At 40.7% G+C, this 57,671-nt stretch carries 47 protein-coding genes and 1 pseudogene (2 of these 48 cut by a window edge); 5 read left to right on the top strand and 43 right to left on the bottom strand.

Annotated elements, in window-relative coordinates:
* The 3 genes from CHK_RS11915 to CHK_RS16385 form a co-directional block, all read right to left on the bottom strand.
* Positions 1–619: the 5' portion of a type I phosphomannose isomerase catalytic subunit gene (locus CHK_RS11915; protein WP_046444257.1), read on the bottom strand. Its footprint begins 305 nt before the window's first position; 619 of the gene's 924 nt are visible here — the first part of the coding sequence; its start codon is at positions 617–619; its stop codon lies off the left edge, out of view.
* Positions 620–627: 8 nt separating this feature from the next.
* A complete protein-coding gene (locus CHK_RS11910) occupies positions 628–1,653 on the bottom strand; it encodes a mannose-1-phosphate guanylyltransferase (RefSeq protein WP_046444256.1) in 1,026 nt (341 codons plus the stop codon).
* Positions 1,654–1,781: 128 nt separating this feature from the next.
* Complete coding sequence (locus CHK_RS16385; protein WP_046444255.1) at positions 1,782–6,779, bottom strand: GBS Bsp-like repeat-containing protein; 4,998 nt, start codon at positions 6,777–6,779, stop codon at positions 1,782–1,784.
* A gap of 252 nt (positions 6,780–7,031) precedes the next feature.
* Here CHK_RS16385 and CHK_RS11900 point away from each other — a divergent pair, with 252 nt between their 5' ends.
* Positions 7,032–7,655 (top strand): GerMN domain-containing protein, encoded by a 624-nt coding sequence (locus CHK_RS11900; protein ID WP_046444254.1) that lies wholly within the window; start codon positions 7,032–7,034, stop codon positions 7,653–7,655.
* Positions 7,656–7,679: 24 nt separating this feature from the next.
* Here the strand turns inward: CHK_RS11900 and CHK_RS11895 are convergent, their stop codons facing one another.
* The 5 genes from CHK_RS11895 to CHK_RS11875 all read right to left on the bottom strand — a co-directional run bounded on the left by CHK_RS11895 (position 7,680) and on the right by CHK_RS11875 (position 13,752).
* A complete protein-coding gene (locus tag CHK_RS11895; RefSeq protein WP_046444253.1) occupies positions 7,680–8,015 on the bottom strand; it encodes a hypothetical protein in 336 nt (111 codons plus the stop codon).
* 197 nt (positions 8,016–8,212) lie between these two features.
* Positions 8,213–9,544: a UDP-glucose dehydrogenase family protein gene (locus CHK_RS11890; RefSeq protein ID WP_046444252.1), complete on the bottom strand. Its 1,332-nt coding sequence runs from the start codon at positions 9,542–9,544 to the stop codon at positions 8,213–8,215.
* The gene (locus tag CHK_RS11885) at positions 9,541–11,172 is read right to left on the bottom strand and encodes a Coenzyme F420 hydrogenase/dehydrogenase, beta subunit C-terminal domain (RefSeq protein WP_046444251.1); all 1,632 of its coding nucleotides are present in this window, start codon (positions 11,170–11,172) and stop codon (positions 9,541–9,543) included. The genes CHK_RS11890 and CHK_RS11885 overlap by 4 nt, the downstream gene beginning before the upstream one ends.
* Entirely contained in the window at positions 11,156–12,769 is a 1,614-nt protein-coding gene (locus tag CHK_RS11880; RefSeq protein WP_046444250.1) for a hypothetical protein, read from the bottom strand. Before CHK_RS11880 ends, CHK_RS11885 begins: the two co-directional genes overlap by 17 nt.
* Positions 12,766–13,752: a glycosyltransferase family 2 protein gene (locus tag CHK_RS11875; RefSeq protein WP_046444249.1), complete on the bottom strand. Its 987-nt coding sequence runs from the start codon at positions 13,750–13,752 to the stop codon at positions 12,766–12,768. Before CHK_RS11875 ends, CHK_RS11880 begins: the two co-directional genes overlap by 4 nt.
* A 257-nt stretch (positions 13,753–14,009) precedes the next feature.
* Between CHK_RS11875 and CHK_RS11870 the strand changes: the two genes are divergently transcribed.
* Positions 14,010–16,583: a hypothetical protein gene (locus CHK_RS11870; protein ID WP_046444248.1), complete on the top strand. Its 2,574-nt coding sequence runs from the start codon at positions 14,010–14,012 to the stop codon at positions 16,581–16,583.
* Positions 16,584–16,725: 142 nt separating this feature from the next.
* On the opposite strand, the gene CHK_RS11865 is transcribed toward CHK_RS11870, so the two are convergent.
* The 19 genes from CHK_RS11865 to CHK_RS11775 form a co-directional block, all read right to left on the bottom strand.
* Positions 16,726–19,524, bottom strand: a complete 2,799-nt coding sequence (locus tag CHK_RS11865; RefSeq protein ID WP_046444247.1) for a YfhO family protein — start codon at positions 19,522–19,524, stop codon at positions 16,726–16,728.
* An 821-nt stretch (positions 19,525–20,345) separates the two neighbouring features.
* Positions 20,346–21,047, bottom strand: a complete 702-nt coding sequence (locus CHK_RS11860) for a glycosyltransferase family 2 protein (RefSeq protein ID WP_160295653.1) — start codon at positions 21,045–21,047, stop codon at positions 20,346–20,348.
* Entirely contained in the window at positions 21,047–21,538 is a 492-nt protein-coding gene (locus tag CHK_RS11855; RefSeq protein ID WP_046444245.1) for an acyltransferase, read from the bottom strand. The genes CHK_RS11860 and CHK_RS11855 overlap by 1 nt, the downstream gene beginning before the upstream one ends.
* A gap of 5 nt (positions 21,539–21,543) precedes the next feature.
* Positions 21,544–22,635 (bottom strand): DegT/DnrJ/EryC1/StrS family aminotransferase, encoded by a 1,092-nt coding sequence (locus CHK_RS11850; RefSeq protein WP_046444244.1) that lies wholly within the window; start codon positions 22,633–22,635, stop codon positions 21,544–21,546.
* Positions 22,632–23,576 carry an NAD-dependent epimerase/dehydratase family protein gene (locus CHK_RS11845; RefSeq protein ID WP_046444243.1) on the bottom strand — a complete coding sequence of 315 codons (945 nt, stop codon included), beginning with the start codon at positions 23,574–23,576 and terminating at the stop codon, positions 22,632–22,634. Before CHK_RS11845 ends, CHK_RS11850 begins: the two co-directional genes overlap by 4 nt.
* 1 nt (position 23,577) lies before the next feature.
* Positions 23,578–24,288 carry a nucleotidyltransferase family protein gene (locus CHK_RS11840; RefSeq protein ID WP_046444242.1) on the bottom strand — a complete coding sequence of 237 codons (711 nt, stop codon included), beginning with the start codon at positions 24,286–24,288 and terminating at the stop codon, positions 23,578–23,580.
* Entirely contained in the window at positions 24,281–25,282 is a 1,002-nt protein-coding gene (locus CHK_RS11835; protein ID WP_046444241.1) for an NAD-dependent 4,6-dehydratase LegB, read from the bottom strand. The genes CHK_RS11840 and CHK_RS11835 overlap by 8 nt, the downstream gene beginning before the upstream one ends.
* Positions 25,275–25,466 carry a hypothetical protein gene (locus CHK_RS11830; protein ID WP_046444240.1) on the bottom strand — a complete coding sequence of 64 codons (192 nt, stop codon included), beginning with the start codon at positions 25,464–25,466 and terminating at the stop codon, positions 25,275–25,277. Before CHK_RS11830 ends, CHK_RS11835 begins: the two co-directional genes overlap by 8 nt.
* A complete protein-coding gene (locus CHK_RS11825) occupies positions 25,447–26,727 on the bottom strand; it encodes an ABC transporter ATP-binding protein (RefSeq protein ID WP_046444239.1) in 1,281 nt (426 codons plus the stop codon). Before CHK_RS11825 ends, CHK_RS11830 begins: the two co-directional genes overlap by 20 nt.
* A 12-nt stretch (positions 26,728–26,739) precedes the next feature.
* Positions 26,740–27,510, bottom strand: a complete 771-nt coding sequence (locus tag CHK_RS11820; protein ID WP_046444238.1) for an ABC transporter permease — start codon at positions 27,508–27,510, stop codon at positions 26,740–26,742.
* Between the two features lie 3 nt (positions 27,511–27,513).
* A complete protein-coding gene (locus CHK_RS11815; RefSeq protein WP_046444237.1) occupies positions 27,514–30,180 on the bottom strand; it encodes a glycosyltransferase family 4 protein in 2,667 nt (888 codons plus the stop codon).
* Positions 30,177–31,211: a glycosyltransferase family 4 protein gene (locus CHK_RS11810; protein ID WP_046444236.1), complete on the bottom strand. Its 1,035-nt coding sequence runs from the start codon at positions 31,209–31,211 to the stop codon at positions 30,177–30,179. Before CHK_RS11810 ends, CHK_RS11815 begins: the two co-directional genes overlap by 4 nt.
* Positions 31,212–32,213, bottom strand: a complete 1,002-nt coding sequence (locus CHK_RS11805; RefSeq protein ID WP_046444235.1) for a glycosyltransferase family protein — start codon at positions 32,211–32,213, stop codon at positions 31,212–31,214.
* Positions 32,210–33,643 carry an FkbM family methyltransferase gene (locus CHK_RS15805; protein ID WP_052740553.1) on the bottom strand — a complete coding sequence of 478 codons (1,434 nt, stop codon included), beginning with the start codon at positions 33,641–33,643 and terminating at the stop codon, positions 32,210–32,212. The genes CHK_RS11805 and CHK_RS15805 overlap by 4 nt, the downstream gene beginning before the upstream one ends.
* Positions 33,644–33,684: 41 nt before the next feature.
* Positions 33,685–34,608 carry a GDP-mannose 4,6-dehydratase gene (locus CHK_RS11795; protein WP_046444234.1) on the bottom strand — a complete coding sequence of 308 codons (924 nt, stop codon included), beginning with the start codon at positions 34,606–34,608 and terminating at the stop codon, positions 33,685–33,687.
* 82 nt (positions 34,609–34,690) lie between these two features.
* Complete coding sequence (gene gmd, locus CHK_RS11790) at positions 34,691–35,710, bottom strand: GDP-mannose 4,6-dehydratase (protein WP_046444233.1); 1,020 nt, start codon at positions 35,708–35,710, stop codon at positions 34,691–34,693.
* 607 nt (positions 35,711–36,317) lie between these two features.
* Positions 36,318–37,325: a type I glyceraldehyde-3-phosphate dehydrogenase gene (gene gap, locus CHK_RS11785; RefSeq protein WP_046444232.1), complete on the bottom strand. Its 1,008-nt coding sequence runs from the start codon at positions 37,323–37,325 to the stop codon at positions 36,318–36,320.
* Between the two features lie 108 nt (positions 37,326–37,433).
* A complete protein-coding gene (locus CHK_RS11780) occupies positions 37,434–37,775 on the bottom strand; it encodes an EamA family transporter (RefSeq protein ID WP_046444318.1) in 342 nt (113 codons plus the stop codon).
* A complete protein-coding gene (locus CHK_RS11775) occupies positions 37,759–38,127 on the bottom strand; it encodes an EamA family transporter (protein WP_046444231.1) in 369 nt (122 codons plus the stop codon). Before CHK_RS11775 ends, CHK_RS11780 begins: the two co-directional genes overlap by 17 nt.
* Positions 38,128–38,321: 194 nt before the next feature.
* On the opposite strand from CHK_RS11775, the gene fba reads away from it, so the two are divergent.
* A complete protein-coding gene (gene fba / locus CHK_RS11770) occupies positions 38,322–39,251 on the top strand; it encodes a class II fructose-1,6-bisphosphate aldolase (protein WP_046444230.1) in 930 nt (309 codons plus the stop codon).
* A 135-nt stretch (positions 39,252–39,386) separates the two neighbouring features.
* On the opposite strand, the gene CHK_RS11765 is transcribed toward fba, so the two are convergent.
* Positions 39,387–40,502: an aminopeptidase gene (locus CHK_RS11765; RefSeq protein WP_046444229.1), complete on the bottom strand. Its 1,116-nt coding sequence runs from the start codon at positions 40,500–40,502 to the stop codon at positions 39,387–39,389.
* Positions 40,503–40,586: 84 nt separating this feature from the next.
* Complete coding sequence (locus CHK_RS11760; protein WP_046444228.1) at positions 40,587–41,981, bottom strand: MATE family efflux transporter; 1,395 nt, start codon at positions 41,979–41,981, stop codon at positions 40,587–40,589.
* 100 nt (positions 41,982–42,081) lie between these two features.
* Here CHK_RS11760 and CHK_RS11755 point away from each other — a divergent pair, with 100 nt between their 5' ends.
* Both CHK_RS11755 and CHK_RS11745 read left to right on the top strand, forming a co-directional pair.
* Entirely contained in the window at positions 42,082–42,696 is a 615-nt protein-coding gene (locus CHK_RS11755) for a cytidylate kinase-like family protein (RefSeq protein WP_046444227.1), read from the top strand.
* Positions 42,697–43,062: 366 nt separating this feature from the next.
* Entirely contained in the window at positions 43,063–44,220 is a 1,158-nt protein-coding gene (locus tag CHK_RS11745) for a diguanylate cyclase domain-containing protein (protein WP_046444225.1), read from the top strand.
* A 28-nt stretch (positions 44,221–44,248) separates the two neighbouring features.
* Here CHK_RS11745 and CHK_RS16945 read toward each other — a convergent pair.
* The 14 genes and pseudogenes from CHK_RS16945 to CHK_RS11680 form a co-directional block, all read right to left on the bottom strand.
* Positions 44,249–44,402, bottom strand: a pseudogene (locus tag CHK_RS16945) (transposase); the annotation flags it as partial.
* 119 nt (positions 44,403–44,521) lie between these two features.
* The gene (locus tag CHK_RS11740; RefSeq protein ID WP_046444224.1) at positions 44,522–46,027 is read right to left on the bottom strand and encodes an ABC transporter ATP-binding protein; all 1,506 of its coding nucleotides are present in this window, start codon (positions 46,025–46,027) and stop codon (positions 44,522–44,524) included.
* 12 nt (positions 46,028–46,039) lie between these two features.
* Positions 46,040–46,738, bottom strand: a complete 699-nt coding sequence (locus CHK_RS11735) for an energy-coupling factor transporter transmembrane component T family protein (RefSeq protein WP_046444223.1) — start codon at positions 46,736–46,738, stop codon at positions 46,040–46,042.
* Between the two features lies 1 nt (position 46,739).
* On the bottom strand, positions 46,740–47,348 hold the full coding sequence (locus CHK_RS11730; RefSeq protein WP_046444222.1) for an MptD family putative ECF transporter S component: 609 nt from the start codon (positions 47,346–47,348) through the stop codon (positions 46,740–46,742).
* Between the two features lie 23 nt (positions 47,349–47,371).
* Positions 47,372–49,147 (bottom strand): ABC transporter ATP-binding protein, encoded by a 1,776-nt coding sequence (locus CHK_RS11725; RefSeq protein ID WP_235843819.1) that lies wholly within the window; start codon positions 49,145–49,147, stop codon positions 47,372–47,374.
* Positions 49,105–50,856 (bottom strand): ABC transporter ATP-binding protein, encoded by a 1,752-nt coding sequence (locus tag CHK_RS11720; RefSeq protein ID WP_046444220.1) that lies wholly within the window; start codon positions 50,854–50,856, stop codon positions 49,105–49,107. The genes CHK_RS11725 and CHK_RS11720 overlap by 43 nt, the downstream gene beginning before the upstream one ends.
* 84 nt (positions 50,857–50,940) lie before the next feature.
* Positions 50,941–51,558 (bottom strand): TetR/AcrR family transcriptional regulator, encoded by a 618-nt coding sequence (locus CHK_RS11715; protein WP_046444219.1) that lies wholly within the window; start codon positions 51,556–51,558, stop codon positions 50,941–50,943.
* Positions 51,559–51,781: 223 nt separating this feature from the next.
* Positions 51,782–52,840, bottom strand: a complete 1,059-nt coding sequence (locus CHK_RS11710; RefSeq protein WP_046444317.1) for an ABC transporter substrate-binding protein — start codon at positions 52,838–52,840, stop codon at positions 51,782–51,784.
* Positions 52,841–52,858: 18 nt separating this feature from the next.
* On the bottom strand, positions 52,859–53,656 hold the full coding sequence (locus tag CHK_RS11705) for an ABC transporter permease (RefSeq protein WP_046444218.1): 798 nt from the start codon (positions 53,654–53,656) through the stop codon (positions 52,859–52,861).
* 34 nt (positions 53,657–53,690) lie between these two features.
* Entirely contained in the window at positions 53,691–54,548 is an 858-nt protein-coding gene (locus CHK_RS11700) for an ABC transporter permease (protein WP_046444217.1), read from the bottom strand.
* On the bottom strand, positions 54,545–55,633 hold the full coding sequence (locus CHK_RS11695; RefSeq protein WP_046444216.1) for an ABC transporter ATP-binding protein: 1,089 nt from the start codon (positions 55,631–55,633) through the stop codon (positions 54,545–54,547). Before CHK_RS11695 ends, CHK_RS11700 begins: the two co-directional genes overlap by 4 nt.
* A gap of 26 nt (positions 55,634–55,659) precedes the next feature.
* Positions 55,660–56,193 (bottom strand): cupin domain-containing protein, encoded by a 534-nt coding sequence (locus tag CHK_RS11690; RefSeq protein ID WP_046444215.1) that lies wholly within the window; start codon positions 56,191–56,193, stop codon positions 55,660–55,662.
* Positions 56,194–56,523: 330 nt separating this feature from the next.
* The gene (locus CHK_RS11685) at positions 56,524–57,312 is read right to left on the bottom strand and encodes an N-acetylmuramoyl-L-alanine amidase (protein ID WP_052740550.1); all 789 of its coding nucleotides are present in this window, start codon (positions 57,310–57,312) and stop codon (positions 56,524–56,526) included.
* A gap of 117 nt (positions 57,313–57,429) precedes the next feature.
* Positions 57,430–57,671, bottom strand: partial view of a hypothetical protein gene (locus CHK_RS11680; protein ID WP_046444214.1) — the final stretch only. It continues 598 nt past the right edge of the window; 242 of the gene's 840 nt are visible here — the last part of the coding sequence; its start codon lies off the right edge, out of view — the gene reads right to left on this strand; it ends in the stop codon at positions 57,430–57,432.

Genomic DNA, 57,671 nt, shown 5'->3' with positions numbered 1-57,671 from the left:
GCGGATTTCCACTTGCATCCGTCCGTCCAAAATCATAAATCCTGTATGTAATATTGCTATTAGTACCAATCTCCGCCACTGTCATATTTTTGCCGATTGCATGAACTGTACCAGGTTTAATTAAAAAAGTATCTCCTTTTTTTACAGCGACCTTATTTAATACTTCGGTAATTGTTCCATTCTGCGCACGTTCCTTAAATTCTTCCTTTGAAATCTTTTTCCGGAAACCGTAGAAAAGAGTTGCTCCTGGTTCACAATCCATGATATACCACAGTTCCGTTTTTCCTTTTTGTCCGTTTTCATACGTTGCCGCATAGATTTCATCCGGATGGACTTGAATAGACAGGCTATCTGCTGCATCAATAATTTTTACCAGTAATGGGAGCCCGTTTATCCCCTCACCAAGAACATGCAGTCCTTCTTTTTCAAAATACTCACCCAAGGATATCCCTGCATATGGACCATTCTCAATCCGGCTGGTCCCTTCGCTATGACTTGCCAACTCCCAGCTTTCTGCAACTTTTGGGAAAGCACAGTTCTTATGATAGATATTCTTTAGGTTTGTGCCCCCCCATAAATAATCCTTAAATACGGGTGACAATACTAATGGATATAACATACCTTCTCCTAATTCACATTCAATTGCTTGGCAATCTTTCCGATCTGTTCAGACATATCCTTTCGAGCAACCAAAATTGCATCCTCAGTCTCCACAACCACAAGATCTTCAATCCCTACACATACAACCGGCTTTTTACAATTCACATAACAATCCTTTGATTGCTCCATGATAGCATCTCCATCAGTCACATTACCGTATGCGTCCTTTTCATTTTCTTCGTGCAGGCTTTCATATCCACCTACATCACTCCAACCAAAATCCGAAGGAATACAGTATGCCTGTTTTGTTTTTTCCATAACTGCATAATCAATAGATATACTTTTTGATTTCTCAAACGCTTGTGCAACCTGCTCCTCATCATCCGGATCAATCGTAGTAAATAAATCATATAAATCCGGTTCGTATTTACGAAACTCATCGATCATTGTTTGAATATCAAACACAAACATCCCGCTATTCCATAAAAAATTCCCCGCTTGCAAATATTTTTCAGCCAATGTTTGATTTGGTTTTTCGTGGAAAGAAACCAATTTTTCCGTTGTCTGGTTTAATACATAATCGCTCGTCTCAATTTCAACATATCCATAACCGGTTTCGGCCCGCGTTGGTCGGATTCCAAAGGTGACAATATTACCTCTTTCAGCTCTTTTAACCGCTGCCGAAAGTGCCCTGTGGAATTCTCCTCCATCCCTGATGGTATGATCAGATGGCATAACAACCGCTACACCATCACCTGAATGCTTTTTAATTGTAACCGCCGCCCATAAAATACAAGGCGCGGTATTTTTCGCCTGGGGTTCTGCCATAATGTTGACAGTATTACCAAATTCCTCTCTTACAAACGGGGTATATTTCTCTCCCGTAAGGATATACTGATGTTTTGCAGGGACCACATCCGCAATCCGCTCACTCGTTTCTCTGAGCATACTTTTATTTGAAAATAAATTCAAAAATTGTTTGGGTTTTGCCGAACTACTAAGCGGCCATAGCCGTGTCCCACTTCCACCTGCTAATATAATACTGCTTACCATAATTTTCTCCACTCTTAAAAATCTATTCTATCTTATCATTTATTCTGACAATAATCAAATCAGAGCAAAGAGGAATTCATCATTAGAATCCCTCTTTTTTACGTATTAAAGTAGTTTTGTCTTGTCTATTATGGACCTGTTTCCCCGGCACTTATAGACGGATCCTCTGTATTCTGCGCCTTGTCCAAATTTGATTCACCCAGCATCTCATTATTTTGCCTATCATTACTTTCAACTTCTTGCTCCTCAGAAGTTTCAGTATCTGGAGCAACGATAGATTCTGGCGGCACATCATTGGGGTTCTTGGATTCTTCTGCACCAACCGTTGGCGTCGGCTTGGGCAATGGCAAATCATCTTCTGCTCCGGAAATGACAATGTTTTTCATCTTATTCCATATTTCAACCCAACCGGAATAATATTCGGAATTATATTCCTTTGCTTTGCAAAATGCTCCAACGGTTTTTGCTGTTCCTCTAATTTGTTCGTCCCATGTCGGATCACAAAGCTCCTGTTTCAGTTCTTCTTCAGACGCATAACACTTTAATTGCTGAATGTGCGCCCTTATACCTTCCTCGATCGTGGCAAAACGAATCTTCCGGGAATCGTCTTTTGAATACAATCCTCCTGGATTATTAGCCTCTTCTTGTTCATCACTGCTCATATTACCAGTTTCCTTCAATGCCTGAGCAAATGCAATCCCAAAGTCAACTCCTTCGATTTCCGCTTCAGTCCAATAAATCGATACAAATTCTTCTGCTGAAATCCCATATAGATTCTCTACATCAAGTTCACGCAAATACTGAACAGCCTGTTCCTTCGTCACAGAAGGATTCACTCCGGACATAATCTCAGGTGTATTGTCTTCCTCAACAGGCGGATTAGATACTTCCGGCTCATCCAGCCCTGGCGTTTCTATTGCATTCTCCTCTTGGGGCAGTGTCTCTTCTTCCGGAGACAATACCATCGTCATCGGTTCACTCGAAAGCATTGTGCTCGCATTTAGAAAGCTATCCATGATAGTGACAATCTTACTTCCGTAATTAAGGTCTGTAGCCCACTTCCCGCCAAGGGCTTCTACCGTTGTCGCCGAACCTCTGCTTACAAGGCTAAACCGCGGATCAACACAAGCATTATTTAAAGCCGCAGTACTCGCATATGCCTTGAGATGCTGAATCTGCGCACGAATTCCTATCTGAACAGTAGCGAATGTTGCTCCACCAGCTCCTCCGCCAGTCGCGCCGATACCTGCAAAATTATATTGCTCCCATTTAACATCCCCGCCATATTTCAAATAGCCGGTTTCCAGACACATCTGTGCAAATGCAACATCTGCCCGAACTCCTTCCATAGCCGCCTCGCTAATATAGAGTCCGACAAAATCTTCAATTTCCATGCCATAACGTTGCCTGAATGTTGCTTCTGTAAGCGTCGTCTTTTGCTTAAATAAATTCACCATTTGTGCTTTGGCGGCATCTGAAATACCCATGATGTCATGCGTATTTGTATTCACTACAACACGAGAACCCATTCCCATAATATTACTTGTACCATTATTATCGGTTCCAATTACCTGGAATATATATTTCCCATAACGATTATTGTAGTTACTGATTGCAAAATAAATGCTCCAGTTCCCTTTACCATCATTATTGGCATCATATATTATTGCGTCCGAGCCTCCACTTGCTGCACTCCATACTTTGAATTGTACTTTAGAGATGCCAGCAGGCGCAGTAACATTAGACGCACTTACTGCAAAGGCTCTTGAAGTTGTGGGATCCGCAGCCCCAAATGAAAGACCAGACATATTTGGTAAAGAAGGATCTTTCTCTACTGTAACCGTCTTTTCATCCAGTTTATCTTTTTTTCCAAGCATATCTGTCGAATACAACTCAACATGGTAAGTTCCATAAGTATAATTATGTTCGGAAATATTGAAATACTGAGAATAACTTCCGTTCCCGTTTGATGCCATCGTATATGTTTTTGCGTTTTCTTCTCCCTCTTGCTCGTTCCATATTTTAGTTTCTACAGTACTAATTCCATACGGCGAAGTTATCTCCGTTCCTGCAATCGCAAAAGCCTGACTAACTGTCGGATCAGTTGCACCAATGCTCAACTTACCACTTGCAGCCTGCCTTTCAAACGTAAGTGTTTTCTTATCGACAACATAATCCACTCCAGTTTTATCCACCACATGTGCTTCAACCGTGTAATCACCCAATGTGTACCCAAAGCCAGAAATATGGAAATAGGCGCTCCAGTTTCCTGTTCCGTCATTATTGCAATTATACCACTTTGCAGCTCCTTGCCCTTTCGAGTTCGGCCATATTGCAAGCTTGACAGACTGTACTCCAAACCCTTCCGTCACCTTATTTACCTGAATTGCCGTATCGACGCGCTGGGTGGGATTCGTTGTCCCAAAAATAATGCCATCCGTTTTCGATGCACCTGCAACACCTGTTACTACAAGTGTCTCCTGTTTGCTCGTCTTATTTCCTTTTTGGTCCGTCGCCGTAAAGTTAAACGTATATGTTCCTGCACGATAAGAGAATGCTCCCATACTAAAATACATATCATACACGCCATTGCCTTTGGCATTCATCTGGTAAGTCTTTTTCCCATTCACTCCTGTCGTATCATCCCATACCTCCGCCGTTACAGATGCAACGCCAGAAGAATCCACAATATCGCTTACCTGTACTGCAAATCCGCGCTGTACTTCCGGTTTCGTCGTGCCAAACGTTACGTTTCCTATTTCAGGGCCTTCGCCATCTCCGCTCAAAGTCCGCGATCCTTGAGCGGCAACCCCGCTGTTCCCCTTATTATCTGTTGCTACAATTCTAAAAATATATTTTCCTGGTTTTCCTCCATTACATACATCAAAGTTAAAATATACTGACCAGCTATTCCCGTTTTGATTCATTGGAAGTGAAATTTTACTAGCTTCTCCATCAGCTTCCCTGAATACTTCAAGTACTACAGATTTCACTCCGTTGATATCTGTAACATCATTCGCTATCACAGCAAATGCCTGTTGTTCAGTAGGATCGCTTGTTCCAATTCCTAATGATCCTACAGTCGGAGGCACAACGTCGCTTTGAATTGTGATAGTCTTTCGTAACCTCGCCGATTTATTACCTGCCCAATCCGTTGCATAAGCTTCAATGATGTATTTGCCAACACCTGATGTACTAAAATAGGCATCCCATGTTCCATTGCCCTTATCGCTCGCTTTCAGAACTTTCTTCGATGAATCTCCGTCAGATTCCCTCCATATCTCAAAGGTAACATCCGCTACGCCAAAATTATCGTTAACTCCCGATACCTGAATCGCAAATCCTGACGCAGCCGTAGGATCTGTTGCACCGTAAGACAATGCCCCAATGGTTGGTGAAACAGTGTCAGCAATCAACTGGACAGAATTCTGCGCCATTTCGGAAACATTGCCGTAACCATCTGTGCCGATTGCCTTAAAATAATAGGTGTCTTTCATTCCGCCAAACAACGCTTGTGCAGAAAAATATGCCTCCCATGTTCCATTGCCTTTATTATTCCCTGTTATAGTAACAGCCGCACTTTCGCCCTTTGATTGTGGCCATACTTTAAAGTTTACAGAACTTACTCCATGTACGTCTGCCACATTTCTAGCCTGTACCACAAATCCGTCCATTGCTGTTGGATTTGGCGTCCCAAAATATACGCCATCTGACGTTGGCCCAACCGTATCCTTTAAAAACGTTATACTCTTCGTAGGCAGAACTTTTGTCCTTGCCCCTGCCGGATCTTTCACATATACATCAAAATTATACGTTCCATATTGATTCCCATGTTGAGACAGGTCGAAGTATGCAGACCATTGTCCATTTCCGCTATCCCAGGCATTATATATCTGCATTGTGCTGCTCTTATGTGCAGTGTTATATGCCACAATCTGCACCTCTTTTACTCCCCTTACGGCAGTCACTCCTTCAACGAGAATCGCCATATTTTCAGCATAACAAGGATCAGTGGCTCCAAATGTTAATTTTTGAGCACTGATTGTTCCATCGTCCGATGCCCGATTCACGATAAGGCGGCCCATTTTCCCCTTATTTCCGTAAGCGTCGGTCCCATAAGCATCAATATAGTAAGCATTTAGTCCATTTCCAAAAGGATTCAGGTCAATATAGGCCTCCCAGTTGCCTGAAGCAGCAATATTCCCCTTATAAATTCTTGCAGAAGATTCTGATAAATTATTTGGCCAAACCTTAAATTCCACCTCTTTTACACCGGACGGATCAGTTACTCCTACAGCAGCTACTGCAAAAGCCATAGCCATCGTGGGATCAGCTGTTCCTGCGGACATACTTGTCATAGTCGGAGGCGTCGAATCCAAAGATAATTTATTTGGATATTTTTGAATAAACTGATCTACACCATCTGCTATTTTTCCAGAAACTTTGGATTGAACACTACTGCTCACAATATTGGCATAATCTGTCGGGTTCGTCAAAAAAGCAGTTTCTACTACAACTGCCGGCGCATTTACATATTTAATTGGAGCATCTCTTCCTGTTGTTTCCGCAAAATTCTTAACTGACCGTTTTCTATATATTCCCAACGATCCGATTCCATTAAAAATCATATTCGCTAAATCTATGGATCGACTTACGAAAAGACTGTTTTGATTCGTAGTATAATAAACTTCATTACCACTTGCCGATGAACTTTCATAGGAATTATGATGGATACTAATATATAAATCTGGTTGTACTTTATTGGCTTCGGCAGCTAATTCCGTAGAAAAATCATATTTATCTTTATCGTAATTAAGTAATACCGGAATGTCCGTCGCACCTGAAACCCATTTATCTACACGATGTGTCAGATAAACTGTGTACCCCCTGCTTTTCAATTCTTTTGCAGTTTTATATGCAAGCTGTGCATTAACATCGCTCTCCTGCGTACCGTTAATCCCAATCGCGCCTGGATCGGACATTCCATGTCCGGGGTCTATCACAATAATTTTATCTGCCGAAGCAGCTTCTGCCTTTGAGATTGGAAAAATACAATAACTGGTAAAAAATATCGATATAGTTATAAAAATTGAAATGAAAACGAATATTGGTGATTTTCTGGTCATAGCTACCTCATAATAGATAATTTATTCATGCCTTACGAAAATTGCCATATGACATATAATTAAACCTTCACTGCCTACGTTAATGGCTTCAATCTTATCATATTTTCACATCAGTTTCAAGTTTCACGCAAATTTTTGTTATCATTTTTAAATATTTTCTTAACATTTCGTTAACATTTAGCTTTCTCTATAATTAACGGCTTTAATATGATAAAATAAGATTATAATTTACAAGGCTTTGAGGTGCTTTTCATGAAAAAACAATGGAAAATTATTTTAGTATTGGTCGCAATAGCTATCATAGTAGTAATTATTATTGTAACTAACAATGCCTTTTACAAAAACAATACCTCCTCCGTTGCTTCCAATGCGCCATCAGCAACGATTGCTCCAACTGAAAATACAGCCGCGCCGGAAAGTCCTTCTCCCTCTTCACAACCAACTGTCACAGAGTCTTTGGAGGACTTGCCCAACGATCCTTTGGTGACATATGAGAATAATGAAATCGTATATGAATATTTTGATGTTATAGATGATTCGACTAAAATAATCAAAGAAGAAGCATCAGGAGAATTACCTTTGTCATTTGTCCTCGATAGCGTATCGCAGAAGCTTTTTGATAAACCACTTGCAGATTCCCCTATGCAACCCCTGTCCATAAAACAAAAAGGGAATAGTATTTATGTTGATTTCCGTTCGGATGTTTTGCATACTCAATTAGGCTCCTCTGGCGAGAGCACAATGTTAGAAAGTATTGCCGACGGCTATTTGAATAATATCGAAGGAGTTGACGCTGTTTATTTCAGCGTGGAGGGGAAAAGTTATTCGTCCAGTCATATTGAATTTCCCATGGATGTTCCCTATAAAAAGAAATAGGGAACATCCACGAATTTTTTTGGGTTACCTCTTTTTGAAAACGATAATTTCAGAAACTCCGATGGGCGGATGGATTAATTTTTCTATTGGCCTTAAAATGCTCGTAGCCTTATTGATCAGCTTTGATGAATTATCATCGACCATTTCAGTAAAAGAGCTGTCTTCCCCTTGTTTATTTTTGCTTCTCCCTTTTACATAAAAAACGGGAATGCCCCAAAAATTGAAATAGCGATCCATTACGCAATCAAGATTTAGTTCTTCACCCATTCTTTTCAGCACTTTGCGGTCATAGCGACGGTAGTGTCCGATGTTTTCGTCCATATAGCTATAAAGAAAGCTGAGCGCAGGAACTCCAATCACTATATTTCCGCCAACCGCAACAATTTCCTTTTGTATGGATCAACTTTATTCATATTGTCCAGCCCGATTGGCAAAATCAACTGCGCGATTACTCTTAGACATTGAATTCTTCTCCCCTTATACCAACATCAATTTTTACTTAAAATCGTTTATATCGTACTCTTTCTGCTTAATTCACATATGTCAATTCCCAAAGATTATCTGCCAATTCCATAATACTGAAATCCCATATCTTTGAGAGCTCGCTTGCCATAAATGTTCCGCAAATCATAAATTATGTTTCCCCTCATCTCCTGCTTGACTTCCTCGAGATTAGCCCCTCGAAATTGATTCCATTCCGTCATAATGACCAAGCCATCTGCACCTCTTACCGCCTCATATTCACTACCACAATAGACTATGCTTTCTTCCAGCCCTTTTAATCTCCACCTGGCTTCCGGCATCCCTTGCGGGCAATAAGCTCTGATTTTCATCCCCGCGTCAACAAGCTCCCTAATTATATCAAGCGAGGGCGCCTCGCGCATATCGTCGGTCTCCGGCTTGAAAGACAGTCCCCACATCGCAATAACGGGCGGCTCACCGTTGGCCAATTCTGAAAACTTCGATATAATTTTGGCAGCAACTTTACTCTTCTGCTTTTCGTTTGCCCGGACGGCTGCTTCAATCACATAAAGCTCTTCATCATACTGCTTGGCAATATCAAGGATCGCGCGGGTATCTTTCGGAAAACAGGAACCACCATATCCCGGTCCAGCATGTAAAAACTTTGGAGATATCCGGCCATCCATTCCCATCGCTTTCGCAATTTTTTGAATATCCGCCCCAACCTTTTCGGCAAGCAACGCCATTTCGTTAATAAACGAAATCTTTACCGCAAGAAACGCATTGGATGCATATTTGATCATCTCTGCCGTCTCTATATTCGTAAATACAAACGGTGTTTGATTAATATAGAGGACATTATAAACTTCTTTCATCAATTCGGTTGCTTGTTCCGATTCACTTCCAATGATGATTCGATCAGGATTGGTGCAATCCTTTACAGCCTTTCCCTCCCGCAAGAATTCCGGATTTGAAATCACATCAAAATCATATGTTGCTCCACGCTCATTTAGTTTTTTTCGAATTCGTTCCCTGACATTTTTTCCTGTCCCGACGGGAACTGTGGATTTATTGACAACGACTTTATATCCATTCAAATATTCGCCTATTTCATCCGCGACAGAATACACGTATTGCATATCGGCACTGCCGTCATCACTTTGGGGTGTTCCTACCGCAATAAAAATAATCTCACTGTTTTGAACAGCACGTTTCATATCCGTTGAAAAATCAAGCCGTCCGGCTTTAACATTTTTGACCAACATTTCTTGCAAGCCTGGTTCATATATTGGTATAACGGCCTTTTTCAGATTCTCAATTTTTTCTTGATCGACATCCATACAGGTTACGTGCATTCCAAATTCTGCTAAAACAACCCCTTGAACCAAGCCAACATATCCGGTCCCCATCACCGCTATCTTTCTCATGCTGTTCTCCCCGCCTTTTTAAATACAATAGATTTCCCCAGAAAAAAGTTCAATATGGTTGTAAGAACTAACATCACAACTTTCCCTGCCATATCATTAAACCCAAAATTCTCGACCAACAGGATCAATCCAAAATAATCAACCAGCCCGACCAGTCCACGTGTCCAGATAAAATTAAATATTTCAAGCAATAGCGCTTTTTTGCTGTCTGCCTTTGACCTGAAAACAAAGAATTTATTCGTCAAATAAGCCTCTGTCTTTGTCAAAACAAGCGAAATAAAATTTGCAACTTTATAGTCGACTCCCAAAACAACAAGAAGCCAATAACTCAAATAGCTGAACAGAACTGTAACGACACCCCATATTCCATAGCGGATCACTTCTGAAAATTGGCCTATTCCATCGGTATCCTTCCTTAACTTTTTGCTCACTTTTTGTACAACACCGGTCGGCAACAAATTAAGCAAAACCCTTGCAATTTTTGTTGCCCCAACTTTCAGGCACAGCAGAAAAATCTTTGCCTTTTTACGCTCCTCTATAGAAAGTTCATGGAATGATGTATTGTAATCTGGAAAATTTTTTAATTTCTGTGCGCGCAGTGCAATATCTTTTTTCTTATAGGTAACAACTTTATCCTGCGTTTTTAGAATATCATTTTTCGCAGAAGGGCTTGTTTCAATCACACCACTGCTTTTCATTTCATCTATTAGTCGCGCTGCCCGTTCATTTCGGGAAATAATTCGGGAACCGTTCTTCACTTCCCAGGCATCCCCTAAAGAGACGTCTGCAAATTCACCTGAATAATCATAGCATTTCCAGCACCTCTTCGGCGCATAAAAAACATTAAGAAAGGTATAGCCATGTTTGTCTATAAAAAATTCTTTCCCGTTGTCATCAGAGATCAATACCCCTGTCTCGCCATCCTTTTTCCCCCGATACTGGAACCTGCTCACCTTTTTAAAACCTGATTTACGAATCAAATATTTTGTCGCTTTATATTCCATGTTAAAACCGCAAAAAAGTGATATTGTCATGTAAATGCGTTCCTTTAATCCATCGACACACTCCATCGCTTTTAGCAGCCCTTGTACCTGACATGGCAGGCCAATATATAGATATTTCTCTTGCTTTTTTGCTATTTCAGAAAGCAAAATGTTTGTTGGAACCAAAGAATATTTTGATCCGGCAGCTTGAATAATATCATCCGGGTTACTTAGCACCGCAGCCGTATACTCAGCCGGTGCTTTTTCGCGAATACAAATTACACCATCGATTTCTCTTTTTTGCAATAAGTACAATGCAATGGCCGTCGCAATTCCGCCCGATCCAACTTTATCAAGCAGCGCCTTATCCAAAACAGCACCTTTTTCAATCCTTCTATAATAACCTAACTCCTGGTCTACATGATCCGTTCCAAAGAGCTTCCTGTTATATTCGGGAAAATCAAATCCTTTTCCCGGACAGCTCGCTATACATTTTCCACAGGAAATACATTTTTTTGTATTAAAATGAAGCTTTTCTTTTTCTATCGAAATAGTATTTGTTGGGCAAACCCCAATGCAAGTCCCACAAAGGCAACATAAATCTTTTTTTATAACTTCACTTTTTAAATCACACCAATTTCTCATTCTGATAAGTAGCCCTCTCCGCTGCGATATCTAATTCAGTTTTAACAATAACTTTTTTGGCACGGGGAATATCCTTGTTTTTTCTATCCAACAAATCGCTTTTTCCAAAAAATTTACCTGAAGCAACGTGCCTCAAAGACATATTGGTAGCATGTATCAACCGATATTCCTGATCGGATTCAAATTCATCTTCAATCAGTATCTGCTTTTCTTTCCAAATAATTTTTCGTGTAAACCTGATATCACAGTGTTGATCCACGAAAATCAATTTTCGTTTTAAAAAACCGATAATCTTGTTTCCCAGCAAAAAAGATATGACGCGCAGGCCCATATGTAATATAGGAGATGGCATCTTTAATGTAACCCTGTTCATATAGCCTGCGACGCTCACAGAAGCTTTCTCAACGTGTATACTGTAACTTGGATCAAGCCAATTCATTGCAGCAACACATCCTCCACCAAAATCCACACGATATCCGCAGTCGAGCATTATTTCTTTTTTACCTTTCCATACTTTGATAATCCCTCCTTTTTGGAGTGAAATAATGCTATGATAATTCTCGTTTGTACAGGAGATTAATCCACTTTCTTCAAAATATTTATAATGATTTTCAAAACAAGGCAAAACTGCAGGTTCAACTTCCTGAGCCTGCTCGATTTCTAACGCTCGTAGAAATGAATGAAGCAGATAATGCGAAAAATATCTATCGTCTACCGAATCCATAAAATAGAAATTCCGGTGCCAATCATATGCTCCATATAACGCTTGCTTAATCGCTGCCGCGTCTTGATTTTTCCAGCTGATTGCTGCCTGAAAACCAAAAGGAAGGCAATACGTTGTATTTCTTGCCCCGTATTCGCCACCCGCAGTTGCATCGGGGTGAACAAAATATTTTATAAACCCAATGATTTGATTGATTGGCTCTACTACGGCTTCATCCCCACTCATTGAGTAATAGGCCGCAAGCATATCAAGGGTAACGCTTAAATATCCGATATCTGCGCCGCCATATTCGGGAAACCAGCCTTCTTTTTTCTGCATCGCTAAAATCCGCTTTAATTTTCTTTCGCAGCCTTCTTTTACCCATTCTTTTTTCACTATTGTATAAAAAGAATAAAGTGCCGCTATTGACGCCATTTCCTGATTAAACGCATTTTCTTCAATATGCTCTACCAAATAATGCGCTGTTTTAGCCATTTTCGATACAAGCATCTCGTCTTTTAGCTTTAATTTCTTGTATATTTCGCAAGCACTAAATAAGGAAAAAGCTGTAGGCGGAAAACCATGTTCATGAGGATAGTATTCATTAAAGGATCCATCTTTCAGTTGGACTTTTGCCCAATAATAAACGGTTGCAACTGCCCATTCTTTAATATTCTCATTTTTATAATAAACGTTTCCCTCAAAATCATTTGAATATAACAACGCCAATACCAGGCCACTTTGCTGCAAAATTGCAGAAGAAAAATCTCTTGTTTTCAGATGCCAAAAATTACGGTCACAACTCCCATAGGTTTTTGAATTCGGATCCCTATCGATTTGTGTAATAACACGCGGTGCATTTTTCAAAACAAAATCAGCATAATTGCTTTTCATTGGCTTTCTCCGTTATAACCTGTCTGCTCTTCTTTGCGAGGTTCCTCCTGGCATTCCATCTTTCTTACACGATACTGTATATCCTCTAATAATTTTCGATTTGAGGCAATGATATCTGAAAGCAATCCAAAAACAAAAATAATAATTGCCAAAACCACCAGTACGGCTGCAATTACCATAGATTTTATATATTCTTCACTCAATCCCTGTATATAAAAGAACATAAAACGAATTCCAAATATCAATCCAGCGGTCAAAAAAATCAATCCCAGGACTCCAAAAAATTTTAACGGCTTATACATCATAAAAGATCTTATGATAACGGAAGCAGACCGTTTCATATAAGACCACATACTTTTGAATAATCTGGATTTTCTCGTTTCGGCATTGGTGCGAATCGGCACGGAAACCATTGCCATCTTATTTCTTCCTGCTTGAATGATTGTCTCTAAGGTATAGGTATATTCATTCACTACATTTATACGCAACGCAGCTTCTCTCGAATATGCTCGAAAACCACTGGGTGCATCAGGGACATTACTTTTAGAAGCAACTCTTACTACCCAACTTCCAATTTTTTGAAAACGCTTTTTTTTCTTTGAAAAATGCTCAATCTCGCTAATCGGCCTCTCCCCTATTACAATATCCGCCCTATTCTCTAAAATCGGCAACACTAATTTGGGGATATCTCCACCATAATATTGATTGTCAGCATCGGTATTGACTATAATATCTGCACCTAAATGCAAACATTCATCCATACCCGCTACAAAACCAAAAGCCAAACCTTTATTTTGCTTAAAAGACACTATATGATGAACTCCAAGTTCTTTTGCAACTTCTACCGTTTTATCTGTACTCCCATCGTCAACAATCAAATATTCAATCGTATCAATACCGTCTATCTTTTTCGGCAAATCTGCAATAGTCTGTTTTAATGTTTTTTCTTCATTATAACAAGGGATTTGGATTATCAGCTTCATATTTTAACACCTTTGCAAAGTCTAAAAAGTATACCTTTTCGTTCGTACCTTTTTCATCACGAATATACCAATTTTGCACCTGAAAGGGTGTTTTTTTGTGCCCTTTTAAGGACGAATGAAAAGGTATAATTTACTAAGTTAATATTATATCAAAATCATGTTGCTTATACAACCTGCAAATAAATATAATTCACAACTGTTCAATCTACAATCAATATGTTATATTAATATCATTCGCTAGTTATAGAAAGGTTTTAATGATGATTCGGATTCAACATCTAAAAATTTCTCACAAAAAAGACTTTATTCTATGTATAGTTTTTCCTCTGGTTTTATTCTCTCTGTGTACGTTCTTACAATGGAACCGTTTTCTTCCCGAATTCCTTGGAGATGAACTTGCATATATTTTGCCGGCCAAAACCATGGCGACAGGCGCCTCTTATTCGTTTAGTGGTTATTGGGGATCTTCGTTGATTTATGTGCCTGTTTCATTTTTTATTTCTGATCCGGTAGCACTATATCGCTCCATGCTTTTCATTCAAACTATCATGATCGTTTTGAATTTTTTTGTTTTAAAGACGATCATTAATCGCTTTTTTGGTCTCAGAAAAACACTTTGCAGCATTATTGCTTTTATAGCTTCATTCTATCCTTCTATTATGTTTTACTCCATCTATGTTATGAGTGAAACAACGTTATTACTGTTTTTTAATTTAACGATTCTCTTCATGTATAATCTTTTTACTAAAAATAAAATTATTGATGCAGTATTACTGGGTTTATGCTCTGTTTACTTATATTTTATCCATTCCCGTGCACTTCCTCTTACGGGAACTGTATGTCTTATTTTACTGTTTTACTTTATTTTTCACAAAACGAATGGAAAATTCAGCTTCAAAGCAAATTCAAAATTTTTGCTTCCGATATTGATTATCGGTATCCTGTATTTTACATTAGGAAATCAAAAAACATCTGGTTCAAACGGCGGCCTTTTTGAACAGTTTTTCACAAAGCTAGAGATGCTTATTCCAGCACATTATCTTGCCAATTTATCCGGTTCTTGGATTTATCTCTTTCTTGGTTCCTTTGGGATAGCAATATGTGGTATCATTTTCAGTATCATCTATCTCTGGAAAAATAGAAACAGGCAGCATACCTCAATATTCTATGTTCTCTTATTTGCCTGTGTGGGTTATCTTTTATTTTTACTTGTAATGCTTCTCTCTTTTTCAAATTATAATATGGACTACTCACGCCTTGATCACGTTTTCTATGGAAGATATACTGAATTTATTTTCCCACTTTTTATTTGCATCGGTTTAGCGCAACTCTTCAAAAAAGATTCTTCCGAATACTTCCCACGAAAAAAAGTCTACATAGCATCGATTTTATTTTTTGCGCTTTGCTTTATTGCACTCTATATCTTCGGAGGGAATATCGCTTCGTTAACCGTAAATAATATTAATAATGTTAGTGCTATATCTACTTTTGTACAGTATATCTATACTATTCCACGCGAACCCCTTTACTTAATTACCTTTTTGATTGGATCCGGTATATTCTCAATATTTTTCTTTCTTCCAACTCTCAAAAAAAATAATATTGGTTTATATATTTTCATTATTTTGTTCTGTGGTATTAGCTTTTGGCGCATATACTCATGTGCAAAACCCAGAATGCAATCAGGAGGGTTTGAGGAGAAGCAGTATTCTGTTGCAGTTGATGCCAAAGAATATAATCATATGAATATTGGCGAATATTTCTCTGCTAACATTGATCAAAAGACCTATTCAGAAAATATTATTCCCATAACGTCTTCAATCTATTTATATAACGTAGATATGTTCCATGTAAATGAGTTTTCTAATGACTTTACAATATCGGAGTACGTTCCATTCACTTCAAAACGGTCCGATATAAAACAAACTGATTATTGGATATCCAGTTCCAATTTATTGAATGTGCTACCCTTATTTGGAAATACAATCCAGCCATTTGAATGGTATTATCCTATTAATTTGTATTATCTCCCTTATACAAATAACAATTTTGTCGAGATAAAGGGCCTCAATGAAGATAACCAAATGATAGGTTCGACAGCAGAATTTACTAATTTATCTTATAAAAACGATTCTTCTTACTTTGTTCTTGACACTAAATTCTCATCAGGCAGCGAGATTATACCTCAAATTAACGTAAACGGGGAATCCCTACGATTTGATCAAAAAATAGATTATTTATACTATTATGATCTTGATGATATAACTACAATAGATAATGTAACTATTTCGATTCCCCCAAGCGCAGGCGAGACCATCTTTTTTGTAAATACGTTTTATACAACAGATGAAATTACCGCCCCGCTTTATACCGATTACAATCTGTATCAACTAGGGACATCCTTGTCATTCACTTTCCCAGGCTACGAGATACGCGAATATGCTCCGAATGGCTGGCTTCCTTACACGGGACTTTCTACACCTCAAGACTGGGGAACTTGGGTCAACGGCGACAAAGCTTCGTTTATGTTTTCTTTCAATGAGAAAGACGTTGCTTCCGACTTAGTGCTTGATATTGATTATGTTCCCTATTTGTCCGATACCTGTTCCGAACAAATTTATGAAATATATGTAAATGGACGTCTTCTTCATACAGCTTCAGCAAAGTCTTCTGAGGTCAGCCATATGAGCGTCTTAATTCCTTCCGAATTACTTGGTTGCCGAAGCGCTCAAGTAACAATTAAAAATCCAACGGCACAGACAATATCAGGTGCAGAGGGATTTACAACCGGAATCGGACTTATTAATTTGTCTATATCAGCGGCAAAATAAAAAAATAAGTTATAAAAAAGCATCTGCCTTTTGGCAGATGCTTTTTTATAACTTATTTAAGCTTTGAAATATATATTCTGAATCCATTTTTATATTTCTCACTTTAGTCCGTATTTAAACTTTCGACTTCACAACGTCTGATCTAATTTGTCTTTTTTCCATTTTTCCTTCGTTGAAGAAACACCACAGCAATCAGGCCTCCCAAAGCAATAAAAGTAACGACTAATCCCTTATAGAAAGATCCCGGTACAAATCTAAATTCGATTGTATGCTCGCCTTCTCCTTCAACAAAAACTCCTCGCATAATACCATTTGTTTTATAAATTGTCGTTTGTACCCCATCAACATAGACTTCCCATCCAGTATAATATGTATCAGAAAGAACAAAAAATCCTTTTTGGCCATCGATATAAACCTTAAATTTTGGGGCATCTGCATCCGAATAATCCTCTTGCAAAACACTACCGTTTCCCATATTTTCAGTTTGATCAATTCCTTCAACAAGAGCTTGTGTTTGGGGATCGATATCGGACAATGGCGAAAAAGCTGTATTTACTTCCTCTATATCTGATACCGGCAATATCTCTGTCGCAAAATGAGCTCTGTTAACCCATTGGGGATTATAATAAATCGTATTTCCTTCTTCATCCTCAAATACTTTTTCATATGCTGCTGTCTCGTTAGGTACCAATTCCCGCAGCGATACATCCATAACCTCCACTGCTCCCAATCCTTGTATCCCAATACGCAACATAACCCTTGAAGGGCAGTCCCCGCTGTTCAGTGTAAATGAATAACGTTCAAAATCATCGGATTGTGCAACAGATATATCTAATTGCTGCGCATCCTGATCATACCCCTCGGCAAATAAATCTGCAAACATCTGTACATCTGTAATCCCCTTTGCTAAAAAACTAATTTTGTAATTCGTATACTTTTTCAAAGGTATTTCTGTCTGCATCAAAGAGTAATTGTCTTCACCTGATTCCAATTTGAAAGAATCCTGCAAAAATTCTCCTGTAAGAATATCCCAACCATCAGAGTCCCCAACCAAATTATTCCCTTCGCTATAACTTGGATATACGCTCTTGATAAATTCTTTATACTCAGAATTGTTTGTAACAATATACTTTACTCCCATTGCCGAAAGTAAATTTACGCGACTAACAAGTAATTCCGGGTCATCGGCAACAAAGGAACTTAATCCAGTAAGAGTTGCATAGTCTCTCATCGGTACTGTTGAATATGTATTAATAACATTCAATTTATTAATCATGTTGCCCATAGGTGAAACGCCTGGTTGATCATCCATAGGATATATTCTATACTGGTTGGCATCTCCACCTTCTTCCTTTAGGTAGGAAAGCACCGGTGTTTCTACCGGTGGTTGCGTAGGAGCACCATATACCCAATGTCCATAATAAAATATATTTATCAATAAAATACCAGCGAAGATCCCAGAAGTGACCCTCGTCCAGCCGTATTTTTTCCCAAATATACACCAAATAATGCAAAGTAAAATAATAATAATAGGAATATATACGGCAGGATTAGTAAAATTCATATTTCTCACAAAATATTCCGCAATATCATTTAACGTATATACAAAATTGGGCAGCACAATATCTGTTCCCAAGAACTGACTCATAATAGGCCGCAAACTGAAAAGAACAATAATTGTAGCAACCGCTAATACTCCAATCACTACACTGGTTTTTATAGCAGCTTTGAAAAATTTTTCTCTTTTTTCTTTATTTGCTCCAATGATAGCATTCAGCCCAAAAGCAAATAAAATGCTGAGCGCAAAATGCACCTCATACCAGTTTCGCCCCGGAGCGCGAAACATATTGTAACCTGGAACTTGATATGCCAATTTGTAAAAAGGAGTATTATCCCCCAAGACCAGTATGAAGGCAAATACCGCTAAAATAGTCCAAAACCAGATTTGAACATTTTTCTTTCGCAAACATAAAATTGCCACCGCAGCAAATATCAATACAAATATCGGCATATAGCCAAACAACTCTGTATTATTCCACGGTCCATAAAACATAAATGTATTCATTGAATACGTAAATATATAGGGAAATAAAAGTGTTGGAAATAGATATGCGGGGAATCCATAAGACGCAAAAACTTCAAATGTTAAGTTGCCACGTGTTGTATATTGGAATGCCTGAAAGATTGGAAGACAATAAAATGCGCTCAACAACAGACCACCAATATAAATTATGGAAAAAGTTTTTACAATCTGCCAAACTATTGTTCTGGCCTTTTGGCCTTCTTCACGCCCTACACAAATCCACCTGAAAATTAAATACGGTAAACCTACCATACCAATATAAAATGGCATCGCCCAATAATCTGCTGTAATTGTCAACATGAAAAACAAAGCGCCTGCTAGCAGCCAAATAATCTTTTTATGCTGAACATACTTTTCTATTACGAGTAAAACCGCAGGCAAGAATATCGCAGCACAAAGCATATTGATATGACCTAAATGCGCGCTTAAAAATCCGCTAAACATAAAAACTAAGCCGCCGAAAAAAGCTGCTATTTGTTTTATTTTAAGCTCCTTTAAAAATAAATAAGTAAAAATACCTGCAAAACTATAATGTATAAGCAAAAGAAAATTGTATCCAAAAACATTGGGGAATATATTCATGATCAACAGCGCTGGAAGGTATAGACAATGGGCACTGCCTTCTCTCGCCAGATAACTCCCGCCTTGGGTATAGGGGCTCCAAAATGAATACTCACTGATTGCCTGGCGAAGCGGATAACCAGCAATAGCACCGTCTCCCGGTGCTAAAAGATATTCCATTAAATTATAGCCGATACCAAAAATAATCCAAGGCAAAACGAAATAAAGTATAATATAAAAAATTTCTTTTTGATTTCGCACAAAAAAATTCTTACTTGTTTCTTTTATCGCGTTCAAGACTCACTCTTCCCCCTGATTTTCAATAATTTCACCGATAACAAAACGGGTCTTTACGCGCTGCTTCTAATGTCCTCCATAAATGCTCAGCATCAACACCGATCAACAGATTCGTAACGCCAACTCCCAAAAGAATAACAGCGGTCAAGTTGGCCATCCGGCATTGAAAGGCATCAAACTAAATATTTTGATAACCGCATACCCAAACACACCTGTAAATAGCCATAATTGTTCCTAAAACCATACCAGACATAAAGGCGCTTAAAAAATACAACAAATCAATCCGAAAATAAAATTTCGACAAAATATTATTACTTATGCACTACATCTTTCTCTATTTCAGCAAAAGGCAACACATAGTCAAGGTAATAATCAATATCTTGTCTGATAATGGCAGTCTTTTTTGCTTGATAACTACAGTAATCATATAAGTCATATGCTTCGTTTTAATTAACTGCACTAAACTTTCCAAAGCATCGTATGTAAATTACCTATCAAGCAACTTCCCCATTTGTTGTATTAAGCAATGCCTATTATACTAAAGATAATATCATATTTCAAGTATATTGGATTGTGCGTACCTATCAGGCAAGATGGATTTCTGGATGTAATTTGCTCATGATTAATGAATTGAGTTGCCTATCCGTTAGCAAGAAAAAGCAGATCTGTTTTCCCAACTGATCTGCATTCGTAGTTACGACCTCCAACAAGAATTACTTTGTTTTAACTACGGCTTCACTGGGCAGGCCCACACATCGGCGTCAGATTTTATCCTTTACCGATTAAGTACATTTTTTTACATATTATCTATAAAAAAGCATTCAAATATTCCGCTTGATTTTTGAAAATTCTCTCATCTCTTTTAACATACTTTTAAAGGTTCCAACCCCAACAGTTGATTCTCCCACTTCCCGATCTATCAATGGCACCGGGATTTGCACATATGTGTAGCCCTTTTTCACTAAACGATATATCATTTCAGCATCAATAAACCAATAATTTGATATGATATCCATTCCTTGCACCAGTGCTGTTGGGTATACTTTAAATGCTGAATTGACGTGCTTGACCTTGATACCCAAATTTATATGCACTAAAAAATTATAGATAAGCGATTGAAATTTACGGAATATGCTCCTGTTGTCACTACCCCTATAACTTAATACAAAATCATATTGCTCAAGCAACGGAATTGCCTTATAAATATATTTTAAATCAAATGGCATATCTACAGTCACCAACCAGCAATACTCTTTTTGAGCAGCTTGGTATCCAAGTTTTAAGGCTGCCCCAAAACCATTCCTTTGCTTCTCATGGATTGCCCTCACCGTAGGATACTGGCTAGCCAGTTCGTCGCATATTTCTTTCGATCCATCCGTACTTCCACTTTGGATTAATATGATTTCATAATCAAGAAAACTTTCCTGAAGGAATTCATTTATATATGTAACAGATTCTCTCAAAAGCTTCTTTTCATTATATACCGGAACAATAACCGATAGGGATCGTTTGTACTTTTCCATCATTTTCTCAACGGCTGCCTTTCCGTCATATAATTTATCATTTCTTTTTCACTCTGAAATTGATGCAATACTTTTGCCGGATTTCCCGCAACGATCGAGAAATCCTCAACATCCCTGGTGACAACAGCGCCAGCACCCACGACACAATACCTTCCAATCGTGACACCACATACGATTGTTGCGTTCGAGCCAATACTCGCATGCGATTTTACAACCGTTTCGATATATTGGACGCCTCTTTCAACTTTAGGATACAAATCGTTTGTAAACATAACTCCATGCCCAATAAAAACCTGATCTTCCAGTGTAACCGAATCGCAAATAAAAGAATGGCTCTCAATTTTGCAGTCTGCACCTATCTTAACGTTCCTCGTGATTTCTACGAAAGGCCCAACAAATGACCGGTCTCCAATTTCACATCCAAAAACATTGATCAATTTTTCATCAAATATAACAACATCTTTGCCCAATTTCACATCTTTATCCAGCACTTTATTTACCCCAAATAATTCATTTTTTCAATGATATAGTCCAGTGTTTCCATCTCCAGCTCAGGATACATCGCAATCGCCAATGCTTCGTTGCAAAGTTGCTCCGTCACAGGCAAATCCCCTTGTTGATATCCCAAATATTTATTTGCTTCTTGCAAATGCAATGGTATGGAATAGTATACATTCGTTTGAATGTCTTCTTTTATCAATGCTTCCACCAGACCATCCCTATCTCCGCGAAAACGCACAGTATAAACATGGTAGTTGGAATATACATTTTTTTCAATTTTTTGGTGTGCAATCAAGCCACTTGTCAATTCCATTCGATATCTTTCTGCGATATGATTCCTGCTCTGGTTCATTGCATCTAAATCATCCAGTTTCACGCTAAGAATTGCCGCCTGAAGCTCATCTAATCTGGAATTTATACCATTATAGATAATATGATCTTTGTCAGTCATACCGTACATACGTAAGCGCATCAGTGTTTCTGCAATCTCATCGCTGTTTGTAGCAATCGCCCCGCCATCTCCGTATCCACCCAGATTTTTTGTCGGATAAAAACTAAATGCGCCTGCAATTCCCATACTCCCGGCTTTCTTTCCGCCGATACTACTGCCATGGGCTTGGCACGCGTCTTCGATTACGGGTATATCTCCAACTGCTTTTTTCAGTTCTTCAATATCCAACACATTACCAAAGATATGCACCGGCATAATTGCTTTTGTTTTTTCAGTAATTGCTTCTTTTATCTTTGAAACATCCATAAGAAATGTATCTTCACAGATATCAACAAAAACAGGAGTCGCCCCTGCTTCAATAATAGCAGAGACCGTAGGAATTGCAGTATAGGCTGTAGTGATAACCTCATCTCCGGCACCAATATTCAACGCTTTTAAGATTAACACCAAGGCATCCGTTCCATTTGCGACACCGACAACATGCTTAACGCCTAAATATTGTGCAAATTTTTTTTCGAATTCCCGCACTTCATCTGCAAGAATATATCGCCCGGAAGCACCTATTCTATCGATACATTCCTTAATTTTATCTTTATACAGATCATATTGTGGCGCTAAATCACATCTCCATATCATAGTTTCAAACTCCTCTTAAAATAGTTGACCGTTTCAGCCAAGGCTTTTGGCACTTCCGTATACTGGAGTGTGCTCAGTTGTTCGCGTAACTTTCGATCGTCTACCAGCACATCCCCCATATCGATTTTTTTAATATGGGATGGCAGTTCTTTTTGGATACATTTTCCTGCGCCATTCACACGAATAATTTCTTTCACAATATCCATGATTTCTAATCTGATGCCTGCAATATTATACTCCTGGTACCCACATTCTTTTTTTTGTGATAATTGCCAGACAATCCCTGCCAAATCCGGAGCGTATATGATGCTTCTGTATCTTTTGTTTCCATATACCTCAACAGGTAAGCCCATGATTACTTGTTTTATAAAGCCTCCGATCAATCCGATGTCTTTTTGCTCAACCTTTTGAAAAGCCCCAAAACAATTTGGAAATCTAAGAGTTGTAACATTCAAATTTTTCAAGCGCGCAAACACGCGAAAAAAATGATCGGCAGCCGTCTTATCAATCCCTTGTATATCATCTGGTCTCATACCAGTTTGTTCCGTAATCGGTTCTAAAGCATCCTTTCCATATTGCCCCCTCGATCCCAAATAAAAAAAGCGAGTCTTGCTTCCTCGTTTCACATTTTGCAACAAAACAATATGGCTTTTGATATTTAAATCAACATCATACATGGGATCTTCCAATGCCTCGAGATGAGACGTCCATGCCATGCTATCAATTACAACATCATACTTCTCCAACATTCTTGCAAGGTTATCGACATCTTCAATTCTTCGATCAATAAATTCTACATTTTTTGGCACATTATTTATATTTGCTCCCGTCTTCGGCAGCATGCCATCCACGATCGTAACCTTGTCACCTTCGCTAATGAATCGCCGCACGATATGAGCACCAATAAATCCCGCTCCCCCAAGCACCAGAACATTGCTCATATCAGTTGCTGTCCCCCATCATTTTTTCATACGCGTTGTTCGCTTCTTCATAATCATTCATACGACCAATATCAAGCCAATATTCATCGATCTCATATTTATAAATCGGATCATCCTGACCAAGCATTTTCAAAATGAGCTTATCCATGCCGAAGTACTCATTTTTCGGAATCAATTCAAAAATTTGCGGACTCATCACATATATCCCTGCCAACGCATATGTTATAATATCCGCCTTTTCTTCAATTTTCTTTACTCTATCGCCGTCAAAAAAAATATTTCCAAATTCATATGGGGTAATAATTTTCTTCACTGTGACATTAAGTTTAGCCTTATTACCGCATGCAAAATCATAAAATTTAGACATATCTACTTGACTAACGATATCTCCATTCATCACCACAAACGGTTGATCCTTAAGTTGATCTTGAAGTAATGTAATAGGTCCTACCGTTCCCAAAGGTTTTTCTTCCTTACTAATGACAAGATTAACGCCATACCTGCTGCCGTCTCCAAAAAAATTTTCAATATATTCGGATTTATAATTTGTTGCCAAAAAAATGTCTTCGAATCCATGTTTTTTCAAATGCTCAATTTGTATTTCAAGCACTGCCTTTTCCCCAATAGGTAAAAGAGGCTTGGGAATTACTTCTGTAAAAGGCCGTAGCCGCATTCCTAGACCGCCTGATAATATAACCGCTTTCCTAGACATTGTAAATCCCCGCTTTGTACTTTTTCAAATTCTCTTTATCAGAAAACCATTCAATCGTTTTCTGCAATCCCAAATCAATATCATATTCTGGCGCAAAACCCGTGAGTGCAATGATTTTTCCATTATCACACCAAAGTCTTTTTACTTCGCTTCCTTTTGGCCTGATTCGTTGGTCTTCAACAACAATCTCTGTTTGACTGTTCATAATTTCATTTATTTTCATAACAGTATCGTAGATACTGATTTCATAGTTTGAACCAATGTTAACCGTTTCCCCAACTGCCTTGTCGCACTCCGCCAATAGGATCAAGCCCTTACATGTATCCTTCACATAATTAAAATCTCTTGTCGGTGATACATCTCCTAGTCTAATCTGCTTGGCACCCGAGGCAATCTGCGTAATCACGGTCGGAATTACTGCGCGCGCTGATTGCCTCGGACCATATGTATTAAATGGCCGGGCAATCACAACCGGCAAGTCAAAAGCATTATGAAAACTCATTGCAATAGAGTCCGATCCAATTTTAGTCGCACTATAAGGCGACTGTGGTTGCAAGGGGTGTTTTTCGTCAATCGGCACATACTGTGCCGTACCATATACTTCACTTGTAGATATCTGAATAACCCGCTTCACGCCTGCGTTCAGCGCAGCCTGACAAATATTCAACGCGCCGTGTATATTTGTATCTACATAGCTTTGCGGCGCAACATACGAATAGGGAATCGCAATAAGCGCAGCTAAATTAAAGACAATTTCTTGACCCTTTAATAATTGGTTACAAAAACCATTGTCTCTGACATCCCCACATTCTACACGTATCTCTTTTAATCTCTTGATGTCTTCCAGCCAACCCCAATTATTAAATGAATTATAATAGCTAAGCGCAGTGACTTCCGCTCCCTCTTCGAGCAACATCTCACACAAATGAGAACCAATAAAGCCATCTGCACCCGTCACTAAAACTTTCTTATTCTTTATTATATTATCATTCATATTTTCTTCCTAACACCCTAAACAAAAAATCTAATTTGTTGTTTATTTTACCATAATTCATATACCATTGCAAACTCGTTCCGGCCTTGCTCCAAATCGGTTTCACAAATCGTTCTTTCATGTCTTGCAAACGTCCGCTTCCATCGTATGATAACTTCTCCCTATTATTTGCTACCAGTTTCATCAGGCAATTCCCAGCGATGCTCAACATAAGCCACGCCAATCGCTTTATTATCAGAATTAACACTAAAATCAGAATAATGACGATAGTAATCCAATGGCTCCTGATTTTCATTCACAATGGCCACGTTTAGTTTATACTCCCCCTCTAAAAGCGGCAAACTATCCATAGTGAACATGACCGTGCCTTCTAACGGCAATTTCTTGGGAAAAATATTATCAATATTCATGTTCGTGCCAAAAACGTTTATCCCGTCAGATGTGAAAAAACCCATGCCAAAATTATATCCTTGCTGCTCTTTTAAAATTTTATAATGGATCATTAAACTGACTTTTTCACCACGCTTAAGTACTGTAGTCTTTTTCCCCATTTCATTCAACATATATGCCTCTGACACAATGACCTCTCCCGAACCAAAGTGATTGTCATCAACCTGCGCTTCTTCCTCCACCTCCGAAGTGTCCTGCTCTTTTTTTTGTTCTTCTTTATTTTGTTCTTCTTTTTCCTGTTCTTTTCCCAGTTCGTCAATTTTTTCTTTATTCATATAAGCAAGATAAGCATCGACTGTTTCGCCAGCTTCACCATCACGAAGGATTTTCCCTTCATGTATCCACATCGCGCGTGTACAAAATGTTTTGACCGTATTGGTATCGTGTGTGACATATACGATTGTAACTCCACTATCTCGGAGCTGTCGCATTTTCTTTAGACATTTTTGCTGGAAATTCACGTCTCCCACCGCTAATATTTCATCAACTAAAAGAACATCTGCATCTACGCTGATAGCAACAGAAAAAGCAAGTCTCGTATACATGCCTGACGAATAAGTCCTAACCGGATTATCGATGAAATCTTCCAAACCGGAAAAATCAATAATCTCTTTTAATCTTGTATCAATTTCTTTCTTTTTCAATCCAAAAATCGCAGCATTTGCATAAATATTCTCCCGCCCGGAAAGATCCGGATGAAAACCAGCTCCCAACTCTAACAAGCTGGAAACGCGTCCTTCCACTTTAACACTTCCCTGATCCGGATATAAAATTCTTGTCAAAAGTTTCAATAAGGTGCTTTTTCCGCAGCCATTATGGCCTATCAGCCCAACTGTCTCACCTTTTTCAATGGTAAAACTAACACCTTTGAGCACCTCGCGGTTTTCAAAGGCCCTTCTGTTTTTAAAAAGCAATCTTTCTTTTAATGTTCTTCCTTTATCGGAATAAACTTTAAAACTTTTGTATAGATTTTCAACTTCAATTACTATTGGCATAACATGTCTCCACTATAATTCTTCAGCAAATCTTCGTTGCAATTTATTGAATATAAATACCCCTATCACCATTGAACCCACAGCGCATAACACGGCGGAAAGCAACGTACTCATATCAGGCATTCTTTGATAAAACAGGATATCCCTGTAGGCCAGTATCACGCTTGACATTGGATTAAAATCCAAAACGCCCTTAAGCTGCTGTGGCACCATATCGACTGAATATAGAATTGGTGTCAAGTACATCCATACCTGTGTCAGTATCCCCAAAATATATTCCAAGTCTCGAAAATATACATTTACAGCAGATACGATTAACGTCAAACCCAAAGCAAAAAAGAATTCTATGATCATGATTACCGGCAAAACGATAACTACTGCCGAAACTCCTACTCCTGTAAAAAAAAGAGCTAAAAATACAATGATAAAAGAAAATATCATATTCATAAAATTACTGCACACAACAGAAATCGGTATGATAATTCTTGGGAAATATATCTTCTCAATCAATCCCTGTGCGCCCATAATACAGGAAGCACCGCTTACCAATGAAGTAGAAAAAAACAACCACGGGACTAATGCCACGAACAAAAACATTGCATAATTGTCAATGTTTGCCCGCATAATAACAGAAAATAAAAGTGAATAGACCAGTAATTGTAAAAGCGGATTCAGAAAAGTCCATAAAAATCCAAGGACCGATCCCTTGTATCTGGTTTTTAAGTCTTTTTTTACAAGGCTGCCAAGCATCTCCCTGTAATTCCATAATTCCTTAAGCTGCATATATTATCTTTCTCCTTGAGCCAAATCAACCGTTTTTGTTTGTTCTCGAATTGCATCATCCATTAATTTATAGTATGCCTGAGCAGCATCGTTCCATGTATATCGCAGTAATTTTTCGCGAAATTCTTTTTGCAACCGTATTACTTCTTTCTCATTTTGAAGAACAAATTTTATTTTGTCCGCCAAATCTTTCGTATCGCAAGGATCGAATAATTGCAACCCACATGCCTCATTATCTTCACAAACATTACCAATTCTTTCCAAAACAACCGGTATTTCAGACAAAACCAGCGGCCTGTCACACGCCAATGCTTCTGTCGCCTGGGTTGGAAAATTTGCTTCCATCGTAGTTGGAACGACAACAGCACTGCAATAATGATATAAAGAAAAAAGTTCATTTTCCGCCACGTTTTTCAACATAACAACTGCATTTTCAAGATTAAGTTTTTTCAGCTTTTCATACGTTTCCAGGACATCTTTTACATCTCCCGTCAATACCAGCTTTAATTTAGGCATTGATTCTCTTACGATTGAAAAGGCTTCCAGTAAACGCCCTACATTCTTATGTGGCCGAATCTGACTGGGATAAAACAAATAAGGATCCGTTAACCGAAATCTTTCTCTGAGTTCTCTTTCTGATAAAATTTCATCCTGGACTCTTTCAGACATAAATACCGGAAACGGTATCACAAAAGTCTTTTCCTCACGCGAACATGGAATATTGTTCAGAATATGTTCCTTGCGCACAAATTCACTTGCGCTGACTAATTTTGCTCCCACACGCGCCAAGTTATTTGCACGATCAATAATATCCCGGCAACGACTGATATAAGTCTCATCCCTGCCAACAAAATCATTATAATGATAGGCAACTGCCATATCATGTGCCGGTACAATAATCGGTTTATCTGTCAGCACTACATTGTCAAGATATATTATTGCCGGTACAAAAACATCAGCAAACGAAAACTCCCTTGCGATATAACCAAGCCGTACTTCTTTTGGTAGTGTTTCCCATGAAAGATATTTTCTGGAGTCATTGATTCCTAAAATTTCCTTATAGTTTTTTTCTGTTATAAACCGAACACGGTTACGTAGTGAGGGTTCTTTCAGTATTGCCTCGAAAATAATTTGAATTTCATCCAAATTTTCGTCATAACACCATATTTCCATATCCAAAGGGTAACACTCCAACAGAGCTGTCACCAAACATCCCATAAATCTGGATATTCCTTCCCTGCTCAAATTTTGGATATAATATGAAAATCCAAACCAGATGCCCACCGTTTTGAATTGCGAAGTTTTTTCGCACTTGCTATCCCCAAGCAAAGCTTCATATTCCTTTTGCACATGGAAAACGGAAGATGGTATTTGAGTTTCTTTCACATTCAGGAATCCGAGTGTTTTCCCCGCTCGATTTAGAATCTTATTAACCAATTCGTTTTCTTTGTTGATTGTTTCGCAACTCTTCAAAAAATGCAGCAATCTTGAAACATAGTTTTCCACGGCACAATTATCCCTGACAAATTTTCTGGCATTTGTTCCCGTCTTCTCACGCAACTTCTGATCATCAATCAACCGCATAAGCGCCGCTTTTAGTTGTTCTTTTTCGTCTTCAAGTTCAATCTTAATAACAGCATCATTTGGCAATTCTCCAAATATTCCACTATTTGTCGCTATAACAGGCTTTCCATATGACATTTGTTCAAGAAGTGACAAAGAGCACACCTCTGAATTTGGATATCTCAAATTAACCGCAATGTCCGCCTGTTGTAAAAAGCTTTCCATAATATCGTTTGGTTGATATCCCAAGAGATACATGCAATTTTCGAGTTCATTCTCTGACATTTTTTTAAGTCTCTCACCATATTCACCACCGTAGCTGCCAATCAATACGAAATTGAGCTTCGCCGCAATCTGAGGATTTTCCGCAAGGACTTCCGCCATAATATGATTTCTTTTGATTTTATGAATCAAACCATTAGAAATAACCAGCAATTTTCCGTTGCTTTTAAACTTTTTTCTTATTTCTTCGGACACTTCTCCCGCTCCTTCGGAGCTCTTGGTTTCACATGGCAGATAAGCGTAATCCATTGGGCCTAAATAATCATCGGCTAATTCTTTCAAAAATGAATTTGCATGCGTAAATACACCCGTCGCTTTCCGAAGCGCTTTGGGTAAAAGAGTATATTCTGACATAAGTCCCATGATTTCATCCGTTTCTGTATCAAAATGATACAGTTCAGTTGCTTTTTTCAGGCCTTCTGTACCATAACATTCCTCCATAGCCTTACAGAATAAAGTATAACCTTTATCCAAATTGCCTCCACAATCTTCTTCTTTGTAAAGCTGCCGAAAAAAGCCATTTAAAGTCCTGTCGTGCAAAATCACTTTCCCGGGGAATTTAACAAGCGTCTTGTATATTTCGTGATGAAACAAACCATAATTTCCTAAGTTATAAAGAACATGATCGTACTCTTTCAACATATCTATATTCAGGGTGTCTGATGTATATTCGCTGAACGGAACATTTGTCTCACGAAACTTCTCTCCCTTCGCGGCATAGATTACCACTTCGTGCCCTTGTTTTATCAATTCTTCACATACTATATTACTAATTGCTCCGATTGCACTTGTATGGTCAAATGGAGTAAACCAAGCAAATTTCATTTAAGAAGCCTCCTGATTGTGCTTTCCCAAGTTATATCTTTTTCGATAACACTGTTATATCCCGCCAGTCCCATCTTTTCCGCCTTTTGTTTATCCTCGTATAGTTGATCCATCTTCTTGGCAATTTGTTCCGGATCATTTTCTACAATATATCCATTTACACCGTCTTCAACAAATTCATTCGTGCCACCTGAATCAAAACAAGTTATTACAGCTTTGCATGAATACTGGGCCTCTTGCGTAACAAGTCCAGGCGAATCTTCTTTATAAGGAATACTGATCACACCCAGACATTTTGAAAGCAACTCTGCCTTTTTCTCATCTGTAATCCATTCATCCATAATGGTAACTTTATCATCAATCTTATTTTCTGCGATAAAATCAGTCATAGTTTTCATATATTCATGCTCTGGGCACTGTCCCGCAATGATAAGTTTCACTCCGCTTTTGACATACTTCATTGCCTGTACAGCCAAATGCTGTCTTTTCATGGAATTAATACGATTTGGATAAAAAATATAGCCTCCCGTTTTTTCACAATGATAAATTTTCCTATCCTTTAGCGGAGTGTAAATAACCTCTGAAGGGATACCATTATAAGTCATCAACCGCTTAGACACTTCTTTCGCGATCGTATAGATATGACGCGAATTTACGATCTCCAAATCATCTGCTTTTTTTACTATCTGGTACATTCTCTTCGTGACTTCATTTTGCTCTAACCCATACTCAGTTCCATTCAATTCGTACATTTGCCTGAATTGATGCAAAAGCCACATTACTTTTCCTTCATGCCGTATACAATATGCTGGAAACTTAAATGCAATTACTCTCTCATATGCGTCGAACCGCAACAACCTTGATGCAGTAATTGTATTCATTAAAGGTCCTTCATAGTCACTTGGAAAAGGAATTTTAATCAAATCAGTTTCGTGCCCGAAAAGCCTCAACTGCTCCACTAAATCATCGGCGAGAATTTCCGCCCCTCCCCGAATATAGGGAAGCATAGAATTTACCACTGCAACCCTCATCTATTTCACCATGCCTTTCAGAATCCCTGCCAACTGACTTTCCATCTGATCTTTTGTTCTTCTCTTTTCAGCACAATTTCTTGTATCATGGTTCTCTATCACATTTATCATTGCTCCTGCAACCGCTTCCTTTTGGGGCTCTGCAATGATAATTCCCTTATCTAATTCTACAATAGCATCTGAATCAGATGTAGCAATAACTGAAATTCCAGCATCCAGCGCAGTCCAGATGTATGATGGAATTCTTCTTGTTTTGTAAGTAAAGTTTACAACCGCTGTTGTTTCTTCAAAATCCTGCGGCAGCATTTCTCTTTCTATTATCTGTACCGAGTCTCCACATCCCTGCTCCGCTACATATAAGCGAAATGCTCTTGCCAATAGCACGCTGCTGCCATGAACATATACCTTTAATTTTGCATTTTTCTTAACAGATGAAAAGGCTTGTATCAACAAATCCCATCTTTCTTCCGGCAACAAATTGGTTTCAATCGCAAAAATGTTCTCACCCGCTAATCTATTTTGAATTTCAAAAACATTTCCATATCGAAACGTATCAGTATTGGCGCCGAATCGTTTTTGTATATCTTGTTTTAACGAATTGGAGGCGCAAAAAATATGCGCCGCTTCTGAAAGGGCGCGCATTTCTATTCCTAAAATTTGTTCTCGCAATGCAATATAGGAAGCATCTTGACACGCACCATATTTTGACCTCCACAATTCATGTATCTGAGATTCCATAGAAAAAAGGAATACCTCCTTTTGGGGATGCTCAATCACGAATGCCGGATAACCTACTGTTATCAATACATCAGCGTTTCGTCCTATATCCATCAAGCGGTAAGCAAATAGTTGCTCCACCATTCCAATCAGATCATCACAAAATGGTAACGAAAACTCTTCCACATTGTATTTTTCTTTGCGGAAAAAAGAAGCAGCATGATTTGCAAACTCAATCTCTTCATTGTTAGCGTTATTTATGGCTGTCCCAATCATTACATTCATCTATCTATCTCCTCGAACGAAAGCAACAGATTTTCCGTATTGGACTGCAGCAGTCTTTGTTTATCATACGGTTCCAGTACTCCGGTTTCTTCACTAATAATTTTAATTTTCAATCCTATTTCAAGAATTTGATCAAGTATGTTTTCCGGTTCCAGACCTGCACGAATGAAATTGTTTCTTCCGAACTCCATCAATATTTTTATATTCGGATTGTTTTTAATTGTTTTTATCATGCCTTCCAGCACAAAAGGCTCGGCACCTTCTACGTCTATTTTAACCATATCAACTTTTAAGTCTGGCAAGAATTCATCAATTGCTACTGCATTAACAGTAATTTCTTTACTTCCGCCTTCCGGAAACATCGAATTATGGCCATTCATTGTTTCATTTACACCGAATGCGACAATTTTTTCTTTCTCAGCAACAGCTAAATTATAGGTATGTATCTTTTTATAATTTTCAAAACCATTCATTTTAAAGTTTTCATTTAACAAATTAAAAATATTAGGTGTCGGTTCAAATGCGTAAACCTCACACTGCTTTCTAGCAGCATAAAGCGAATATATTCCTAAATTCGCACCTATATCCAGCACTCGCATTCCTGGCTTTAGCAAGCGGTCAAAGCATTTCTCAGAGCCTTGCTCAAAATGACCATTGATGCTCAAATACATTGCCAACCTCCATTCTTCAGATGGAACCCCTATTGTAAATTGAGCCAATTGTACCGCAATCACGCCTCCCACCCCGGAAGTGACCATGGTTTTGCAAAGATCCGATTTTTTAACAATCAAATCCTGTATTTCGAATAAATGCTTCTCCAAACATTTTACTTCGCTTTCGGCTGAAACAATCTTTTGCTTAAGCTCCGCTATTTCATCTTCCATTTTCGCATTGGCAAAAGCGATCTCATCCAGCCGATCCAGTTTATTGATTTTTCTATTCACTTGATCCAGTTTATTGATTTTTTCATTCATCTGGCCCAGCATCTGAGTCATATTCATTTCTCTTTCGTGGGAACGCTCTATGTAATACTTTGTCCTTGTCGGCATAACAAAAAACGCATGTATCCACCGAAAAAATTTGTTATTTCTCAGCTTTCTTTTTACCAAATACTGTTTATACGATTTTCGATATATATCTATATTCACTTTTTCCAGTTCACCCGGTATCTCATCGCTACTTAAGATGATATAAGCAAGTACAGGATTTGCTGCACCTGTTTTGATCAAATTTCTGAAATTTTCTACTTCTATTTCAGTTGGATGGCGCAAAAGTGCCAGTGGAAAAGATCGTTGTACAAATTCTTCTCCCGCCAATTCCATAAAAACAGACAAATCAATCTTATCACTTATTCTAACAAATTCTTGGGTGTGCTTTACAGCTTCATAATTTAGTTTTTGACTAATATATCGTTTCGTCGGATTATCCATTTACCTGTTCTTTCCCTCGCGTCCTTACTTTAGATAATATATCATTTTTCATTATATTTCTTCGCATAAAAATCAAGCACTTCCCTGAGTGTATCTTCAATCCTGATTTGTGGAAAATAGCCTGTCTCAAACAAAATCTTGCTGCAATCAGCAACAAATATTGGCATATCAAGAGGCCTCAGATTATCAGCGTCACATGTAACTTCGGGAGATATCTCCGCAATTTCCAGCATCTTATATAAAATCCATTCGATGCTAAATGCCTCTCCGGATCCAACGTTATATACCTCTCCACATTTCCCTTTTTCCGCAAGAAGCCTATACGCACGCACAACATCCCGCACATCGGAAAAATCTCGTTTTGCTTTCAAATTTCCAATTTTCATATCGCCGCCGTTTTTTTTAATCTCAATGATGCGTGCTGCAAAATCAGGGATGACAAAGCCTCTTTTTTGCCCGGGGCCTGTATGATTAAAAGGGCGCGCAAATACTACGTCCATATTCCTTACCTTTGCAAGACAGCCGACAATACTTTCCTGTGTCTGTTTAGATATTGCATATGGAGTCGACGGACACAATGCCCGTGTCTCTTTCAGCGGGCATTGATCAGGACTTACAATCCCATATTCATCTGCCGAACCAACAACGACCAATCTGGATTCCCGACATTCTGAATACATCGCATCTAGCAAATTCACTGCATTATCCACATTACAATGCAGTGTCTCAAGCGGAATATTCCAGGATTCCTTTACACTTGCCTGTCCAGCCAAATGAAAAATATAATCAGGATTAACGTTTTTAATGATATCAGTCACTGATTCTTTATGTGCTAAATCTAACGTGAAGACATTCTCTCTTTTTCCAGTAATGTCAATCCCATATACTTCGTAATCATTGTTTTTTAGTTCTGTTTCCAGATATTTTCCAACAAAACCGTTAATCCCTGTTATTAAGGCCTTCATCCATATACCTCATCCTTGCCGAAATCTCCCCAATCTAATACGCTGCGCTCTCCTTCCGGACTACCATTTCTTACTATTTAACTTACTGTTCTTTTTCAACTCGTAACAAATCATTTTTAACCATACGCTCCACCAGCATTGCAAAGGAAATCTCTCTTTTCCATCCGAGGTTCGTTTCAGCTTTTTCCGGATTTCCCAGCAATAGCTCAACTTCTGCCGGGCGGAAAAACTTAGGGTTAACCTTTACAACCGTTTCCCCGGAATCTTTTCTGATTGCGTATTCATCACGGCCTTTCCCATGAAATTCGATTTCTATTCCGGCTGCATCAAAGGCCGCTTGTATAAACTCTCTAACCGTACGTGTCTCACCGGTAGCAACAACATAATCATCCGGCGTATCTTGTTGTAACATTAGCCACATGGCCTTAACATAATCCTTTGAGTGTCCCCAATCACGTTTTGCATCCATGTTTCCCAGTTCCAAACAATTTTGTTTTCCCAACTTGATTCTTGCAACAGCATCCGTGATTTTCCGCGTAACAAATTCTTTTCCCCTGCGCTCAGATTCATGATTAAATAAAATACCTGAGCAAGCAAAAAGATCATAACTCTCTCGATAATTTTTTGTAATCCAATGCCCATAAAGCTTTGCAACACCATAAGGGCTTCGAGGATAAAACGGCGTCGTTTCACTTTGTGGGATTTCTTGCACCAAGCCAAACATTTCGGAAGTTGAGGCCTGATAAAATCGAGCTTCCGGTTTTATGGTTCGAATAGCTTCGAGCATATTGGTAACTCCAAGAGCATCGATATCTGCCGTTGCGATTGGTTGTTCCCAGCTTGTGGCAACAAACGACTGAGCTGCCAGATTATAAACCTCATCAGCTTGAGAAAGACGCATTGCACTAATTAAAGAAACGATATCCGTCATATCGGCATAGATAAAATTCAACTTATCCTTAATATGATCGACATTTCCATAATCAATCACACTTTTCCTTCTCATAATTCCATAAACATTGTAGCCTTTTTCCAACAAAAGCTCCGCAAGATAAGATCCGTCTTGACCCGTAATACCCGTAATCAAAGCATTTTTACTCATTCAAAAAAATCTCCTCAATTCTTAATAATGCTAGTATATCTTTTTTTGTAATTCAAGTCAACAAATGGCTCCTTTTCAAAAGAGGCTTCTACACGAATCCAATAAATTACATTAAAAGCATATTGATCGGTATTTTCCCTGCTTTTACTTATTAAAATTCACCTTTTGTTTTGGCAATCAATAATATGTTCATAAAGAAAAAAATGATATCTCCTGTCCATGAGATAGTATCCTCTCATATATATCCTAAGCTGCTACTTAAGCAATTAACGGTATCGTTTTTGTATGTTATGTGTGTAGGCAGGATGGATTTTTCAAAGCGCCACCGAGTGAAATAGAACATACGATTCATTGAGGCCGACAGTGTGGCAGAAAAATTTAAGCTGCACTTTGCAAAGGCATACAAAAAAGCATCCTTTCTCCTGAACATTCGTTCTATCGAAAAGACGCTTTTCTTGCACTTTTTATGCGGCTTTTTGTGTTTCACACCTGCTGGCTACGAAAACCCGAACCGTTGTCTTCACACTTTTGCCTTTTCCGTAGTCCACTGCGCTTCACTTATAAAACCGCTTTGTTATCGCATTCCTGCGAGTGCCTATTTAACAGCTTATTTCACAGAATCGATATAAGAAATCAAATCCAGCACTTTGTTCGAATAACCCCACTCGTTGTCATACCATGCAACCAGCTTCACAAAATTGTCGTTGAGGCTGATGCCGGCAGCCGCGTCGAAAATAGACGTTCTTGCATCTGTAATGAAATCGGAGGATACAACAGCATCTTCTGTATAGCCGATGATACCTTTGAATTCTTCCGACTCGGAAGCTTTCTTCATTGCAGCCTTGATTTCGTCATAAGAAGCGCCCTTCTCGAGCACGCAGGTGAGGTCTACAACCGAAACGTCAGCCGTCGGTACGCGGAACGCCATACCAGTGAGCTTACCGTTCAGTTCCGGAATGACCTTGCCAACCGCTTTTGCAGCGCCTGTGGAAGAAGGAATGATGTTGAACGCAGCGCCTCTGCCGCCTCTCCAATCCTTCTTGGAAGGACCGTCAACCGTCTTCTGTGTTGCCGTCGTTGCGTGAACCGTCGTCATAAGGCCTTCTTTGATGCCAAAGTTGTCGTTGATGACTTTCGCAAGCGGAGCAAGACAGTTCGTCGTGCACGATGCGTTGGAAACGATCGTCATTGACGGATCATATGTTTTATTATTAACACCCATTACGAACATCGGAGCATCCGCAGACGGAGCGGAGATAACAACCTGTTTTGCACCGGCTTCGAGATGAGCCTTTGCTTTATCTGTCGTTGTGAATACGCCTGTGGATTCCACAACGTAATCCGCACCGATTTCTCCCCACGGAATTTCAACCGGGTTCATTTTGTCAAATACTTTGATTTCATTTCCATTTACAATGATTGCATCGTCTTTATGGGATACCTCACCGTCAAATCTGCCGTGAACCGTATCGTATTTGAGCATATATTCCATATACTCAGGATCGATGAAAGGGTCGTTGATCCCCACTACCTGGATGTTCGGGTTTTTCGTCGAAGCACGGAAAACCAGTCTACCGATTCTGCCAAAGCCGTTAATGCCAACTTTAATAGCCATAATTGTGAAACCCTCCTAAAATTATTAAAATAAATTGTGCTTTATTTTGCGTACGTATTTCATTATATGTGATTATGTCCCGTTTTGCAACAGCTTTTGCCTATCTTCTCACAAGCAAAATACAATTAATCCGATAATGACCAAAATGGTTCCCGCAAGTCTGCGTTTTGTCATTTTTTCCTTTAAAATAATACAGCTCAAAATTGCAACCAAAGCCATCCCAACAGACTCAATCGCAGGTCCATATTTATAGTCCATTCCCGAATACGCCCAAACCGCAAGCAGCATGGAAACAAGAAGCATCAAATATCCAATGATAACGCGCTTGTTGAGATACTGTTTCCAAAATGTCGTGTGCTCTTGATTTGCGCTTGTCTTTAATAAAATCTGGGAAAATGCAGCAATAGTTACACCGCATAACATAATCAATACACTATTTAGATTCAGCATCTGTATTCACCAACATCGTGCCGGTTATAATAATCGCAGTCCCGATTATGTTCGCCACGGTAATCCTTTCCTGAAAAATAAGCGCTGACCATACCATCGACCAAATAATGACCACTGAACGGTTTGCATATGCGACATTAAGGTCAAACCGTTTCAGCGCCTGCTGCCACAACAGCGCATATATAGCAAGTAAAACAAAATCAAGTAAAATAAAGATAATGAACATTTTTGACATAAATTCATTTCCGTGTGTCGCCATTTTCCCACACACGCTTGAAAATGTATAAATCACGATGATAGCCTGCAAAAAAAGTATGCTCCGCCATCCGCTTTTTTTTGTGATATCTTTCATGGATGAAACCTCCTCGCGCATATTCTATGCTACTTTTTTCGCGTAAAAATGTCAACTGTATTTCTTATTCTCATTTTTCCAATGTGTCTATCATCATCTTCAAAATGTTTTGCTCCCCGCGCTATTGTTATTTTCTGCGACAGATAGTATAATGAAATACGTCTATGGAATATAATTTAAGGAGGAGTTTATATATGCCATTAGTTACTACCAAAGAAATGTTTGAAAAAGCCTATAAGGGCGGTTATGCGATCGGCGCTTTCAATGTGAACAACATGGAGATCATCCAGGGAATCACGGAAGCTGCAAAAGATTTGAACGCACCGCTGATCCTTCAGGTTTCCAAGGGCGCGCGCAACTACGCGAACCCGATTTATCTCACAAAGCTCGTTGAGGCCGCACTGGAAGAGACAGGTCTGCCGATCTGCCTTCACCTTGACCACGGCGACAGCTTTGAGACCTGCAAATCCTGCATCGACGGCGGATTTACATCCGTCATGATCGACGGCTCCCACCTTCCTTTCGAGGAAAACATCGCTGTTACAAAGCGCGTTGTTGAGTATGCTCACGACCGCGGCGTAGTGGTTGAAGGCGAGCTTGGAAGACTTGCGGGCGTTGAGGACGAAGTTCAGGTCTCCGCTGAGGATTCCTCTTACACAAGACCGGAAGAGGTTTATGAATTCGCAAGCAAAACAGGCGTTGACAGCCTTGCGATCGCAATCGGCACAAGCCACGGCGCTTTCAAATTCAAAGGCGAACCGAAGCTGAGATTCGACATCCTTGAAAAGGTAACGGAAATCCTTCCCGGGTTCCCGATTGTTCTGCATGGCGCATCCTCTGTTATTCCTGAATTTGTAGAAATGATCAATAAATACGGCGGGGATATGCCCGGCGCACAGGGCGTTCCGGAAGACCTGCTCCGCAAGGCTGCGGAAAGCGCTGTATGCAAAATCAACATCGACTCTGACCTTCGTCTTGCAATGACGGGTACGATCCGCAAATATTTTGCAGAGCATCCTGCAGATTTTGATCCGCGCCAGTACCTGAAACCGGCACGTGAAGCGATCAAGCAAATGGTTGCCCACAAGATCGTTGATGTTCTCGGCTGCGATAACAAGGCGTGAATCAGATAACCCAAATCGTGACATACAAAAAGCTCTTTGCAAAATGCAAAGAGCTTTTTTATTGCAGTTCCTCAGATTTCTACGCTTGCAGCGTTTGCAGAAAATTGCCATCTCCCGTGAACTGATCTCTTCTTACTATTTCAGGTTTTCCGGATTGAGCCCTTTCAGCTCATCTACAACAAACATACCATCCTTGCGGATCAACACGTCGTCAAACCATATCTCGCCGCCGCCCATTTCAGGCGTCTGCACCAATACGAGATCCCAATGGACAGCGCTTTCATTTCCGTTGTATGCGTCATCGTAGCAGCTGCCCGGCGTAAAGTGCATTGATCCCGCAATCTTTTCATCAAACAGGATATCCCCCATGGAATGGTTGATATAAGGATTCACACCCAGTGAGAATTCTCCTACATAGCGCGCTCCTTCATCCGTGTCGAAAATCTGATTGATTCTCTTGGTATCGTTGGACGTCGCCTCGATGATCTTACCATCCTTAAACAGCAGGCTTACGTTCTCATACTTAAAACCCTGGTTAAAAGACGGCGTATTATAGGTGATCCTGCCGTTTACACTATCCTTCACCGGCGCAGAATACACTTCCCCGTCCGGCACGTTCATATGCCCGTCGCATTTCACAGCGCCAATATCCTTGATCGAGAAGGACAGGTCTGTGCCCGGTCCTTTGATATGTACCCTGTCTGTTTTTTTCATCAGGTTCAAAAGCGGATCCATTGCGTTTGACATTTTCTGGTAATCGAGGTTGCACACGTCAAAGTAAAACTGTTCGAAACCCTCCGTGCTCATGCCTGCCTGCTGCGCCATGGAAGGCGTCGGATACCGCAAAATAACCCAGTTTGTATTTTTCACGCGCAATTCATGATGCACCTGCTTGGAATAGATCGACTGATACAATTCCATTTTATCTGCCGGTACGTCCGCAAGCTCCGTAGCGTTATCTCCTCCGCGGAATGCGATATACGCCTGCATTTCCTTCATGCGTGCGCTGGCCCATTTTGTAATATCCTCGATCTGCTCCTTTGTCGCCTGCATCAGCCATTGCCTTTGCACGTGCGTGTGCGGCGTATCGTAATAGGGATACCCGCCCGCTGCGTATACTTCCTTCACAAGCTGCTCGGTAAGCGCGTCGTCGCAGCCGGAAACGTCGATCAACACCTTATCCCCTTTTTTTACGCCGCAGGAATAATTGACCAATGTATGACATAACTTTTTGATTCTTTCATCTACCATTTTTCTATTCACCCCTGTTTCTTCTGTTGTGATTTTTCTTACCTTATTATTATACCACAACCAAAGCCAAAGAAAACATACGCCTTACATCCCCGGCACGTTGGCTAACGGATTATCAAGGTTCTTCAAATACCGCTTATGCACATAGCGGAAAAATACGATGCTAAGCAGCAGGGATACGCATTCCGCAAGCGGGAAAGAATACCAGACTGCGTCGAGTCCGCCAAACTGCGCCAACAGGTACGCTGCGGGCAAGATAACGACCATCTGGCGGCAAAGGGAAACCACCATGCTGAGCACGCCGTTGCCAACCGCCTGGAACACCGACGAAAAAACGATTCCCACTCCTGCAAATGCAAAACACAGGCTGATAATCCTCAGAGCATTCACACCGATATCAAGCATTGCGGGAGTTGCATTAAACATTTCCAAAAGCGCCGTTGGGAACAGCTGGAATACAAGCATCCCCACCAGCATAATACAGACTGCCAAAACGACTGCAAATTTGATTGAATCCAAAATCCTTTTTTTGTGCCGCGCGCCGTAATTGTACGCGACAATCGGTATCAGGCCGTTTGTAAGCCCAAGCACCGGAAGAAATATAAACGATTGCAGCTTAAAATACGCGCCAAGAACCGAAACCGCCGCTGCGGAAAAGCCAACCAGAATGAAGTTAAAGCCAACGATCATGACGGAGGTGATGGCCTGCATAATGATGGATGGCACGCCCACCTTGTATATTTCTCCCACAATCCGTTTTTTGGGCCGGAAGCCCTTCAACCGTATTTTCACTTCTTTTACCTTTGTGTTTGTAAAATAAAGGCAAAGGAGCATTGCCCCGATCTGTCCGATCACCGTTGCGATTGCCGCACCTGCAGCGCCCATTTCCGGGAACGGCCCGATACCGAAGATCAGAATCGGATCAAGTATAATGTTGATCACCGCGCCTGTAATCTGGGTGATCATGTTATAGATGGTGATACCGGTTGACTGCATGATACGTTCGCAGGTAATCTGGATAAATACGCCAAACGAGAATATTGTACAGATCGAAATATACTGCGTACCCATGTCCGCAATTTCCGGTCCTCCCTCAATCCCGACCGTAAACGCTTCAAAAAACATCCGCGAAAAAAAGATACCGAAAATCGCAAATACGATCCAGCTCAATATTCCCAAAAAAATACCTGTTGAAACGCCGGCGTTTGCGTCGTCGTACTTTTTTTCACCCAGCCGTCTTGAAACGAGCGAGTTCATGCCCACGCCAGTGCCGACCGCAACCGCGATAATCAGCATCTGCACCGGAAAAGCGAGCGAAACCGCCGCAAAAGCATTCTCACTGTACTGTCCTACAAAAATACTGTCGACTACATTATATAGTGCCTGCACCAACATCGATATCATAATCGGCAGCGACATCGACACCAATAATTTCTTGACAGGCATTACACCCATCTTGTTTTCTTTGATAGCTTCCATCCCAATCACTTCTTTCCTACTTTTTTACCGCTTACGAATTGACATTTTAGCACATTGGAAGCATAATGTAAACAAGGCTAAAATAAGGAGGCATCTACTTATGAAAAGCGATACGATCATTACAATCTCCAGACAGTTTGCAAGCGGCGGCCGCTCGATTGGCAAAAAGCTTGCAGAAATATTGGGAATTCCTTATTACGATAAAGAACTTATCACAATGGCTGCGCGCGAAAGCGGTTATAATGAAGAATTTTTTGAAAATGCCGAGGAGAAGTCTAACAGTAAATTTATGTATTACCTTTCCTCCGGCCTTGGCAACGTTTCCTCCTGGGGAACGGACATGGCGCTTGACGATAAACTATTCCTGATTCAGGCGGACGTAATCCGCAAGGTTGCGGCAAAGGGTTCTTGCATCATCATCGGACGCTGTGCCGATTATGTGCTGGCAAATCATCCGGACTGTATCAATATCTTCATTTATTCCGATATCAACCATCGGATCGAGCGGGCGAAAAATGATTACCACCTGAAGGCGCCGAACTTAAAGGAAGCTATTTTGAAATCGGACAAAAAACGTGCGACCTATTACAATTATTATTCGGACATGAAGTGGGGGCAAAAGGAAAACTATCACCTGATGCTCAACAGCGACAGCATTGGGATCGATCATTCTGTTGAACTGCTTAAGGATTATATCGAGATGATCAAGGATTAGGCCCACAGATTATTGTGCGGAGAACGGGGGCAGATTCCCCCGTTTTTATTTCTGTTTTCAATCTCGAATCAAGCCAGGCGCAGCCACTGGCTGCTTTACGCATATTCATTACCTGACAAGTCATATTTTGTTCGCCACCAGCTTTTGAAGGCGTTTTAATCGGGTGGATCGTGTCGTAATCATCTTATCGAATTATCGAACACTCTGCGCAAAGTTGAAATTTGTGCTTTATACAATCGATGAAAAGGATTTTCCAATGGATATGTGCCATTTGACCAACCGAAAAAACGCGAAACAACCGGTTTCTGCGGCGCCAGATACCGCTTTTCTTCAAAAAAATTTGAAGAAAAGAGAGGAGCGGCAGCCATGAAAAAACGTAAAAAACTGAGCCGGGTTGATGTCCAGGTATGGATCATGACCGCCATTGCTGTCGTTGCGTCCTGCGGGCTGATCTTTTTCCTGAACTACAGTCTTTCTTACAACGATATGATCGACACCCTGCGCGAACGCTCCCAGGGAATTTATGATTATCTGGAGCAGTATTTGGATAAGGACAGTTTCTTGTACCTTAATTCTGCTGAAGATATGCAAAAGGAAGAATATACCTCAACCAAATCAATGCTGGAAGCCGCGAAAAACACAGCGGGCGTGCGTTATCTATATACGGCGAAACGAACGGCGGACGGCGAATACATCTATCTGGTGGACGGCCTTCCCTCAAACAGCGGCGACTTCCGCAATGCCGGAGACCTTCTCGAACCGGAAATCATTCCCGACATCGAACGCGCTTACCAAAACCAGGTCGTGATGCCGGAGGAAATCAAGGACACCTCCTGGGGGTATGTGTTCGTCACATATTTTCCCATCCATCATGAAGGCGAGGTTGTGGGCGTCGTCGGTATCGAGTTTGACGCCGCGCATCAATATGTCACCTTTCGGCTTCTGAAAATAGTTACGCCAATCGTAATCATCCTGTGCTGTATTATTTCTGGCATTGTAGCCGCGATCCTGTTTAAGCGTATTTCCAATCCTGCATACCGCGATCTGGCAAATACGGATATCCTGACCGGGCTCCACAACAGGAACTCCTTTGACGTTATTGTGAATAACCTTGAGGCTTTGGCGGGAAAACAAACGATCGGTTTTATTGTCGCCGATCTCGACGGCTTGAAAAATATCAACGATTTACTGGGGCATGCCGCCGGCGACCTGTATATTCGTACAGGAAGTAATATCCTGCAAAATCTGGTCGCCTATCCGGACGTACTATACCGAATCGGCGGGGATGAATTTGCAGTTATCCTGCGCGGAAAAAATCCGGATCAGGTTCGCGCATTGGTTTCCGCTATGAAGGATGCGGTTGAAAAATACGCGCTCGAAAATAATACGAAGCTCAGTTTTTCCTTTGGATATGCACTTTTCTCTGCGGATCAGGATCAAACGCTTGGCGATACGCTCAAACGCGCGGACGCAGCGATGTATGACATGAAGCGCAAACGAAAGGCCATGGGCCCAAAGTCATGACTACCCGTAAAACGGGTTGCTTCATTCAGCCCACTGTGCTTGCATAATATTCGATTAACCAAAAAGTGCCTGTTCCCAAATTTATATTTTAGGTTTGCGTACCTGTCAGGCAGCATCATTGCACTCTTCCCTTTTAAGTATCCTGCAAAACTTAACATACTGTATTTGGGCGGTATACTCAACCTTCAATACAATCCCCCAATCGTCTCAACAGCAGTTTTTTTCTTTCCCGCCGGGCGGGGCAACTTCACATCGTCAAATCTATAACATCCAAATCTTATCCACAATCCGGATATACTATTTACAATCCCAAAATATTATTTTTAACGTTCATATCCATCAATTCACATAAATCATTAAAATTTTCTATGTAAATGTCATCTGTTACTTTTCCTGTCTGTAATCGGATTACACGCTGACAGCAACTATATGCAAATTCCGCATCGTGAGTAATAATTAAAATTGTATGTCCCTGTTTTGCTAATTCTTGAACAATTTTGCTGACACGCCGCATATTCCCACCATCGAGCCCACTCGTAGGCTCGTCCATAATGATGACTTTTGCATCGTACATAAGCGCAATCGCAAGCGCTAACCTTTGTTTTTGTCCTCCTGAAAGAGTAGAAGGATGCCGCTCTGTTAATTCACTTAAATCCAATCTTTCCAGTATTTTTTTTGCTTTTTCTATTTCATGGCTATTTTGTTCCTTCCCAGTCAATAATTCGTCTAAAACGCTCTCTCCAAAAAGCTGGCTGTCTAAATCCTGCATAATAAACCATATTTTCTTACGCCGCCCGGCCTTTTTCATACATTTTCCCAAAAGGGCAACGGTACCGGCTTCCTCCTTTTGAAGTCCTGCAAGTATTTTGCCAAATGTACTTTTCCCTGCTCCGTTTGGGCCAACGATTGCAACTACCTCGCCCACTTCAAATGATAACGAAATATTTTCCGCCGCTACAACATCCTGAAACGTAAGATTTATATTTTTTGTTTCTAAACATACCTGTCCTGCTCCGCTCTTTCTGATACACTGCCTTTTTTCATCAGGATTACTGCTATTGATTAAATTCGGACTGCGTAACCCCATTTTTTCTATTGAATCCTGTTTGAGTTTCATGATCTGCCGTGGTGTATATTCCGCTACTATTTTTCCATTTTGCATACAGATTATCCGATCTACAACATTCATAAGGTAATACAGCCTATGTTCGGCAATAATGACAGTCTTTTTGAGCGTTTTCAGCTCCAGTAATATTTTTTCAAGATTTTCTGTTGATTTAATATCGAGGTTGGCGCTTGGTTCATCCAATACAAAAATATCCGGATCAATCGCATATGCGGAAGCAAGCGCCACTTTTTGCCTCATTCCATAGGATAGCTGATGTAGATTTTTTGACAGAATATCTGAAATTTCAAAATTTTGTGCTGCTTTATTGACTTGTTCTATAATTTGTTCATGGCTAAATCCATAATTCTCGCATCCAAAAGCGATTTCGCCTGCCACTTCATTTGCAAAAAACTGGCTGCGTGGATCTTGAAATACACTCCCTACATATTTTCCCCTTTCCCACGAAAGTGCATTTCCTATACGTTCTTTTCCAACCTGTCCCCCGCCTGTTAAAACCCCTTCATAAAAATGCGGAATCAGCCCATTGATAATACGGATCAGGGTGCTTTTTCCGCTGCCGGAAGGCCCGGTTATTACAACGGCCTCACCAGCTTGAATATCCAGGTTAATATCGGTCAAATTTCCGCCATTTCCTTTATACGAGAAACATATATTTTTCATGATTATGTGTTTACTCATATCGTCCTCCACTTATAACATAATCAAAACAATAGAAATTGTTATAACCACACAGATAATCCCAATATCTATTTTTGTTATCCTGCCTGCATAATAACTTTCTTTTTTACATGGACATTCGATTCCTCTTGCAATAGCAGACGCCGATAATTCATCCGCCACTTTCAACAACCGGAATGTTAAGGGCACAATGGCGTATTCTAAAGTCCTCAGAGGGTTTTTTATTACATCTGTGAATGAACCTAAAAATCCCCGCGTCCTCATCGCATCTTTTATATCCGCTGCTTCGTGCCTGACGGTCGGCATAAGCCGCAGCATAACCGTTAGTGTAAGCATGATGCTATTAGGTGTGTGCATACTGCGAAATGCCAATATTATTTTTCCGGTAGACATCTTAAACAAAAGGTATGCGGGAATAAGCGGCGGTATCAATCTATAAATCAGGCTCAGCATAAGCGGCGGGGGGAAAACGATTCCGTACGTTGTTGTCACAACAAGTAAAATATAGATTCCTATGTATAAAAGGAGCATGATTCCGGCTTGTTTGGGAAATCCTGCCAAAGCCATAAGCAAAACCATAACTGATGTAAAAAACAAATGCAAATACCATTCATTGCACAAATATGAAGTAATGCACGCACACACTACTGCCAGCAGTAATGTGCGTGCATCAAGCCTATCTATTTTTTTCGCTGTTGTTGCGGAATCCATCTTATATCACACCCGCTTTTTGGAAATGTCTACGAAGCAAACGTTGTCCGAATAATATCCCCAACATGGAAAGACCGGCTGTAATAGCGCACGCAAGAAGAATCAAAAGCGGATTGCTCACAAAATCAATTTGCATCGCAATTAAGTCTTGCTGAAACCCGCTTGCCGATGCGGCAGAGGTATACGATTCCCATGCAAGCCAAATTGGAATCGCATTTCCGATTACCATGCCAATGCCATATACCATCCACCCGATCCCATTTCTCAACGGTTTGCGGTAAGTATCTTTTCCAATCATCGTCAGTTCTGCAACGGCTCCTACTGCTATAAAATAAGGAAGCAGGAATACGAATCCCATTAAAGCGTTAATCGCCCCCATTACCGTCGCCCAAATAAGCAACAAACCGTGCTTATTTACACGATTCGCAGCAATCAGGTAAAAGGACGCGCAAATAAATCCCTGTATCCCTGCGCAAAAATAAATGTTCAAAACAGGAACAGCCAACGTAAGCTGGGCCGGTATCATACAAAGAAAGTAATAAATTACCATCATTGCCGCTACCGTAACAACATCGCGTACTGTTAACTTCTTTTTCTGTGTTTCCGTCATTATTTTTTCCTCCAATAACTTTATTATTTTGAAACAACCCAATGATTCGCTTTGCGTTGTTCTTTCACCATATAGGCATAGCGTCCATCATTTGCCATCAATTCATGATGCGTCCCTTGTTCTGAAATTCTTCCTTTATCCAGTACCAATATGTTGTCTGCGCTCATAATTGTATTTAATCTATGCGCTATCACAATAACTGTTTTTCCGCTCATAAGGCGGTCAAGAGCCTTCCCGATCGCGATTTCATTATCCGCGTCCAGGTTTGAAGTAGTTTCATCCAGCAGTACGATTGAAGCATCCTTGATAAACGCCCGTGCAATGGAGATACGCTGTTTTTCTCCCCCGGAAAGAGTGCTGCCGCCTTCTCCGACCATCGTTTGGTAGCCGCTTGGTAATTCCATAATGAATGAATGGCATTGCGCTGCTTTCGCGGCCTCAATTACCTGTTCGTCCGTGGCATCCGGCTTTCCAACCCGAATATTATTTGCAATCGTATCGTTTAGTAAATAGACGTCCTGGAATACAACCGCCATGTGTTCTGTAAGACCATCCGGTGATATTTTCCTAATATCTGTGCCTCCAATCCTGATTTGACCTTCCGTAACATCCCAAAAACGTGAAACGAGACTGGCAATCGTCGTTTTACCGCTTCCGGACGGGCCGATCAGTGCAGTTGTCGTTCCTTGCCGCGCCAAAAAACTAATATTCTTTATAACATCCGTGTTCCCCGTGTAAGAAAAGGACACGTTCTCAAATTCAATATCATAATTTTCTAAAGCGGTATTTTCGTTTTGAAATGGCAATGGTTGTTCATCCATAACGGAAATAATATTATCAGCAGATTTATTCAAAAATTTCATCTCCGGATATAAAGTTCCTAACGTTATCATCATATTTGCTATGGATATCGCAACCATGATCAGCGCCACAATATTGACGGATTCCATTCCGCCTTTCCAAAAGACTGTCCCAATTACAAGAGCAATCGGAATAATCAGTGATGTTAAGAGCGAAAACACTGTTGAGAACGGCATAATTGCCAATTCCATTTTTATGGATTCTTTTTTCAGCTTGATATAACTGTCGTCCAGACGTTCAAATTTATCACCTGTCATATTATATAGCCGAAAAGTTCTCATGCCGGAAATATATTCTACAATGCGCGAAATAACGCCATTGACCGCTTTGCGGTAATTATCGCTTTTATTTTTTGCTACTTTTCCGCCTCTGTCTATAATGGGCAAAGAAATCAATATAACGGCTGCCACAATGAACGCAAAACGCCAGTCAATAAAAAAAGCGAATACGAATGCCAATCCTGTAAAGAATATAATTTTGAAAAAGCTGGAAAGTGATTTTGTCAGCACCTGTTCAAAATCGGAAATATCCGTAGTAAGGATGCTTGTTAGTTTTCCTATACTATTTTGGTTAAAATAACCTAAATTTACTTTGCGGATATGGTTACCAAGCCTTAGCCGCAGATCGGCTGTAATCTCTGCGCCTTTGTATTGTGTTTGCGTATAACTGATTGCCGAAAGGATGGCGCGGGCAGCAAATAAAGCAATGAGTATTATGCTGTAAAGCATTAAATGATCTAATGTAAATGTTCCGGTAATCAGTTCAATCATTGTACCGATCATGATTCCGAACATCCCCATGTGCAAAATGGAGTCGACACAAGACATGATGATAACAGGTACTAAAGTTTTTGCCCGGTTTCCTGCAATTTTTTTGATTGCCTGTATTAGCTGGTTCATGAAACTACCTCCTGTTTGTCCTGTGTATAGGCTTGCCACATCTTGCTATATTGCCCTCCTTGTTTTAACAATTCAAAATGTGTTCCCTTTTCTATGATATGCCCTTTTTCAAAGACACAAATTTGATCGGCTTGAATGATTGTATGCAGACGATGCGCTATCATAATCGTCGTTTTGCCTCGAAGTAATTCCGCGAGTGCAAGTTGTATTTTGTATTCGTTTTCAATATCCGTATAACTTGTAGCTTCATCGAATACAATAATTGGAGCATTTTTCAGGATCGCACGGGCTATACAAATTCTTTGTTTCTCACCGCCGCTCATTTTTACTCCTTCTTCTCCAATTCTTGTTTGATAGCCATTGGGTAACGACAATATAAAATCATGTATCTGCGCTGCCTTTGCAGCTTCTTCAATATCATCTTTTGAAGCATTTGGCTTTCCAATCGCTATATTTTCATAAATCGTATCATCAAGCATAAACGTTTCTTGAAATACGAATGAAACAAGCTGCATTAAATTCTCATTTTTCAATTCCTTGATATTGGTGTCACTGATAGAAATACTGCCATTCGTTACTTCCCAGAATTTTGGAATAAGCTGCGCTGCGGTCGTTTTCCCAGCTCCGGAAGCTCCTACAAATGCAGTTAGACTCCCGGCCGGCATATCAATATCAATATGATGTAGTACCTCTGCCGCTCCATAGGAGAACGAAACATCATTAAAAGTAAGTGTCTGCGCCTTTGCCTGAGCCAGTTTTTTTGTTCCCTCACTTTCACAGGGGATATCCATAATCTGCTTTATCCGGGCGGTGCCCGACATTACTTGATTGAATGTTTGTGCAAAACTAAGCAAATTTAATAAACTGGACAAAAAGACCATGCTCATAATCATAAAGAAAATGTAAGTTGCTAACGGAAGCGTACCTTGTGCATACAGCAATCCACCAATAGGCAATACAAATACAATACCGCTTTCCACCAGTGCGACAAATAATCCGTAGGTATAACCCTGGTCTTTACTGCATTGTTTCCAGAAAGAGCAATAGTCCGTTACTGCATCAGAATATTCCTTATATGATTTAGTTGTCATATTAAAAATTTTCATAATCGGCATCCCGTTTATAAATTGCATAATCGCAGAGTTTAATTTTCCAAGTAAATGATGATATTGCGTCATCCGCCTCCCGGTTATTTTTACAGCAGCAAATTGAATGACCGCTCCAATAATAACGGGTGTAAGCATACAAAATGCCATTGGGATATTGAGGGAAAGCAGATAAATAAACATAATGACAGGCGCTACAATCGCTCCAATAAGATCAGGAATTTGATGTGCCATAAATTTCTCAATTCGTTCCACATCTTCAATGACAACCTTTTTAATTTCTCCAGTGGTATGACTATCAAAAAAGCCTAAATTGATTTTAGAGATATGTTTGCTTAATCTGGAGCGAACGGAATATAATGTGTTAAACGCACCAATATGGGAAAGGCTTAATGCAATAACCATAAAAATAAACTTACCTGCAAGTGCAAGCGCAGCGATAACTGCGTAGTGTATTGCAATCTCAATACTCCCATTACCAGTTACCAAAAACATGATAATTTGATATGCCATAATGAATGGGATAAATGAACACAGTCCAGAAAGTATGCTGAATATCATACTGCCATAAAGCGGTCTTGTATTTTTTCCCGCAAGTGCAAAGATATATTTTGCACCACGCTTATCGTTTATCTGTTTCATTCTGCCTCCTTAACCAAACGTGAATTAGCACACGCTAACTTCATTGTATTTTTTACTCCGCTCTTTAGCGGAGTATTTATTGAGCTATTCCATTATCAGCTTTTGCCAACCGCCTGTAAAAAACTTAGATATCCTGCCAGCCTGTTCAACCGCTTTGTCACGCGGGACATTATGTATCAGCATTTCAAATACGCATGACATTTGCGCGTTGATTAAGATATGTAAATCATCCCTCGTTACCATATTGACACGATATCCCTTCTTTTGTGCCGCCTCCAGATATCGTTGAGTTAAATCTACATTTTTTTCTACTAATTGATTGGTAAAATCTTCAAATGGCGTTTGCTCTGAAGCCATAATCAAAATACGGAAAATATCAAAGTATTGATATGCGTATTCTATCATTCCCTTAATCGAATCAGAAGAGGATTCCCACATGGCCTCTACTCCAGATTGATCGAGCTGTTCAAGATATCCGTCGCCAACTAAATCGTACTGCTCTAAAAAGGCCTTGCACACTGGGGAAACAAGTGCCGCAAACAAATCATCCTTATCTTTGAAATGCCGATAAAGCGCACCTGTTGTAAGGCCAGCCCCAGCCGCGATCTGGCGTAAGGATGCTCCGGTAAAACCATGTTCTGAAAATTCCTTTTTGGCGCTTTTGAGGATGTTTTCATGTGTTTTATCATATTCTGAAATCAATATAGCTTCCTCCCGATAACGTTGTTATCATGATAACAACGTTATCATACATTATCTTAATACTTATTGTCAAGCCAAAATTAAAAATGTTTGACGCAAAATATCGTGTAACTTCTTATGTAACGAACCAATTTTTTAGAATGTTAGTCCATATTTTGAGCTTTACACAGACAGGCAAAAAAAGCCGGCAGGATAATCCTGCCGGCTTTTCATTTGCCTGTCCTCATGCAATCTTCACTTTCATCCACGCATCTTCATACATCCGCAGGATGCTTTTGTCGAGATATTCATAATACTCGCACTTTTCAAGATCCTCTTTTGGCGGATTAAACGCATAATTATCCAGCATTTCCGGATCCACAAGTTCAAGGGCCGCATCCTCCGGCGTCGAATAACCGGTATATTCCGCATTGATCGCCGCGATATCCGGGCGCATCATAAAATCGATAAAGCGCAAAGACTCGTCGTACACATCCGTGGTATTCAGGATACACAGCCCGTCCACAAAGATGTTCGCCCCTTCCTTGGGGATCACATACTCAAGGTCCGGATTATCGATCATGGAATATGCCGCGTCGCCCGCATACATTGGCGCGAGCGCAGCGCTGCCGCTCACCATGGTCATACGCAAATCGTCCGTTCCATAAGCAAGCACAAGGGGTTTTTGCTCTACCAGCAGCTCCGCAGCCTCGTCAAGCTCCTGCTGATTTTGGGTATTGATACTGTATCCAAGCTTAATCAGCGCTACTCCAACGCTGTCGCGGATGCTGTCGTACATCAAAATCTGCTTTTCGTATTTGGGATCAAACAACACATCCCAGCTGTCCGGCTCCCCATCCACCATTTTACTGTTATACAGGATGCCGAACGTTCCCCACGTATACGGAAGGGAATAATCTCCATTTGGATCATAGGTGCATGTGCTTGCAAAATCCTCTATGTATTGATAATTTTCCATTTTGGAATGATCGAGCTTTGCAAGCCGGTCCTCGAGCATCAGCCGCTGGATCATATATTCCGACGGAACGACCACGTCAATCTGCGTCCCTTCGGTAGTAGCGATCACATACATTTCTTCGTTGGACGGAACCGTGGTCATATTGATCTTGATATCAGGGTTTTCTTCTTCAAACATCGGAATGACCTGCGGATCGATATAGTCCCCCCAGTTCAGGAAATGCACGACCTTTCGTCCGTCCGCACCTCCCTCGTTTTCCGTACAGCCCGCAAGCGGAATGATAAGCAGCAGCGCTGCCAATATAACAAGTACAATTTTTTTCATCATTTTCTATCCATTCTATCAGCGAAATTCCTCCAGCTGCGGAGTCCTTTTTGTCTTTTTGATCGACCTCAGATTAATAACAAGCAACAGTACGATCACCACTACAAACATAATGGCGGACAACGCGTTGATCATAGGGTTGATGCCCACGCGCGCCATACTGTAAATATACGTGGAGAGGTTTTGTATTGCGCCCTGCGACGTAAAGAAGCTGATCATAAAGTCGTCGAAGGACATCGTGAACGCAAGCAAGAAGCCGGTTACGATTCCCGGCATAATCTGCGGCAATATCACCTTCCTGACCGCGTATGCCGGCTTTGCGCCCATATCAAGCGCGGCCTCGTAGGTCCCCTGGTCCATTTGCCGCAGCTTGGGCAGCACGGAAAAAATAACGTACGGGATATCAAAGGTGATATGCGCCAGCAGCATTGTCCAATATCCACGGGGGATATTGAGGAAAATAAACAGCAGCAGCAGCGAGATACCCGTCACGATCTCTGCGTTGACCATGGGGATATAAGTGATATTCACCATTACATTCCTGCTCTTTTTCCGAAAATTATCCATGCCGATCGCCGCAAGCGTACCAATCAGCGTCGCCGCGACTGCCGCAATAATCGCAATGGACACGGTTACCCATATCGCCTCGGCAATCGTCGGATCCGAGAAAAGCTGTTCGTACCAATGAAGGGAAAAGCCCGTCCACTTTGCCATGGATTTTGAACCGTTGAAGGAAAAGATGATGAGGGCCGCGATTGGCAGGTACATAAAGACCAGAATAATCGCCAGGTAAAACCGTTTTAAAAATTTCAGCATAAGCCACCTCCGCGCAAATGTGCCAAATGGCAGGTCACATCAGCGCCCCTCCTTCCCCTTCTTTGTCGTAGCGGCGCAGCAGCCACATGAAGATGATTGTAAGGATCATCATAACTACGGCAAGCGCCGAACCGAAATTCCATTCCGACAGCAATAAAAACTGCATTTCTATCAGGTCGCCATACATCATGAAATGGCTCCCTCCAAGAAGCCGTGTGATCACAAAGGTCGTCATTGCGGGCATAAATACCATAGTGACACCGGAAATAATCCCGCCCTTGGAAAGGGGCAGCGTAACCCGCCAAAAGGTTTGCCACTTATTTGCCCCCAAATCCTGAGCTGCCTGGATGCAGGACGTATCCATTTTCTGGAAAATGGAATAGATCGGCAGGATCATAAACGGCAGGAAATTATACACAAGCCCGAAAATGATCGCGCCTTCCGTATACAAAAACTGCACCGGCTCGAATCCAAGCGCCATGAGCCCCTGGTTGATGATTCCCGCGTTGTCCAGCAGCGCCCGCCACGCATAGGTTCGCAGCAGGAAGTTCATCCACATCGGCAGGATAAACAGCACTGAAACCAGCGCCGCGATATTCGATTTCATTTTGGCCATCAGGTACGCCGCCGGATAACCGATCAGCAGGCAAACCGCCGTCGCCAAAAATGCCATCCATACGCTGCGCCAGAAAACCGTCATATAAAGCGGCGAAAACGCCCGTTCCAAATTTTCCAGAGTCAGCACCATAACGCCGCCCGATCCTGTTGCGGTAAAGGCGTAAAGCAATATCAAAATCAGAGGGGCAATCGTAAAAATGGCGATCCACGCTACGTACGGCAACGCAAATACCCTGCGTGTGCCCACGAGCTCATGCGCCCTTCCCCGCCTCATCTTGCGGCCTCCACAACATCGTCAATGCGCATCTTGTCGTACTGGCTTACTTCCATCACATGGATATCATCCGGCTCGAGCGTAAAGCCCACTCGTTCATCCGTTCCAAAATAATCAGTAGAATGCACCAGCCACTCAAAGCCGTTATCACCGTTGATACGGATTTCATAATGAACGCCCATAAAGATGATAGACGAAACCGTCCCTGTGATCATGTCATCCGTAATATTTTTCGTAATATTGATATCCTCCGGACGTACCACCACCTGAACCGGTTCGTTTTCGTTAAAGCCGCGATCCAGACATACAAAATCATTATCAGCAAAGTGTACGTAATAGTCCCTGATCATGATGCCGCTGATGATATTGGATTCACCAATGAAATCCGCGACAAACGAATTTTTCGGTTCGTTGTAAATCTGCTCCGGCGTGCCAAGCTGCTGGATGACGCCGTCATTCATGACCGCAATGGCGTCACTCATCGTAAGCGCCTCTTCCTGGTCGTGCGTCACGTAAACAAAGGTGATGCCAAGTGATTTTTGCATCCGCTTGAGCTCCAACTGCATCTCCTGCCGGAACTTCAGGTCGAGCGCGCCAAGCGGTTCGTCGAGAAGCAGTACCTCCGGTTCGTTCACAAGCGCCCGGGCAATCGCCACACGCTGCTGCTGCCCGCCTGAAAGCTTCGCAATATCCCTGTCCCCGTAGCCTGAAAGACCTACAAGGCGCAGCATATCGCTTACCTTGCTTTTGATTGTATTTTTATCCATTTTTTTAATTTTGAGTCCGAACGCGATATTGTCAAATACATTCAAATGCGGGAACAAAGCGTATTTCTGGAATACTGTATTCACGCGCCGCTTATATGGCGGAAGTCCCTTGATGCTCTCGCCGAACAAATGGATGTCTCCGCGCGTAGGCTCCTCAAAACCCGCGATCATCCGAAGCAGCGTCGTTTTCCCGCAGCCGGACGGTCCCAACAGCGTCAGGAATTCGTTTTGCTTGATATACAAATTGATATTCGAGAGCACTTCCACTCCGTCAAATTCCTTAAATACGCCCAAAAAATCAATGATGTGTTCCGACATGGCAATTTTTCCTTCCCGTTACTTATTTAAAAATTTGGCGGCGTGGATACCCACAATATCTCCGCGTCTTTTTTCCCGTTGTTTTCGATCCGGTGCGGCACATTCGTTTTAAAATAAAAGCTGCCGCCCTTCCTGATTTTATGTTTCTTCATTCCAAGGACGAGCGTAACCGCGCCGCAAAGCACATAACCAAATTCCTCGCCCTCGTGCGGATGGTCTTCCTCCGTAGAGCAGCCCGCCTTCAGGCGCAGCAGAATCGGCTCCATCATATTTTTCTGCGCGTTGGGCACCAGCCACAAAATGCTCTTGTCGTCGTCTGTTTTCTCAAACAGGTCTGCCTGTGCAAAAGCGACCTTTTCCTCCTCACGTTCATTGAAAAACTCCGGAAGGTCTGTTCCAAGGCATTCCAGAATATCGGTCAGCGTCGCGATGGATGGCGAGGTAAGGTCCCGTTCCAACTGCGATATAAATCCTTTGGAAAGCTCTGCCCTGTCCGCAAGCTCGCTTTGCGTAAGCCCCAGCCTTTGCCTGCGCGCTTTTATTTTTTCTCCTATATTCATATACGTTTCCTTTTCCGGAATAACAGTTAAATAAACATTTTGTTTATTATTATTAAACCAATATTCGCAAATAATATTTAACCATAACCAACCGGCGCTGTCAACAAAAATCCTTTCCTGCTAAAACATTCCTCACTGTTTTCACAGTATTACTATTGCAATTTCTTAGTAAAACAGAGCCAAAAGTTTAGTATTACTATATAATAAAGAAAGTTTTTTCTAATTTTTTGTTTCAAAAAAAATTGTCCTGAAATGGTAAAAATCCGTTCAGCTTATCATAAGCTGAACGGATTTTTACTGGTTGTGTCGTGCAAATCTATTTGAAAGCGGTCACGCCGCATTATTCTCCTCAAAATCGTCTATCCCTGAAATGATCGCCGCAACAATTTTATTCTGATAGCCGTCCTGCTGCAGCATTTGTTCCTCCTCCGGATTAGAGAAAAATCCACACTCTACAATAACACTGGGTTGATTACCCGGCCTGAGAAGTTGATAATCACCTTCGCCAATCTCCCGCGGCTCTTCCACGTCAAGCTGCGTATTCATTTCCTGCTGGATACATTGTGCAAGCTTTTTACCCCGTGCGTTTGGCTCCCTGTAAAAAACCTGCGGCCCTTTAACGCTTTGCCCCTTATCATAAAAATTCTGATGAATGCTGATGAACATATCTGCATTGGATTCGCTGATGATATCTTCGCGCTTTTTCATGTCCTCCGCCTTGGTGGGAGCGATCATTCCGTCGTCCGTACGCGTCATGATTACGTTGATCCCTTTTGCTTCCAGCTCTTTTTGCAATTTCTTCGCGATTTCAAGGTTTACCTCTTTTTCCATCCTTCGTGTCAGTACGCCGAACGTCCCAAAGTCGTCGCCGCCGTGTCCTGCATCTACGATTACCTTTGTACGCCCGTCGTCAAGGGCCGTTACATTCCCCTGCGCCTGCCCGGCAGGCGCCGTTTGCTCTGCTGCCGCACCGGCGTCCACGGCTTTCGTGACCGCCGCGGGAATCAGCTTTGCGCCCGCGCATATGCCAATGACGACAATCAGAATCACTACAATAAATTTTGCAAACCGTTTTGTCAGCCGCCTGCTTCTCCTGCGTGCTGCTACAATCTGTCTCATAACCCAATCTCCTTATGCTGCCATTTGAGAATCCGCAATAAAAATTGACCTTGTAATGATCTTACAAGGTCAAAGCATACTTTTCTCATCGGTTTTGCATCATTTTTGTAATCTTTTCTATAAATCTGAAGGTTTCAGCATAACGGTATATAAAAGTCCTGAATTGGTAGACATTTCCAGTATCACCTGATAATCCGCTTCATTGGTCGCAAAAATCAAATCCTCGTTCCCGCCAAGGCTGCTGCCCCCGGCAACATCTGTTACCTCCAGTCCGTGCGCTTCCGCAAAAACGCCTGTTTTTTCTTTCGCTGTCTTTTTGTTGTCCCATTTGGACAATTCCTTATCGGCGCTGCTTCCCT

It is taken from the genome of Christensenella hongkongensis, assembly GCF_000981035.1.
Lineage (GTDB): Bacteria > Bacillota > Clostridia > Christensenellales > Christensenellaceae > Christensenella > Christensenella hongkongensis.
The sequence above is the reverse complement of the archived record's forward strand: the minus strand, read 5'-3'. Positions and strand labels throughout refer to the sequence as shown.

Coding starts and splice junctions, on each gene's coding strand:
- CHK_RS11910 (WP_046444256.1), bottom strand. CDS start 1,653: ATGGTAAGCAGTATTATATTAGCAGGTGGAAGTGGGACACGGCTATGG.
- CHK_RS16385 (WP_046444255.1), bottom strand. CDS start 6,779: ATGACCAGAAAATCACCAATATTCGTTTTCATTTCAATTTTTATAACT.
- CHK_RS11900 (WP_046444254.1), top strand. CDS start 7,032: ATGAAAAAACAATGGAAAATTATTTTAGTATTGGTCGCAATAGCTATC.
- CHK_RS11890 (WP_046444252.1), bottom strand. CDS start 9,544: ATGAGAAAGATAGCGGTGATGGGGACCGGATATGTTGGCTTGGTTCAA.
- CHK_RS11885 (WP_046444251.1), bottom strand. CDS start 11,172: ATGAGAAATTGGTGTGATTTAAAAAGTGAAGTTATAAAAAAAGATTTA.
- CHK_RS11880 (WP_046444250.1), bottom strand. CDS start 12,769: ATGAAAAGCAATTATGCTGATTTTGTTTTGAAAAATGCACCGCGTGTT.
- CHK_RS11875 (WP_046444249.1), bottom strand. CDS start 13,752: ATGAAGCTGATAATCCAAATCCCTTGTTATAATGAAGAAAAAACATTA.
- CHK_RS11870 (WP_046444248.1), top strand. CDS start 14,010: ATGATGATTCGGATTCAACATCTAAAAATTTCTCACAAAAAAGACTTT.
- CHK_RS11860 (WP_160295653.1), bottom strand. CDS start 21,047: ATGGAAAAGTACAAACGATCCCTATCGGTTATTGTTCCGGTATATAAT.
- CHK_RS11850 (WP_046444244.1), bottom strand. CDS start 22,635: ATGATATGGAGATGTGATTTAGCGCCACAATATGATCTGTATAAAGAT.
- CHK_RS11845 (WP_046444243.1), bottom strand. CDS start 23,576: ATGAGCAATGTTCTGGTGCTTGGGGGAGCGGGATTTATTGGTGCTCAT.
- CHK_RS11840 (WP_046444242.1), bottom strand. CDS start 24,288: ATGTCTAGGAAAGCGGTTATATTATCAGGCGGTCTAGGAATGCGGCTA.
- CHK_RS11835 (WP_046444241.1), bottom strand. CDS start 25,282: ATGAATGATAATATAATAAAGAATAAGAAAGTTTTAGTGACGGGTGCA.
- CHK_RS11830 (WP_046444240.1), bottom strand. CDS start 25,466: ATGAAACTGGTAGCAAATAATAGGGAGAAGTTATCATACGATGGAAGC.
- CHK_RS11825 (WP_046444239.1), bottom strand. CDS start 26,727: ATGCCAATAGTAATTGAAGTTGAAAATCTATACAAAAGTTTTAAAGTT.
- CHK_RS11820 (WP_046444238.1), bottom strand. CDS start 27,510: ATGCAGCTTAAGGAATTATGGAATTACAGGGAGATGCTTGGCAGCCTT.
- CHK_RS11815 (WP_046444237.1), bottom strand. CDS start 30,180: ATGAAATTTGCTTGGTTTACTCCATTTGACCATACAAGTGCAATCGGA.
- CHK_RS11810 (WP_046444236.1), bottom strand. CDS start 31,211: ATGAGGGTTGCAGTGGTAAATTCTATGCTTCCCTATATTCGGGGAGGG.
- CHK_RS11805 (WP_046444235.1), bottom strand. CDS start 32,213: ATGAATGTAATGATTGGGACAGCCATAAATAACGCTAACAATGAAGAG.
- CHK_RS15805 (WP_052740553.1), bottom strand. CDS start 33,643: ATGGATAATCCGACGAAACGATATATTAGTCAAAAACTAAATTATGAA.
- CHK_RS11795 (WP_046444234.1), bottom strand. CDS start 34,608: ATGAAGGCCTTAATAACAGGGATTAACGGTTTTGTTGGAAAATATCTG.
- gmd (WP_046444233.1), bottom strand. CDS start 35,710: ATGAGTAAAAATGCTTTGATTACGGGTATTACGGGTCAAGACGGATCT.
- gap (WP_046444232.1), bottom strand. CDS start 37,325: ATGGCTATTAAAGTTGGCATTAACGGCTTTGGCAGAATCGGTAGACTG.
- CHK_RS11780 (WP_046444318.1), bottom strand. CDS start 37,775: ATGCTGAATCTAAATAGTGTATTGATTATGTTATGCGGTGTAACTATT.
- CHK_RS11775 (WP_046444231.1), bottom strand. CDS start 38,127: ATGAAAGATATCACAAAAAAAAGCGGATGGCGGAGCATACTTTTTTTG.
- fba (WP_046444230.1), top strand. CDS start 38,322: ATGCCATTAGTTACTACCAAAGAAATGTTTGAAAAAGCCTATAAGGGC.
- CHK_RS11765 (WP_046444229.1), bottom strand. CDS start 40,502: ATGGTAGATGAAAGAATCAAAAAGTTATGTCATACATTGGTCAATTAT.
- CHK_RS11760 (WP_046444228.1), bottom strand. CDS start 41,981: ATGGAAGCTATCAAAGAAAACAAGATGGGTGTAATGCCTGTCAAGAAA.
- CHK_RS11755 (WP_046444227.1), top strand. CDS start 42,082: ATGAAAAGCGATACGATCATTACAATCTCCAGACAGTTTGCAAGCGGC.
- CHK_RS11745 (WP_046444225.1), top strand. CDS start 43,063: ATGAAAAAACGTAAAAAACTGAGCCGGGTTGATGTCCAGGTATGGATC.
- CHK_RS11740 (WP_046444224.1), bottom strand. CDS start 46,027: ATGAGTAAACACATAATCATGAAAAATATATGTTTCTCGTATAAAGGA.
- CHK_RS11735 (WP_046444223.1), bottom strand. CDS start 46,738: ATGGATTCCGCAACAACAGCGAAAAAAATAGATAGGCTTGATGCACGC.
- CHK_RS11730 (WP_046444222.1), bottom strand. CDS start 47,348: ATGACGGAAACACAGAAAAAGAAGTTAACAGTACGCGATGTTGTTACG.
- CHK_RS11720 (WP_046444220.1), bottom strand. CDS start 50,856: ATGAAACAGATAAACGATAAGCGTGGTGCAAAATATATCTTTGCACTT.
- CHK_RS11710 (WP_046444317.1), bottom strand. CDS start 52,840: ATGAAAAAAATTGTACTTGTTATATTGGCAGCGCTGCTGCTTATCATT.
- CHK_RS11705 (WP_046444218.1), bottom strand. CDS start 53,656: ATGCTGAAATTTTTAAAACGGTTTTACCTGGCGATTATTCTGGTCTTT.
- CHK_RS11700 (WP_046444217.1), bottom strand. CDS start 54,548: ATGAGGCGGGGAAGGGCGCATGAGCTCGTGGGCACACGCAGGGTATTT.
- CHK_RS11695 (WP_046444216.1), bottom strand. CDS start 55,633: ATGTCGGAACACATCATTGATTTTTTGGGCGTATTTAAGGAATTTGAC.
- CHK_RS11690 (WP_046444215.1), bottom strand. CDS start 56,193: ATGAATATAGGAGAAAAAATAAAAGCGCGCAGGCAAAGGCTGGGGCTT.
- CHK_RS11685 (WP_052740550.1), bottom strand. CDS start 57,312: ATGAGACAGATTGTAGCAGCACGCAGGAGAAGCAGGCGGCTGACAAAA.